At 71.9% G+C, this 57671-nt stretch carries 47 protein-coding genes (1 of these 47 running past the window's edge); 16 read left to right on the forward strand and 31 right to left on the reverse strand.

Annotation, left to right across the window (positions count from 1 at the left end; all coding sequences use genetic code 11):
- Positions 1-251: 251 nt before the first annotated feature.
- Positions 252-1478, reverse strand: coding sequence for an NYN domain-containing protein (locus tag WN71_RS05890; RefSeq protein ID WP_046592115.1), 1227 nt, complete (start codon positions 1476-1478; stop codon positions 252-254).
- A gap of 223 nt (positions 1479-1701) precedes the next feature.
- Here WN71_RS05890 and WN71_RS05895 point away from each other — a divergent pair, with 223 nt between their 5' ends.
- The gene (locus tag WN71_RS05895; RefSeq protein ID WP_046592111.1) at positions 1702-1881 is read left to right on the forward strand and encodes a hypothetical protein; all 180 of its coding nucleotides are present in this window, start codon (positions 1702-1704) and stop codon (positions 1879-1881) included.
- Positions 1882-1964: 83 nt separating this feature from the next.
- Here WN71_RS05895 and dnaE read toward each other — a convergent pair whose 3' ends face one another.
- Positions 1965-5504: a DNA polymerase III subunit alpha gene (gene dnaE / locus WN71_RS05900; RefSeq protein WP_046592112.1), complete on the reverse strand. Its 3540-nt coding sequence runs from the start codon at positions 5502-5504 to the stop codon at positions 1965-1967.
- Positions 5505-5759: 255 nt separating this feature from the next.
- Here dnaE and WN71_RS05905 point away from each other — a divergent pair, with 255 nt between their 5' ends.
- From WN71_RS05905 to WN71_RS05920, 4 genes are all read left to right on the forward strand, one after another.
- Positions 5760-7085, forward strand: coding sequence for a DUF2252 domain-containing protein (locus tag WN71_RS05905; RefSeq protein ID WP_046592113.1), 1326 nt, complete (start codon positions 5760-5762; stop codon positions 7083-7085).
- 67 nt (positions 7086-7152) lie between these two features.
- Positions 7153-7842, forward strand: coding sequence for a hypothetical protein (locus tag WN71_RS05910; RefSeq protein WP_046592114.1), 690 nt, complete (start codon positions 7153-7155; stop codon positions 7840-7842).
- Between the two features lie 77 nt (positions 7843-7919).
- Positions 7920-8759, forward strand: coding sequence for a thioredoxin domain-containing protein (locus WN71_RS05915; RefSeq protein WP_046592116.1), 840 nt, complete (start codon positions 7920-7922; stop codon positions 8757-8759).
- 140 nt (positions 8760-8899) lie between these two features.
- Positions 8900-10561, forward strand: coding sequence for an alkaline phosphatase D family protein (locus tag WN71_RS05920; RefSeq protein ID WP_046590814.1), 1662 nt, complete (start codon positions 8900-8902; stop codon positions 10559-10561).
- Positions 10562-10573: 12 nt separating this feature from the next.
- Here WN71_RS05920 and WN71_RS05925 read toward each other — a convergent pair whose 3' ends face one another.
- Positions 10574-11143, reverse strand: a complete 570-nt coding sequence (locus WN71_RS05925; protein WP_046590816.1) for a dienelactone hydrolase family protein — start codon at positions 11141-11143, stop codon at positions 10574-10576.
- A 116-nt stretch (positions 11144-11259) separates the two neighbouring features.
- Here WN71_RS05925 and WN71_RS05930 point away from each other — a divergent pair, with 116 nt between their 5' ends.
- The gene (locus WN71_RS05930) at positions 11260-12369 is read left to right on the forward strand and encodes a mechanosensitive ion channel family protein (protein WP_046590818.1); all 1110 of its coding nucleotides are present in this window, start codon (positions 11260-11262) and stop codon (positions 12367-12369) included.
- Positions 12370-12401: 32 nt separating this feature from the next.
- Here WN71_RS05930 and WN71_RS05935 read toward each other — a convergent pair whose 3' ends face one another.
- The 6 genes from WN71_RS05935 to WN71_RS05960 all read right to left on the reverse strand — a co-directional run bounded on the left by WN71_RS05935 (position 12402) and on the right by WN71_RS05960 (position 17909).
- Positions 12402-13142, reverse strand: coding sequence for an SDR family NAD(P)-dependent oxidoreductase (locus WN71_RS05935; protein WP_046590821.1), 741 nt, complete (start codon positions 13140-13142; stop codon positions 12402-12404).
- A 129-nt stretch (positions 13143-13271) separates the two neighbouring features.
- The gene (locus tag WN71_RS05940) at positions 13272-14846 is read right to left on the reverse strand and encodes a Na+/H+ antiporter (protein WP_046590823.1); all 1575 of its coding nucleotides are present in this window, start codon (positions 14844-14846) and stop codon (positions 13272-13274) included.
- 87 nt (positions 14847-14933) lie between these two features.
- A complete protein-coding gene (locus WN71_RS05945) occupies positions 14934-15401 on the reverse strand; it encodes a GNAT family N-acetyltransferase (protein ID WP_046590825.1) in 468 nt (155 codons plus the stop codon).
- On the reverse strand, positions 15398-16342 hold the full coding sequence (locus WN71_RS05950) for an RluA family pseudouridine synthase (RefSeq protein ID WP_046590827.1): 945 nt from the start codon (positions 16340-16342) through the stop codon (positions 15398-15400). Before WN71_RS05950 ends, WN71_RS05945 begins: the two co-directional genes overlap by 4 nt.
- Before the next feature lie 70 nt (positions 16343-16412).
- Entirely contained in the window at positions 16413-17051 is a 639-nt protein-coding gene (gene lspA, locus WN71_RS05955) for a signal peptidase II (RefSeq protein WP_046590829.1), read from the reverse strand.
- A gap of 111 nt (positions 17052-17162) precedes the next feature.
- On the reverse strand, positions 17163-17909 hold the full coding sequence (locus tag WN71_RS05960) for a TraR/DksA family transcriptional regulator (protein WP_046590832.1): 747 nt from the start codon (positions 17907-17909) through the stop codon (positions 17163-17165).
- A 610-nt stretch (positions 17910-18519) separates the two neighbouring features.
- On the opposite strand from WN71_RS05960, the gene ileS reads away from it, so the two are divergent.
- Positions 18520-21657, forward strand: a complete 3138-nt coding sequence (gene ileS / locus WN71_RS05965; RefSeq protein WP_046590834.1) for an isoleucine--tRNA ligase — start codon at positions 18520-18522, stop codon at positions 21655-21657.
- Positions 21658-22213: 556 nt separating this feature from the next.
- On the opposite strand, the gene WN71_RS05970 is transcribed toward ileS, so the two are convergent.
- From WN71_RS05970 to rsmH, 16 genes are all read right to left on the reverse strand, one after another.
- Positions 22214-23431: a DivIVA domain-containing protein gene (locus WN71_RS05970; protein ID WP_046590836.1), complete on the reverse strand. Its 1218-nt coding sequence runs from the start codon at positions 23429-23431 to the stop codon at positions 22214-22216.
- Positions 23432-23484: 53 nt separating this feature from the next.
- The gene (locus WN71_RS05975) at positions 23485-23769 is read right to left on the reverse strand and encodes a YggT family protein (protein ID WP_046590837.1); all 285 of its coding nucleotides are present in this window, start codon (positions 23767-23769) and stop codon (positions 23485-23487) included.
- A 50-nt stretch (positions 23770-23819) separates the two neighbouring features.
- Positions 23820-24461 carry a cell division protein SepF gene (locus WN71_RS05980; protein WP_046590840.1) on the reverse strand — a complete coding sequence of 214 codons (642 nt, stop codon included), beginning with the start codon at positions 24459-24461 and terminating at the stop codon, positions 23820-23822.
- Between the two features lie 129 nt (positions 24462-24590).
- On the reverse strand, positions 24591-25310 hold the full coding sequence (locus WN71_RS05985; protein WP_046590843.1) for a YggS family pyridoxal phosphate-dependent enzyme: 720 nt from the start codon (positions 25308-25310) through the stop codon (positions 24591-24593).
- A gap of 6 nt (positions 25311-25316) precedes the next feature.
- A complete protein-coding gene (gene pgeF, locus WN71_RS05990; protein WP_046590844.1) occupies positions 25317-26045 on the reverse strand; it encodes a peptidoglycan editing factor PgeF in 729 nt (242 codons plus the stop codon).
- Positions 26042-27238, reverse strand: coding sequence for a cell division protein FtsZ (ftsZ, locus tag WN71_RS05995; protein ID WP_046590846.1), 1197 nt, complete (start codon positions 27236-27238; stop codon positions 26042-26044). Before ftsZ ends, pgeF begins: the two co-directional genes overlap by 4 nt.
- A 278-nt stretch (positions 27239-27516) precedes the next feature.
- Positions 27517-28311: a cell division protein FtsQ/DivIB gene (locus tag WN71_RS06000; RefSeq protein WP_046590848.1), complete on the reverse strand. Its 795-nt coding sequence runs from the start codon at positions 28309-28311 to the stop codon at positions 27517-27519.
- A 25-nt stretch (positions 28312-28336) separates the two neighbouring features.
- Positions 28337-29428 carry an undecaprenyldiphospho-muramoylpentapeptide beta-N-acetylglucosaminyltransferase gene (gene murG / locus WN71_RS06005; protein ID WP_046590850.1) on the reverse strand — a complete coding sequence of 364 codons (1092 nt, stop codon included), beginning with the start codon at positions 29426-29428 and terminating at the stop codon, positions 28337-28339.
- 6 nt (positions 29429-29434) lie between these two features.
- A complete protein-coding gene (ftsW, locus tag WN71_RS06010; protein WP_046590853.1) occupies positions 29435-30796 on the reverse strand; it encodes a putative lipid II flippase FtsW in 1362 nt (453 codons plus the stop codon).
- Between the two features lie 98 nt (positions 30797-30894).
- On the reverse strand, positions 30895-32319 hold the full coding sequence (gene murD / locus WN71_RS06015) for a UDP-N-acetylmuramoyl-L-alanine--D-glutamate ligase (RefSeq protein WP_046590856.1): 1425 nt from the start codon (positions 32317-32319) through the stop codon (positions 30895-30897).
- Positions 32301-33374, reverse strand: coding sequence for a phospho-N-acetylmuramoyl-pentapeptide-transferase (gene mraY / locus WN71_RS06020; RefSeq protein WP_206300023.1), 1074 nt, complete (start codon positions 33372-33374; stop codon positions 32301-32303). Before mraY ends, murD begins: the two co-directional genes overlap by 19 nt.
- Positions 33371-34777, reverse strand: coding sequence for a UDP-N-acetylmuramoyl-tripeptide--D-alanyl-D-alanine ligase (locus WN71_RS06025; protein WP_046590858.1), 1407 nt, complete (start codon positions 34775-34777; stop codon positions 33371-33373). Before WN71_RS06025 ends, mraY begins: the two co-directional genes overlap by 4 nt.
- Before the next feature lie 4 nt (positions 34778-34781).
- The gene (locus WN71_RS06030) at positions 34782-36437 is read right to left on the reverse strand and encodes a UDP-N-acetylmuramoyl-L-alanyl-D-glutamate--2,6-diaminopimelate ligase (RefSeq protein WP_420856459.1); all 1656 of its coding nucleotides are present in this window, start codon (positions 36435-36437) and stop codon (positions 34782-34784) included.
- Between the two features lie 170 nt (positions 36438-36607).
- Positions 36608-38563 carry a peptidoglycan D,D-transpeptidase FtsI family protein gene (locus tag WN71_RS06035; protein WP_276208088.1) on the reverse strand — a complete coding sequence of 652 codons (1956 nt, stop codon included), beginning with the start codon at positions 38561-38563 and terminating at the stop codon, positions 36608-36610.
- A 5-nt stretch (positions 38564-38568) separates the two neighbouring features.
- Entirely contained in the window at positions 38569-39126 is a 558-nt protein-coding gene (ftsL, locus tag WN71_RS06040; protein WP_046590864.1) for a cell division protein FtsL, read from the reverse strand.
- A 103-nt stretch (positions 39127-39229) separates the two neighbouring features.
- Positions 39230-40186 carry a 16S rRNA (cytosine(1402)-N(4))-methyltransferase RsmH gene (rsmH, locus tag WN71_RS06045; RefSeq protein ID WP_079177681.1) on the reverse strand — a complete coding sequence of 319 codons (957 nt, stop codon included), beginning with the start codon at positions 40184-40186 and terminating at the stop codon, positions 39230-39232.
- Between the two features lie 431 nt (positions 40187-40617).
- Between rsmH and WN71_RS06050 the strand changes: the two genes are divergently transcribed.
- The 4 genes from WN71_RS06050 (at position 40618) to WN71_RS06065 (ending at position 46291) form a co-directional block, all read left to right on the forward strand.
- Complete coding sequence (locus WN71_RS06050) at positions 40618-41166, forward strand: beta-class carbonic anhydrase (protein ID WP_046590869.1); 549 nt, start codon at positions 40618-40620, stop codon at positions 41164-41166.
- A 283-nt stretch (positions 41167-41449) separates the two neighbouring features.
- Positions 41450-42517 (forward strand): AAA family ATPase, encoded by a 1068-nt coding sequence (locus WN71_RS06055; protein WP_420856460.1) that lies wholly within the window; start codon positions 41450-41452, stop codon positions 42515-42517.
- Complete coding sequence (locus tag WN71_RS06060; RefSeq protein ID WP_046590871.1) at positions 42517-43905, forward strand: DUF58 domain-containing protein; 1389 nt, start codon at positions 42517-42519, stop codon at positions 43903-43905. The genes WN71_RS06055 and WN71_RS06060 overlap by 1 nt, the downstream gene beginning before the upstream one ends.
- Before the next feature lie 16 nt (positions 43906-43921).
- Positions 43922-46291, forward strand: coding sequence for a transglutaminase TgpA family protein (locus WN71_RS06065; RefSeq protein ID WP_046590874.1), 2370 nt, complete (start codon positions 43922-43924; stop codon positions 46289-46291).
- A 231-nt stretch (positions 46292-46522) separates the two neighbouring features.
- Here the strand turns inward: WN71_RS06065 and WN71_RS06070 are convergent, their stop codons facing one another.
- The 3 genes from WN71_RS06070 to WN71_RS06080 form a co-directional block, all read right to left on the reverse strand.
- Positions 46523-46915 (reverse strand): DUF3040 domain-containing protein, encoded by a 393-nt coding sequence (locus WN71_RS06070; protein ID WP_046590877.1) that lies wholly within the window; start codon positions 46913-46915, stop codon positions 46523-46525.
- A 277-nt stretch (positions 46916-47192) separates the two neighbouring features.
- Positions 47193-47963 carry a methyltransferase gene (locus WN71_RS06075; RefSeq protein WP_046590879.1) on the reverse strand — a complete coding sequence of 257 codons (771 nt, stop codon included), beginning with the start codon at positions 47961-47963 and terminating at the stop codon, positions 47193-47195.
- Positions 47964-48151: 188 nt separating this feature from the next.
- Positions 48152-48727, reverse strand: a complete 576-nt coding sequence (locus WN71_RS06080) for an SAV_6107 family HEPN domain-containing protein (protein WP_046590881.1) — start codon at positions 48725-48727, stop codon at positions 48152-48154.
- A 193-nt stretch (positions 48728-48920) separates the two neighbouring features.
- Here WN71_RS06080 and WN71_RS06085 point away from each other — a divergent pair, with 193 nt between their 5' ends.
- From WN71_RS06085 to WN71_RS06105, 5 genes are all read left to right on the forward strand, one after another.
- Positions 48921-49895 carry an ATP-binding cassette domain-containing protein gene (locus WN71_RS06085; RefSeq protein WP_046590883.1) on the forward strand — a complete coding sequence of 325 codons (975 nt, stop codon included), beginning with the start codon at positions 48921-48923 and terminating at the stop codon, positions 49893-49895.
- Positions 49867-51951, forward strand: coding sequence for a YhgE/Pip domain-containing protein (locus tag WN71_RS06090; RefSeq protein WP_046590885.1), 2085 nt, complete (start codon positions 49867-49869; stop codon positions 51949-51951). The genes WN71_RS06085 and WN71_RS06090 overlap by 29 nt, the downstream gene beginning before the upstream one ends.
- Positions 51952-51998: 47 nt before the next feature.
- Entirely contained in the window at positions 51999-52634 is a 636-nt protein-coding gene (locus tag WN71_RS06095) for a TetR/AcrR family transcriptional regulator (protein ID WP_046590887.1), read from the forward strand.
- A 470-nt stretch (positions 52635-53104) separates the two neighbouring features.
- The gene (locus WN71_RS06100) at positions 53105-53716 is read left to right on the forward strand and encodes a DUF4126 domain-containing protein (protein ID WP_046590981.1); all 612 of its coding nucleotides are present in this window, start codon (positions 53105-53107) and stop codon (positions 53714-53716) included.
- A 23-nt stretch (positions 53717-53739) separates the two neighbouring features.
- Positions 53740-55251 carry a phytoene desaturase family protein gene (locus WN71_RS06105; RefSeq protein ID WP_046590889.1) on the forward strand — a complete coding sequence of 504 codons (1512 nt, stop codon included), beginning with the start codon at positions 53740-53742 and terminating at the stop codon, positions 55249-55251.
- A 76-nt stretch (positions 55252-55327) separates the two neighbouring features.
- On the opposite strand, the gene WN71_RS06110 is transcribed toward WN71_RS06105, so the two are convergent.
- From WN71_RS06110 to thiE, 3 genes are all read right to left on the reverse strand, one after another.
- Positions 55328-56383 carry an SCO2102 family sporulation regulator gene (locus tag WN71_RS06110; protein ID WP_046590891.1) on the reverse strand — a complete coding sequence of 352 codons (1056 nt, stop codon included), beginning with the start codon at positions 56381-56383 and terminating at the stop codon, positions 55328-55330.
- Positions 56384-56439: 56 nt separating this feature from the next.
- Positions 56440-57363 carry a methylenetetrahydrofolate reductase [NAD(P)H] gene (metF, locus tag WN71_RS06115; protein WP_046590893.1) on the reverse strand — a complete coding sequence of 308 codons (924 nt, stop codon included), beginning with the start codon at positions 57361-57363 and terminating at the stop codon, positions 56440-56442.
- Between the two features lie 116 nt (positions 57364-57479).
- On the reverse strand, positions 57480-57671 hold the 3' end of the coding sequence (gene thiE / locus WN71_RS06120; protein ID WP_046590982.1) for a thiamine phosphate synthase. The gene runs 477 nt beyond the window's last position; 192 of the gene's 669 nt are visible here — the last part of the coding sequence; its start codon lies beyond the right edge, outside the window — the gene reads right to left on this strand; its stop codon occupies positions 57480-57482.

Below are 57671 nucleotides of genomic sequence, written 5' to 3' on the forward strand. Positions count from 1 at the left end.
CGCGCAGTTCCCCGCGCCCCTGGGTGGGCGGGCGTGGTGGTCCACTGCGGCTCCGTCGTGCCCGTTCGCGCAGTTCCCCGCGCCCCTTTCGGGGCACGGATGCCGAGGCGCCCCTTCAGGGGCGCGGGGAACTGCGCGGCCGGCCCCCACGGACCCGCGGAGGAGCACGGACCGGAGAAAAGGGGCGCGGGGAACTGCGCGAAAGGCCCCCACCGGGCAGCGGGTGAGGGGAAGGGAGCCCCGAGCGGAGCTCAGGGGTGGTCGGCCGCCGGGGCGTGTTCCGTGGCCGTGCGCGCGTCGATCTCCCGCCAGAACCCCGCCCGAATCGCATAGCGGTCGTTCTCGTCGATCTGGTCGTCCTTGTGGGCCAGCAGACCGAACCGGGCCGCGTACCGCAACAGCTCGCCGTCCACGCGGTGCGGAACCCGCGGGTACATGCCGGACAGCCGCTGGAGATGGACCTGGTCGCCGAGGCGGGCCATCCAGCGCCGGGCGAAGACCTGCCCCACCTCGTAGGGGTCGCCGCCGACCGTGGTGATGTCCTCCTCCCGGTCGGCCCAGCGCTGCTCGGCCGTGGTCAGCTGGGCGAGGGTCGGCATGGAGGCCGCCTCCGGCGTCTCGGCGGCGGTGCCCGGCCGGTCCACCCACCCCTTGTCGGAGGACCAGCGCAGCGTGGCCGTGGTGGGGTGCGGGGCCTGCTGGGCGGCCCCGGGGGCGCGCAGCGCGGCGAGGTCCTTCGGCGTGGGCACGCCCTTGGCGGCGGACCCACGCTCCTGCCCGGCGTGCTCGGCGAGGGCCGCGGGGCGGTGCTCGGCGGGCTCGGCGGGCCGTTCGACGGCGGGCGGCAGCGCGGAGTCGGGCAGCGGCGCCGAGAGGATCGCGGCGATCTCCGGCCGGGGCGCGTGCGGCGGCGGGCAGATCCCGCCCTGTTCCTTGGCCCGGACCGCCTTGGTGATCCAGGTCCGGTCGAGGACGCGCCGCTCGTCGGCCTCGGCAACCAGGTCCTCGGACTGGTTGTAGTCGCCGTCGGCGGCCTGCACGGCCCACAGGTGGACGGCGACGCCGTGCTCCTTGGCGGCCATCATGCCGGGCAGCAGATCGCCGTCGCCGGTGACGAGCACGATGTCGGAGCAGGCGCGGTTGCGGGCCAGCTCGGTGAGCTCGGCGTGCATGGCGGCGTCCACGCCCTTCTGCGCCCAGCGCCCGTCGCTGCGGGTCAGCGCGCCGAGCCGGACGGTGACCCGGGGCATCACGCGCAGCCTGCGGTGCTCGGGCTGCGGGACGCGGTCGGGGGCGCCGTCGAACCAGTAGATGCGCAGCAGGGGCCGTTCCGTGTCGGACTCGGCCTGTTCGCGCAGGCCCTGGATCAGGGCGGTGTGGTCGACGGTGATGCGGGAGCGGGAGGGCTCCCCGGCGAGGAGACTGGCGGCGGCCCCCAGCAGATACCCGGCGTCCACCAGGACGATGCAGCGGTCCACGCGATCCACCCTCTTTCCGGGAGGTTTGCTTCAGGCTTCCTTCGAGTCTGCCCGACCACGCGGAGGTTAACGGCCCGAACTCGATCTTCGGCGTGGCGTTTGCCGGGCAGACTCTCCGACCAGCGTGTCACACACGGTAATTATCCGAAATGCGTTCTTTGTCGGCCTATGTGAATCTGAACGCGGCCCTGGCCCCTAGATCCCCCACAGGAGGCAGATCACCATGGCCAAGAACAAGAACCGCAAGCAGGCCGGCCCTCAGAACCGCGCTTCGCAGGCCGAGAAGTTCTCGGAGCAGGCGCAGCAGACCGCGATGGAGGCGCACAGCTCTCCCGACTCGCGGATCCAGGGCAGCCCGGCGGATGTTGCCCGTAAGCAGCAGAAGCGCTTCGGCCACAACTGATGACGGGGCGTTGAGCCCCACGCACGGCAACAGGGGTGCACCCCGCATCGGGTGCACCCCTTGTTCATGTCCCGCGTGGGCCGCTAACCCGCCAGGCAGGACGGGCCGAGCAGCACCTTCAGGTCGCCGAAGAGCGCCGGGTCCGGCTTCACCCGGTGCCGGTCCAGGCGCAGCACCGTGGTCTTCGTCGGGCCCTGGAGCCTGATGCGGACCTCGCTGTCGCCCTTGTGATGGGTGAGGATCTCGCCGAGGCGGCTGACCATGGGCGGGGTGACACGGGTGGCCGGGATGGTGAGCACCACGGGCGCGTTGGTGCCCGCGTTGGACAGGTCCGGAACCATCAGCTCCATCGCGACGAGCCGCGGCACGTCCTCCCGCTTGTCGAGCCGGCCCTTGACGAACACCACGGCGTCCTCGACGAGTTGGGTCGAGATGAGCTGGTACGTCGCCGGGAAGAACATGCACTCGATGGAGCCTGCGAGATCCTCGACGGTGGCGATCGCCCAGGCGTTGCCCTGCTTGGTCATCTTGCGCTGGAGGCCGGAGATGATGCCGCCGATGGTGACGATCGCGCCGTCCGCGTGCTCGCCGCCGGTGAGCTGGGCGATGCCCGCGTCCGCCTTGTCGGACAGCACGTGCTCCAGGCCGAACAGCGGGTGGTCGGAGACGTAGAGACCGAGCATCTCCCGCTCCTGGGCGAGCAGATACGTCTTGTCCCACTCGTCGTCGGTGAACTGCACGTCGAGTCCGAAGCCGGGCTCGCTGGTCTCCTCCTCGCCCATGCCGCCGAAGAGGTCGAACTGGCCCTCGGCCTCCTTGCGCTTGACCGCGACCACGTTGTCGATCATCGGCTCGAAGTGCGCGGTGAGGCCCTTGCGGGTGTGGCCCAGGGTGTCGAAGGCGCCGGCCTTGATCAGCGATTCGGTGGTGCGCTTGTTGCAGGCGATCGCCTCGACCTTGTCGAGGTAGTCGGGGAAGGAGCCGTACTTGCCCTTGGCCTTGCGGCTCCTGATGATCGACTCGACCACGTTCGTGCCGACGTTGCGCACGGCCTCCAGGCCGAAGAGGATCACGTCGTCGCCCTGTGCGGCGAAGTTGTGCACCGACTCGTTGACGTTCGGCGGGAGCACCTTGATGCCCATGCGGCGGCACTCGTTGAGGTAGACGGCCGACTTGTCCTTGTCGTCCTTGACGGAGGTCAGCAGACCGGCCATGTACTCGGCGGGGTGGTTCGCCTTCAGGTACGCGGTCCAGTACGACACCAGGCCGTACGCGGCCGAGTGCGCCTTGTTGAACGCGTAGCCGGCGAACGGGACCAGCACGTCCCACAGGGCCTGGATGGCCTCGTCGCTGTAGCCGTTCTTCTGGGCGCCGGCCTGGAAGATGGTGAAGTTCTTGGCCAGTTCGTCGGGCTTCTTCTTGCCCATGACGCGGCGCAGGATGTCGGCCTCGCCGAGCGAGTAGCCGGCGATGATCTGCGCGGCCTTCTGCACCTGCTCCTGGTAGACGATCAGGCCGTAGGTGACCGCGAGGACCTCTTCGAGCGGCGCCTCCAGCTCCTTGTGGATCGGGGTGATCTCCTGGAGCTTGTTCTTGCGCAGCGCGTAGTTGGTGTGCGAGTCCATGCCCATCGGGCCCGGACGGTAGAGCGCGGAGACGGCGGAGATGTCCTCGAAGTTGTCGGGCTTCATCAGACGCAGCAGCGAACGCATGGGGCCGCCGTCGAACTGGAAGACGCCGAGGGTGTCGCCGCGCTGGAGCAGTTCGAAGGTCTTCGGGTCGTCCAGCGGCAGCGCCAGCAGGTCGAGGTCGATGCCCTTGTTGGACTTCACCATCTTGACGGCGTCGTCCATGATCGTCAGGTTGCGCAGGCCGAGGAAGTCCATCTTCAGCAGGCCGAGCGACTCGCACTGCGGGTAGTCCCACTGCGTGATGGTCACGCCGTCGGTGTGCCGCACCCAGATCGGGGCGTGGTCGACGATCGGCTCGCTGGACATGATCACGCCGGCCGCGTGCACGCCCATCTGCCGGACCAGGCCCTCGACGCCCTTGGCGGTGTCGATGACCTTCTTCACGTCCGGCTCGTTCTCGTACATCCCCCGGATCTCGCCCGCCTCGCTGTAGCGCGGGTGGGTCGGGTCGGTGATGCCGTTGAGGTCGATGCCCTTGCCGAGGACGTCGGCGGGCATCGCCTTGGTGAGACGGTCGCCCATCGCGTACGGGTAGCCCAGCACGCGCGCGGAGTCCTTGATCGCGTTCTTGGCCTTGATCTTGCCGTAGGTGCCGATCATGGCGACCTTGTCGGAGCCGTACTTCTCCGTCACGTAGCGGATCACCTCGACGCGCCTGCGCTCGTCGAAGTCGATGTCGACGTCGGGCATCGAGATGCGCTCGGGGTTGAGGAACCGCTCGAAGATCAGGCCGTGCGGGATCGGGTCGAGGTCGGTGATGCCCATGGCGTAGGCGACGATCGAACCGGCCGCGGAACCACGGCCGGGGCCCACCGCGATGCCCTGGTTCTTGGCCCACATGATGAAGTCGGCGACGACGAGGAAGTACCCCGGGAACCCCATCTTGATGATGACGTCCATCTCGTACTCGACCTGCCGCTGGCGGTCGTCGGGGATGCCGCCGGGGAAGCGGCGCTCCATGCCGCGGCGGACCTCCTCCTTGAACCAGGTGATCTCCGTGTAGCCGTCGGGGATGTCGAACTTCGGCATGAGGTTCTTCTCGACGAACATGCCGGTGGTGTCGACCTGCTCGGCGACCAGGAGCGTGTTGCGGCAGCCCTCCTGCCAGGCGTCCGAGGAGTCGACGGCGTACATCTCGTCCGTGGACTTCAGGTAGTAGCCGGTGCCGTCGAACTTGAAGCGGTCGGGGTCGGAGAGGTTCTTGCCGGTCTGGATGCACAGCAGGGCGTCGTGGGCGGTCGCCTCGTGCGCGTACGTGTAGTGCGAGTCGTTGGTGACCAGCGGGGGGATGCCGAGCTTCTTGCCGATCTCCAGGAGGCCGTCGCGGACCCGGTGCTCGATCTCGATGCCGTGGTCCATCAGCTCCAGGAAGTAGCGGTCCCTGCCGAAGATGTCCTGGTAGTCGGCGGCGGCCTTCAGGGCCTCGTCGAACTGGCCGAGGCGCAGCCGGGTCTGGAGCTCGCCGGAGGGGCAGCCGGTGGAGGCGATCAGCCCCTCGGACCACTGGGAGATCGTCTCCTTGTCCATCCGGGGCCACTTCTGGAGCCAGCCCTCGGCGTACGCGTCCGAGGAGAGCTTGAAGAGGTTGTGCAGGCCCGTCGCGTTCGCCGCCCAGATCGTCTTGTGCGTGTAGCCGCCGGAGCCGGAGACGTCGTCGCGCTTCTGGTGCGGCTGGCCCCACTGGATCTTGCGCTTGTTGCGCCGCGACTCGGGGGCGACGTACGCCTCGATCCCGATGATCGGCGTGACCCCCGCCTTCTTGGCCGTGTGGAAGAAGTCGTACGCCCCGTGGAGGTTGCCGTGGTCGGACATCGCGATATGGGTCATGCCCATCTCGTTGCACGCGTTGAACATGTCCTTCAGCCGCGCGGCACCGTCCAGCAGCGAGTACTGGGTGTGGACGTGCAGGTGCGTGAAGGGCGTCTTCGACACGGTTTCTGCCTCCGGCGTCAGGTCTGGGGGACAGCGTCGAAGTCTATGCCCCGGCACTGACACTCGCCGGAGGACTGACACGCGACGGGCTCGCTTGCGTACCTTCGTCCAGGGGCCCGCGGGCGCTCCCGCGGGTTTTCCGCCCTCGGCGGCCGCGGGCACTCCGGCGGCCCCCCGCCCGTTGAGACGGCGAGGAAGCCGTCGCACAAGACCGTGCGGGCCCGTCCCGTTCCACGCACCAGGAGGCACCCAGCGATGTCGGCACCCCAGCTCAACGAAGAGCAGCGCGGCGAGGAGATCCTCGGCGTCTTCGACACCGCCTTCGGCGAGCTGCTCGCCGCCGACCCGGCCGCGTTCCGCGTGAAGTTCCGCAAGATGGCGGCCTCGGCCTTCGCCTTCTACCGGGGCACGGCCTGCCTCTTCTACCACGACCTGGACGCGGAGAAGCGGGGCGGCCCGTTCCTGGACGAGCGCACCTCGCGCGTGTGGATCCACGGCGACCTGCACGCCGAGAACTTCGGCACGTACATGGACTCCAACGGCCGCCTGGTGTTCAACGTGAACGACTTCGACGAGGCGTACGTCGGCCCCTTCACCTGGGACCTCAAGCGCTTCGCCGCCTCCATGGCCCTCGTGGGGTACGCCAAGGCGCTCAGCGACGCGCAGATCAGCGAGCTGGTCACGGTGTACGCGTCGGCGTACCGCGAGCGCATCCACGCGCTGGCCACGGGCGCCAAGAGCGACGAGGTGCCGCCCTTCACCCTGGACACCGCGGAGGGCCCGCTGCTGGGCGCGCTGCGCGCGGCCCGCTCGCTGACCCGCTTCGAGCTGCTCGACTCCATGACGGAGATCCGCGACTTCGAGCGCCGCTTCGCCTCCGGCGGCGGCGCGATCGAGCTGGACGCCGCCACCCGCTACAAGGTGCTCGCGGCCTTCGACGGCTACCTGGAGACGCTGCCCGAGACCTCGCTGACCCGCCCGGACTCCTACCGCGTGAAGGACGTCGTCGGCCGCCGCGGCATCGGCATCGGCTCGGCCGGCCTGCCGTCGTACAACATCCTCCTGGAGGGCTCCAGCGACGCCCTGGAGAACGACGTCGTGATCTACATCAAGCAGGCCCAGACCCCGGCCGTCTCGCGCCACATCACCGACCCGCAGATCCGGGGCTACTTCCTGCACGAGGGCCACCGCACGGTGATCTCCCAGCGCGCCCTCCAGGCGCACGCCGACCCGTGGCTCGGCTGGACCGAGCTGAGCGGCACCGGTCAGCTCGTCGCCGAGGTCTCGCCGTACGCCGTGGACCTGGACTGGGACGACATCGACGACCCGGAGGAGATCGCGGCGGTCGTCGCGGACCTGGGCCGCTCCACCGCGACCATGCACGCGGCGGCCGACGACCAGTCCGGCGAGTCGCTGGTGCCGTTCTCCACCGAGCGCGCCATCGACGCGGCGATCGCGGCCGACGAGGAGGGCTTCGCGCCCCTGCTGGTCGACTTCGCGCACGCCTACGGCGCCCGCGCGCGGGCCGACCACCAGACCTTCGTCGACCTGTTCCGCAACGGAAGGATTCCGGGTCTGTAACCACCCGGCCGCTCACAGGGACCCTTTAGGGATCCCCTACAGGAGCGCGTGACAGACTCTCCCCGCCATGGACATATCCGGGACCCCGATCAGAGCCGTACGCGCGGCGCTGTTCACGGCTGTGGTCGTGACGCTCAGCACCGCGTCGCACGTCCTGCTGTCACGGGTCCCGCTGCCGGTGAGCACGGTGGCCGCGGTCGCGGCCGCCGTGTTCCTGCCGGCCTACACGCTGGCCGGGCGCGAGCGCGGCTTCGGCCGGATCGCCGCGCTGCTGATCCCGCTCGAGCTCGCCGCCGACACCGTCTTCACCACCGGCCAGCAGGTCTGCTACGGCCGCGCGGGCGGCCCCGTCGCGGGCCCGCTGCGCTCCGTCGGCTTCGACGTGCTGTGCGCCCACGGCGCCCCCGTCGCCACCCCGCTGGCCCGGGTCGCGGGCACCGACCCCGACCGGCTCGCGACGCTGCTCGCGCACGCCGACCCGGCGACCGCCTGGCTGCTGCTCGGCGCGCACATCGGGGTCGGCCTGCTCGCCGCCGCCTGGCTGCACCGGGGCGAGCGGGCGCTGGACCAGCTGCTGCGCGCGGTGACCGCGACGACGTTCCGGCCGCTGCTGGTGGCCGTCGCCGCGGTCACGGTGCGGCCCGCCCCGGCCCTGCGCCGCCCGGCCCGCCCGGTCCGCCGTACCGCCACCGTCCGGGACCTGCTCCTCGCGCACTCCCTGGGACGGCGCGGACCGCCCTGCCCGGCCGCCGCCTGACGGCATCCCGAGCACCGGCAGTCCCCACCCCTTTTTCCGCGCACCACAGGTGCGCGTCCCCCTTGGAGAACACCACCATGAGCAAGCGGAACAGCCAGCAGGCCAAGAACGCGGCGCGCGAGCGGCTGCGCCTGGAGCGGGAGAAGCAGGCCAAGCGGGCCAAGGTCAAGCGGCAGGTCGTCGTGGCCGCCTCGGTCGTGGCCGTGCTGGCCGCCGCCGGCGGTATCGGCTACGCCGTCGTGCAGGCCAACAAGCCCAGCTACTGGGAGGGCCTGAAGGACGCGAAGGTCGTCGCGCCCGCCCACACCACCGGCACCAACGGCACCACGGTCGTCATCGGCAAGGACAGCGCCAAGAAGACCCTGAAGGTCTACGAGGACCCGCGCTGCCCGATCTGCGCCCAGTTCGAGGAGACCGTCGGCAAGACCGTCGAGAAGGACCTCTCCGACGGCAAGTACAAGATCCAGTACACCGGCGGCACGTTCATCGACGGTGACTCGCTCGGCAAGGGCAAGATCGGCTCCAACGGCGAGGGCTCGAAGAACGCGATGAGCGCCATGGGTGCCGCGCTCAACGTGAGCGACGACGCGTTCATCCAGTACAAGTACGCCCTCTACTCGAAGAAGTGGCACCCCGAGGAGACGGACGACAAGTTCAAGGACGACAACTACCTGATCAAGGTCGCGAACACCGTCCCCGCGCTGAAGAACAACACCGCGTTCCAGAACGCCGTGAAGAAGGGCACCTACGACGCCTGGGCGCTCGCCATGTCGAAGACCTTCGACACCAACAAGGACGGCGTGACGGGCACCCCGAGCTTCGTCATGAACGGCAAGATGCTCACCACCTCCGACGGCAACCCGCCGATGACGGTGGCGGACTTCAACTCCGTGGTGGGCGCGGCGCTCAAGGGCTGACCGCGGCCCTGCCCGAAGGCTGATCACCTTCGCGCTCAAGGGCTGAGACGGCCGGTTTCCACAGGGTGGACACGGAACGGCGGGCGGACTTTCACGAGTTCGCCCGCCGTTGTTCATACCGATCAGTAACCTGGTCGTTCGTGACCAGTCGACACAGACCCTCCGAGGTCGTCAACTCCCTTTCTCCTCGCCGCCGTACGGTCGTCAAGGCCGCGGCGGCGACCGCTGTCCTGGGCGTGCCGCTCGCCGCCGCCCTGCCGGCCCGCGCCGACGCGCAGGCCCCCGCCTTCCTGCACGGTGTCGCCTCCGGCGACCCGCTGCCCGACGGCATCCTGCTGTGGACCCGGGTGACCCCCACCGCCGAGGCCGCCCCGGGCTCGGGGCTCGGCCCCGACACCGAGGTGAGCTGGATCGTCGCGAAGGACAAGGCGCTGACGACCGTCGTCGCCAAGGGCTCCCTCACCGCCACGGCCGCCTCCGACCACACCGTCAAGGCCGACATACGCGGCCTGGAGCCGGCCACCGACTACTGGTTCCGCTTCTCCGCCGGCGGCACCGACTCCCCGGTGGCGCGCACCCGCACCGCGCCGGCGGCGGACGCGACCGTCACCGGCCTGCGCTTCGGCGTGGCCACCTGCGCCAACTGGGAGGCCGGCTACTTCGCCGCCTACCGCCATCTCGCGGCCCGCAGCGACCTGGACGCGTGGCTGCATCTCGGCGACTACATCTACGAGTACAAGTCCGGCGAGTACGCGGCCCGGGGCACCGTCGTACGCCCGCACGCGCCCGCCAACGAGATCATCACGCTCGCCGACTACCGCACCCGGCACGGCAAGTACAAGACCGACCCCGACCTCCAGGCCCTGCACCTGAAGGCCCCGGTCATCGCGATCTGGGACGACCACGAGTTCGCCGACAACGCCTGGTCGGGCGGCGCCGTCAACCACACCGAGGGCGCCGAGGGCGCCTGGACGGACCGTCAGGCCGCCGCCAAGCAGGCCTACTTCGAGTGGATGCCGGTCCGCCCCGCCCTCGCCGGCACCACCTACCGCCGCCTGCGCTTCGGCAAGCTCGCCGACCTGTCGCTGCTCGACCTGCGGTCCTTCCGCTCGCAGCAGGCCTCCTCCGCCAGCGGCTCGGTCGACGACCCGGACCGCACCATCACCGGTCGCGCCCAGCTCGACTGGCTGAAGGCCGGGCTGAAGGCGTCCGACACCACCTGGCGGCTGGTCGGCAACTCCGTGATGATCGCCCCGTTCGTCGTCGGCTCCCTCACCGCCGACCTGTTCAAGCCGCTCGCCAAACTGCTCGGGCTGCCCCAGGACGGCATCGGCGTCAACACCGACCAGTGGGACGGCTACACCGACGACCGCCGCGAACTCCTCGGCCATCTGCGGTCCAACGCCATCGGCAACACCGTCTTCCTGACCGGCGACATCCACATGTCGTGGGCCAACGACGTGCCGGTGGACGCGGGCACCTACCCGCTGTCGGCCTCCGCGGCGACCGAGTTCGTCATCACCTCGGTCACCTCCGACAACCTCGACGACATCGTCAAGGTCCCCGAGGGCACGGTCTCCGCGCTCGCCGCCCCGCTCATCGAGGCCGCCAACCGGCACGTCCACTGGGTCGACACCGACCGGCACGGCTACGGCGTGCTGGACATCACCGCCGACCGCGCGCAGATGGACTACTACGTCCTGTCCGACCGCACGTCCGCCACCGCGACCTCCGCCTGGGAGCGGTCGTACCGCACGCGCAGCGGCACGCAGAAGGTCGAGCGGACGTACGACCCGGTGTAGTGCCCTGACCGGCTAGAGCGTGTCGAGGAAGCCGAGCGCCACCCGCCAGGTGGCCTCGGCCGCCTCCGCGTCCCAGTCCGGGAGTTCGGGGTCGGTGTACACGTGACCCGCTCCCGCGTAGCGGTACACCTCCACGTCGGCGCCGGCGCGGCGCATCTGGAGATACCAGGCGCTCAGCCAGTCGTCCGTCTCGAACGGGTCGGGTTCGGCCACGTGCAGCTGGACCGGGAGCTCGTCCACCGTGACGTTCGGCGCGAGGTCCGAGGTGCCGTGCAGGAGCAGCAGCCCGCGCGCCCGCTCGTCGCCGAGGGCCAGCGTCTGCGCCAGCGAGGCGCCGAGCGAGAGGCCCGCGTACACCAGGCCGCGCTCCGAGTACGGCGCCGCGGCCAGCACGGCTCTCTTCAGCAGCTCGTCCTTGCCGATCTCCTCGCGGCAGGCCATGCCCTCCTCGACCGTCTCGAAGGTGCGCCCGTCGAACAGGTCCGGGGTCCACACCTCGTGACCCGCGGCGCGCAGCCGGTCCGCCGCGTCACGGACCGCGGGCCGCAGCCCGTACGCCGAGTGAAAGAGCATGATGTTCATGGGGCCATGGTGCCAGCCGGGTACGACAACGCCCGAACGGCGCTCGCGCGCGGCTACCCGGCGCGGCCTCGAACACACATGTTCAAGGCACCGGTGGGCCGGTTAGGTTCGAAGGCATGGAGAACGTGCTCCGCCCGCTGATCGTGGTCGGCGGCTCAGTCGTCCTCACTCTGGTGATCGGCTGGGCCACCGACTTTCTGTTGCGCAAGGCCGACGAACGCCGCAGCGACACCCCTCTGTGGGGGCTGCTGCGGCGCGGCCGCGTCCCCTACCAACTGGTCATCTGCGCCGCCCTGCTCAGAGGCTCCTACGACCAGGCCGAACTGCTGGAGGAACACCGGGTCGGCATCGGCCGCGCCCTGACGCTGGTGCTGATCGGCGCGGCGGCCTGGCTGGTGATCCGGATCACCGGCGCCGTCGTCGAGTCGTCGTACGCCCGCTACGCGCAGTCCCGCGCCCAGCGCGACCCCGCCAAGGTCCGCCGGGTACGCACCCAGGTGTCGCTGATCATGCGCGTGGTGTCGGCGATCGTCGGCGTCGTGGCCGTCGCCTCGATGCTGCTGACGTTCCCCGCGATGCGGGCCGCCGGTGCCTCGCTGCTGGCCTCGGCCGGCGTGCTCGGCATCGTCGCCGGTGTCGCCGCCCAGTCCACCCTCAGCAACCTGTTCGCAGGCCTCCAGATCGCCTTCGGCGACATGGTGCGGCTCGGCGACACGGTGGTGGTGGACGGCGAGTGGGGCACGGTCGACGAGATCACGCTGACCTTCCTCACCGTGCGGACCTGGGACGACCGCCGGATCACCATGCCGGTGTCGTACTTCACCTCGAAGCCGTTCGAGAACTGGTCGCGCGGCACCCCGCAGATGACCGGCATCGTCTACTGGCACCTCGACCACACCGCGCCCGTGGAAGCGATGCGGGACAAGCTCCGCGACATCCTGCGCCAGTGCCCGGCCTGGGACGGGCGCGACTACGGCATCGCGGTGACCGACACCACGCCCAACACCCTCCAGGTGCGCGCCCTGGTGACGGCCAAGGACGCCGACGACATCTGGACGGTCCGGGTCACGGTCCGCGAGCGGATGATCCGCTGGCTGGTCGAGGAGCACCCGTACGCGCTGCCGCGGGTCTCCACCTCCGCAGCGGTGCCGCCGCCGGCCACCCCGCAACTGGCCGCCGACCGACTGTCCCGCAACGGCCTGCCGCCCCGCACGGGCCGCGGCTGAGCCCGCGGTCCCGGGGCCTGTCGCAACACGCCCTAGTGGCCCCGCTCGGCGCCGCCGTTGACCTGGACGATCTGGGACGTGATGTGGGCGGCGCCGGGCGAGGCGAGCCAGTGCAGGGTGGCGGCGACGTCGCCGGGCTCGCCGGCCCGGCCGGTCGCGGTCTCGGCGACCAGCCTCGCCCGCCGCTCCTCGGCGACCGGGCCGCCGAAGAACTCGGTGTCCTGCACATAGCCGGGCGCGACCACGTTCACCGTGATCCCGCGCGGGCCGAGCCGGCGGGCCAGATCGTGGGCGTACGGGTGCAGGGCGGCCTTGGACGCTGCGTACGCCCCGGTGCCCGAGCCGCGGAACGCGGCGATGGAGCTGAGGAACAGCACCCGGCCGCCCGGCTCGGCGAGCCGGGCGGCCAGCGCCTCGGTGAGCAGCGCGGCGGTGAGCGTGTTGCCGCGGAAGTTCACGGTCCAGTCGTGCGCGACGGCGTCCAGCGGGTCGTCGCCCGCCGCGGCGGGCTCCAGCCCCCCGTTGCCGCCCGCGCAGTGCACCAGGACGTCCACGGTGCCGAGCTCGTCCTTCACGAACGCGGCGACGCCCCGTACGGCGGCCGGCTCGGCGAGGTCGGCGGCATACGTGAGCGCGTCCGGCACCCCGGCCTTCTCCAGCACCTGTGCCCGCCGCCCGAGCAGCAGCACACGGTCGCCGTCGGCAGCGAAGAGCCGCGCCGCGGCGAGCCCGATCCCCGTACCCCCACCACTGACCACCACGTTACGAGCCATGAACCGAGCGTACGCACCCACCGACCCCCCGCGGGCAGGCACGCCCCAAAGGGGCGCGGGGAACTGCGCGACAAGCCGCGACGCACCCGCACAGGCCCACAAGCTCCCGGCCGGGCCGGGCCCGGCACCTCACCGAAGGCTCCGCACGTCCAGATGCCGCAGCACCCGGTCCACGATCTCCGGATCGGCCCCCGGTTCGCTGCGCGCCGCGAGCACCTCGTGCCGCGCCGCGCTCAGCAGCTCCGCCTGGATCCGCCGCACCCGCTTCACCCGGCGCCGTACCTCCCGCCGTTCCTCGTCCCCCAGCTCGGGAGAGATCCGCACGCCGATGTCGAGCGCCTGCCGCAGCATCCGCTCGGACAGCTCGTCCGGCAGCTCCTCCACCGCCTCGATCTCCCGCAGCCGGCGCTTCGCGGCCTTCGCCGCCCGTACCGCGAGCTCCCGCTCGAACTCCTTCTCCCGGACGGTGTCCGCCTGCACCCCGAGCCGGCGCACCAGCCACGGCAGGGTCAGCCCCTGGAGCACCAGCGTGCCGAGGATCACGCCGAACGCGATGAAGACGATCTCGTCCCGGTCGGGGAAGGGCTTCCCGGCGTCCGTCGACAGCGGGATCGCGAGCGCCAGCGCCACCGACGCCACCCCGCGCATCCCCGACCACCACATGACGACGGTCTCCCGCCAGCTGGTCGGGATGTCCTCGTCGTAGTCGCGCTTGGCGTGCAGCCGCTTGGTCAGCCAGGTCGCGGGCAGCAGCCACAGCAGCCGTACGAGGACCACCACGCCGAGGATCGCGGCGGCCCAGCCGAGCAGCTCGCCCCAGCGGCCGGACGCCGTCCTGAGCGCGTTGTGCAGCTCCAGGCCGATCAGACCGAAAGCGACGCCGGTGACGAGCGTGTCGACGATGTCCCAGAAGGTGTGCCCGGCCAGCCGGGTCATGACGTCGTCGGCGTCGAGGGCGTACTCGGCGAGGAACAGCGCGGTGGTGAGCACGGCGAGCACCCCGGACCCGTGCAGCTCCTCCGCGATCACGTAGGAGACGTACGGCACCAGCAGGGTCAGCCCGATCTGGAGGGTGGCGTCCCCGAGCACGTCGAGCAGCTTGTTGGCGCCCCAGCCGAGCCCGAGCCCGACGGCGACCGCGACCACGGCGGACAGCACGAGGTCGAGGGCGGCCTGGCCCGTGTGGAACGTTCCGCTGACGACCGCGGCGATCGCCACGTGGTAGAGCACGATGGCCGTCACGTCGTTGAACAGGCCCTCGCCCTCCAGGATCGAGATCAGCCGGCGCGGCAGCCCCAGCTGCCCCGCGACGGCCGTCGCGGCGACCGGGTCGGGCGGGGCGACGAGCGCGCCCAGCGCCACGGCCGCGGCCACCGGCATCCCGGGCACGATCTTGTTGGCGACGAAGGCGACGCACACCGTGGTGACGAAGACCAGCGCCACGGCGAGCAGGAAGATCGGCCGCCGGTTGGCCGCGAACTGCCGCCAGGAGGTGCGCCGGACCGCCGCGTAGAGCAGCGGCGGCAGCAGGGCGGGCAGGATCAGCTCGGGCGGGATGTCCACGTTGGGGACGAAGTCCAGCACCGCGAGGACGATCCCGAACAGGGTCATCAGCACCGGTGAGGGCAGCCCGAACCGGTCCCCCACCGGAACGCTCACCAGGGCCCCGACGAGCAGCACGAACAGCAGGGCCAACTGATCCACGGTCAGCGCTCCGGGGAGTTCGACGGTCGCACGGCAGAGCCCAAGCCTGCCACGGCGGCCCTGCCCGCGGCCCGCTCCCGCGGTCGGCTACAGCGCGCGCCGCATCCCCTGGTGCGGGATGCCCGCCTCCTCGTACTCGGCGCCGTAGGGCTCGTACCCGAGGCGCTCGTAGAACCCCAGGGCGTGGGTCTGGGCGTGCAGGTCGACCGCGGCGAGACCGCGCGCGCGGGCCGCGTCCTCGATGGCGCGCACCAGGGCGACGCCGACGCCGAGCCCGCGGGAGCGCTGCGCCACGGCCAGCCGGCCGAGCGAGCCGAGGGTGAGGTCCCCGCCGGTCTTCTCCGCGGCCCGCTCGCCGTGCAGCAGGCGGCCCGTGCCCAGGGGCACGCCGTCGCCGGTGATCGCCAGCACGTGCACCGCCACGGCGTCGTAGGCGTCGTACTCGATGTCCTCGGGGACGCCCTGCTCGCCGACGAAGACCTCCTTGCGCAGCGCGAAGCACGCTTCGAGGTCGGCGGGGTCCTCGGCGACGCGGACCGTGTATGCGGCGCTCATGCCCACGTCTCCTCGCGGACCTGCTCAAGGGCCTGCTGAAGGTCCTCGGGGTAGTCGCTCTCGAACTCGGCCCAGGTGCCGTCGCCGGGGTGCTCGAAGCCGAGGCGGACCGCGTGCAGCCACTGGCGGGTCAGGCGCAGCCGCTTGGCGAGGGTCGGGTCGGCACCGTAGGTCAGGTCGCCGACGCAGGGGTGGCGGTGGGCGGCCATGTGCACGCGGATCTGGTGGGTGCGGCCGGTCTCCAGCTTCACGTCGAGCAGCGAGGCCGCGCGGAACGCCTCGATGAGGTCGTAGTGCGTGACGCTGGGTTTGCCCTCGGCGGTGACCGCCCACTTGTAGTCGTGCTGCGGGTGGCGGCCGATGGGGGCGTCGATGGTGCCGCTGGTCGGGTCGGGGTGGCCCTGGACGAGCGTGTGGTAGCGCTTGTCGACCGTGCGCTCCTTGAACTGGCGCTTGAGCGAGGTGTACGCGCGCTCCGACTTGGCGACCACCATGAGGCCGGAGGTGCCCACGTCGAGGCGGTGCACGATGCCCTGGCGCTCGGCGGCGCCGGAGGTGGAGATGCGGTACCCGGCGGCGGCCAGGCCGCCGATCACGGTGGGGCCGGTCCAGCCGGGGCTCGGGTGCGCGGCGACGCCGACCGGCTTGACGATCACGACCACGTCGTCGTCGTCGTGCACGATCTCCATGCCCTCGACGGGCTCGGCGACGATCTGCACCGGGGCGGGCGCCTGCGGCATCTCGACCTCGAGCCAGGCGCCGCCGCTCACCCGCTCGGACTTGCCGACCACCGCGCCGTCGACCTGGACCTTGCCGGCCGCGGCCAGCTCGGCCGCCTTCGTGCGGGAGAAGCCGAACATCCGGGAGATGGCGGCGTCGACGCGCTCGCCCTCCAGGCCGTCGGGCACGGGCAGGGTGCGGATCTCGGGAAGCGTGCTCACCCGTCGAGTATGCCGGACCCCACCGACAGCCCGGTCCACGGTCCCCGCGGACCGGGCTGTCGGGAGGGCGTCAGTCCTTGTGGACGGTCCCGTCCGGGTCCAGCCCGCGGAAGGAGAGCAGCACGATCAGGATGCCGCCGCAGACGATCGCCGAGTCGGCCAGGTTGAACACCGCGAAGCCCTTGGGCGCGATGAAGTCGACGACCTGGCCCTCCAGGATGCCCGGCGAGCGGAAGATCCGGTCGGTGAGGTTGCCGATCGCGCCGCCGAGCAGCAGACCGAGGGCGATCGCCCAGGGCAGGCTGTAGAGCTTGCGGGCGAGGCGGATGATGACCACGATCACCGCCGCGGCGATCACCGTGAAGATCACCGTGAACGCGGCGCCGAAGCCGAAGGCGGCGCCGGGGTTGCGGATGGCGTTGAGCTCCAGCCAGTCGCCGGCCAGCTTGATCGGCGCGTGGTGCTCCAGCTTCGCGACCACCAGCAGCTTGCTGATCAGGTCGAGGGCGTACGCGAACGCGGCGACCGCGAACAGCACGGCGATCCGCCGCCCGCCCCGGGGCCGCTCGGCGGCCTGGTCGGCGGCCCGCTCGTCCGCCCCGGGGGCGCCGGACAGGCCGGACACACCGGGCGTCCCGGGCGTGGCCGCCTGCTCGCCGCTGTCGTCCGGGATGTCCGGCGTACCGATGATGCGCTCCGCCTCTGCCACGTGAGTCCCTCAACCTAGGTGCCTGACTGAGGACGAGGGTACGGCACGCCCTCGCGGGCCCACCTCCTCAGTGGCCCGGCTCCCGTTCCCCGGTGGCGCCGCTCCCGCCGCTCAGTAGCGCCGCTCCTGCTTCTGCTTGCACTCCACGCAGAGTGTCGCCCTGGGGAAGGCCTGCATCCGGGCCTTGCCGATGGGGTTCCCGCAGTTCTCGCAGAGGCCGTAGGTGCCCGCGTCCAGCCGCTCCAGGGCGCGCTCGGTCTGGAGCAGCATCTCGCGCGCGTTGGCGGCGAGCGCCAGCTCGTGCTCGCGGGTGATGTTCTTGGTCCCGGTGTCGGCCTCGTCGTCGCCGGCGCCGTCGCCCGAGTCCCGCATCAGGCCCGCCACGGACGCCTCCGAGGCCGCGATCTCGGCGCGCAGCCGCTCGCCCTCGGAGAGCAGCTCCGTGCGCGCCTCCTCGACCTCCTCGGGGCTCCAGGGCTCCTCCCCCGGGCGGACCGCGAGGTCGCCGGGCTCGACCGCCGCGGAGATCCGTGCCTTGGGGACGCCGCTCTTGGCCGCCGTGGCCGTGCCAGGGATCTTCTTCGCAACCACTGTCGTGGCTCCCGTCTGCTCCGCGGCCCGCGCCGCGCCCGCTTTCCTGGACGTGCTGGTCTTGGCCGTGGCGGCCTTTCCCGAGGCAGCCTTCCCCGAGGCGGCCTTCCTGGTCGTCTTCTTCGCGGCCGGCTCCGTGTCCGCCGGGGCGGCCGGGTCCGCCGCGGCGGCCTCCTTCGCCGCGGCGCTCCTGCGTGCCGCGGTGGCCTTCTTCGCCGCGGTGGTCTTCTTCGCCGACTGCTGTGCGGCGGTCTTCTTCGCCACCATGGCCGCGGCCCCTTCACATATTGTGATCTTGCTCGCGAATCGTGCTGGGACGATAAATCGACTTGAGTCCCGCGGCAACGGGGCACGCCGCCCCGACCGTCCGCCTCGCGCGTGCGGCGCGGCCGATCTCAAGGCGTTGTGCCCAGCAGGCCGCGGGGTAATCCGCGAAGCCGGGCGTCCCGGGATCCGAACACCCGTACCCGCCCAATAGGGTCATCACACCCCCCTCGCGGACCCGCTTCCCGGGGACCCGAAAACCGGTCGGCCGCCGTCGGCACCGCGCCGTACACTGGGCGGAGCGAAAAGCGTGGATGGGGACGAGTAGCGGCGTACGCAGCCCAGAGCGATCCGGGGACGGTGGGAGCCCGGAGGCGAGCGCGACGCGAAGATCACCCCGGAGCCGCCGGAGGAAAGCCCCGCCACGAGCCGGGGCCGTAGAACCGGCATCGCGACCCCAATGAGGGGGCCCACCGGCGCGCACGGGCGCATCGGGGGGCCAAGGAGGGTGGTACCGCGGGAGCGCGCCCAAAGCGGCGCGGAGGCAGGCAACAGGCCGGCCCTCTCGTCCCTCCGGACGGAAGGCAGCAAGTCCGCCGGAGGAAGCTCGCTGATGACAACGCCGACGTACCGCCAGGTGCCCGCCCAGGTCGACCTGCCCGCGCTCGAGCACGCGGTGCTCGACTTCTGGCGCGAGCAGAAGATCTTCGCCAAGAGCCTGGAGCAGTCCGAGGGACGCCCCGAGTGGGTCTTCTACGAGGGCCCGCCCACCGCGAACGGCATGCCCGGCGCCCACCACATCGAGGCCCGCGTCTTCAAGGACGTCTTCCCCCGCTTCCGCACCATGCGCGGCTACCACGTGGGCCGCAAGGCCGGCTGGGACTGCCACGGCCTCCCGGTCGAGCTCGCGGTCGAGAAGGAGCTCGGCTTCAGCGGCAAGCAGGACATCGAGGCGTACGGCATCGCCGAGTTCAACGAGCGCTGCCGCGCGTCCGTGCTGCGCCACACCGACGCCTTCTCCGAGCTGACGACCCGCATGGGCTACTGGGTCGACCTCGACGACGCCTACGTGACCATGGACCCCGAGTACATCGAGTCCGTGTGGTGGTCGCTGAAGGAGATCTTCAACAAGGGGCTGCTGGTCCAGGACCACCGCGTCGCGCCCTGGTGCCCGCGCTGCGGCACCGGACTGTCGGACCACGAGCTCGCGCAGGGCTACGAGACGGTCGTCGACCCGTCCGTCTACGTCCGCTTCCCGCTCACCTCCGGCCCGCTGGCGGGCCAGGCCTCGCTCGTGGTGTGGACGACGACCCCGTGGACCCTGGTGTCCAACACGGCGGTCGCCGCGCACCCCGAGGTGACCTACGTCGTCGCCACGAACGGCGAGGAGAAGCTCGTCGTCGCCGAGCCGCTGGTCGAAAAGGCGCTCGGCGAGGGCTGGGAGACCACCGGGGAGTCCTTCACCGGCGCCGAGATGGAACGCTGGACGTACCAGCGCCCCTTCGAGCTGGTCGAGTTCCCCGAGCCCGCGCACTACGTCGTCAACGCCGAGTACGTCACCACCGAGGACGGCACCGGTCTCGTCCACCAGTCCCCCGCCTTCGGCGAGGACGACCTCAAGGTCTGCCGCGCCTACGGCCTGCCGGTGGTCAACCCGGTGCGTCCCGACGGCACGTTCGAGGAGGACGTCCCGCTGGTAGGCGGCGTCTTCTTCAAGAAGGCGGACGAACGCCTCACCGAGGACCTCGCCGAGCGCGGCCTGCTCTTCAAGCACCTGCCGTACGAGCACAGTTACCCGCACTGCTGGCGCTGCCACACCGCGCTGCTCTACTACGCGCAGCCGTCCTGGTACATCCGCACCACGGCCGTCAAGGACCGTCTCCTCGAGGAGAACGAGAAGACCAACTGGTTCCCGGACACGGTCAAGCACGGCCGGTACGGCGACTGGCTCAACAACAACATCGACTGGGCGCTGTCCCGCAACCGCTACTGGGGCACCCCGCTGCCCATCTGGCGCTGCGAGGAGGGCCACCTCACCTGCGTCGGCTCCCGCGCCGAACTCACCGAGCTGACCGGCACGGACCAGTCCGCGCTCGACCCGCACCGGCCGTTCATCGACGACGTCACCTTCGCCTGCCCCGACTGCTCGGCCACCGCCACGCGCGTGCCCGAGGTCATCGACGCCTGGTACGACTCGGGTTCGATGCCGTTCGCGCAGTGGGGCTACCCGTACAAGAACAAGGAGCTGTTCGAGAGCCGTTACCCGGCGCAGTTCATCTCCGAGGCGATCGACCAGACCCGCGGCTGGTTCTACACGCTGATGGCCGTCGGCACGCTGGTCTTCGACAAGTCCTCGTACGAGAACGTCGTGTGCCTCGGCCACATCCTGGCCGAGGACGGCCGCAAGATGTCCAAGCACCTGGGCAACATCCTCCAGCCGATCCCGCTGATGGACCAGCACGGGGCGGACGCGGTGCGGTGGTTCATGGCGGCGGGCGGCTCGCCCTGGGCGGCGCGGCGCGTCGGCCACGGCACCATCCAGGAGGTCGTGCGCAAGACGCTGCTGACGTACTGGAACACGGTCGCCTTCCAGGCGCTGTACGCCCGCACGTCGAACTGGGCGCCCAGTGCGGCGGACCCGGCCCCGGCCGACCGGCCGCTGATCGACCGCTGGCTGCTGTCCGAACTCCACGCGCTCACCGACCAGGTGACGCAGTCTCTGGAGGCGTACGACACCCAGCGCGCCGGCAAGCTGCTCTCGGCGTTCGTCGACGACCTGTCCAACTGGTACGTGCGCCGCTCGCGGCGCCGGTTCTGGCAGGGCGACAAGGCCGCGCTGCGCACCCTGCACGAGGTCGTGGAGACCGTCACCAAGCTGATGGCGCCGCTGACCCCGTTCATCACCGAGCGGGTCTGGCAGGACCTGATCGTGCCGGTCTCCCCGCACGCCCCGGAGTCCGTGCACCTGGCGTCCTGGCCGGAGGCGGACCTGTCCGCGATCGACCCGGAGCTGTCGCGCCAGATGGTGCTCGTACGGCGCCTGGTGGAGCTGGGCCGCGCCACGCGCGCGGAGTCGGGCGTCAAGACCCGCCAGCCGCTGTCGCGCGCGCTGGTGGCCGCGGCGGGCTTCGACGGCCTCGACCGCGAGCTGCACGCGCAGATCACGGAGGAGCTGAACGTCAGCTCCCTCGCCTCGCTCTCCGAGGTCGGCGGCTCGCTGGTGGACACCACGGCCAAGGCCAACTTCCGCGCGCTGGGCAAGCGGTTCGGCAAGCGGGTGCAGGACGTGGCCAAGGCCGTCGCCGCCGCCGACGCGGCCGCGCTCTCCCTCGCCCTGCGCGAGGGCACGGCGTCGGTCGAGGTCGACGGGGAGACGGTGACCCTGGCCCCGGACGAGGTGATCATCACGGAGACGCCGCGCGAGGGCTGGTCGGTGGCGTCCGACGCGGGCGCGACGGTCGCGCTGGACCTGGAGATCACCGAGGAGCTGCGGCAGGCCGGTCTGGCCCGTGACGCGATCCGGCTGATCCAGGAGGCCCGCAAGAACAGCGGCCTCGACGTGGCGGACCGGATCGCGCTGCGCTGGACCTCGACGGACGTGGCGGTCGTCGCGGCGCTCACCGAGCACGCGGGGCTGATCGCGGACGAGGTCCTCGCGACGGACTTCGCGCAGGGGGAGGCGGACGGGTCGTACGGCGCCGCGTTCACGGACGAGGGGTTGTCGCTGGTGTTCCGCCTGCGCAAGGCGTAGCGCGTAGTGCCTCTGGCAGTTCGCAGCAAGGGCCGGGCTCGCTCCCTCCGGGGGGCGGGCCCGGCCCTTCGCTTGCCACGGGCGGTCGACCTGTGCGGGTCCGTCGTGGCTCGTCGCGCAGTTCCCCGCGCCCCTGAGGGGACCGCCCGCACCGACGCTGCGCACGCCTCGGACAGGGCCGGGCACACTGCCCCAGCGCGGGCACATCGTGGCCGATCGCGCAGTTCCCCGCGCCCCTGAGGGGGTGACGCTGAGGCCACAGAGCCGCACCTGCCGACCCCGCCGGCCGCGCTCCCCCAGGGGCGCGGGGAACTGCGCGACAAGCCACCACGCACCCGCACCCACACGAGCAGTCCAGCCCACCCTTCGAGGGGCGCGGGGAACTGCGCAAAAGTCGCCACGCTCCCGCACACCCCGTCGGCCGGGGCCGAGCCTCGCGCAGCAACCCCGTCGAGCCCGCCGCACGGCGAACGGGCGGGGCCCCGGACCGAAGTCCGGGGCCCCGCCCGTGGTGCAGGCTGCCGACGCCTACGCAGTGTTACCGGGCCGGCGGCCCTTAGTTGTCGTCCTCGTCGATCAGGAACCCACGCATCGGCGAGGGGGCCTGACCCATCGGGCCGGGGCCCTGCGGGCGGACCGGCGCCATCGGCTGGGTCATCGCCGGGGACATCTGCTGCTGGCCGCCGAAGGACGGGCCGACTGGGCCGGGGCCACCACCCATCGCCGGGTTGCCGCCGTAGGACGGGGCGGTCGCGCCGGCCGGGGCCATCGAAGGCGCCGGGGACGGCGGCAGCGAGGGCGCCGCGGGGCTGCGCGGCGGGGCCAGCGAGTCGTCGGCCTGGGTCTCCAGCTGACGCAGCTGGGACTCGAGGTACGACTTCAGGCGCGTGCGGTACTCGCGCTCGAAGCCGCGCAGGTCCTCGACCTTGCGCTCCAGCGTGGCGCGGGCGGACTCCAGGGAGCCCATCGCGACGCGGTGCTTCTCCTGCGCGTCCCGCTCCAGGGCGTCGGCCTTGGCACGGGCGTCACGCTCGAGACCCTCGGCGCGGCTGCGGGCCTCGCCGACGATCTTGTTGGCCTCGGAGCGGGCCTCGGCGATCGCCTGGTCGGCGGTCTGCTGGGCCAGCGAGAGCACACGAGCGGCGCTGTCGCCACCGGGACCCTGGCCCATCGGACCGGGGCCACCCATGGGACCGCCCATGGGGCCACCCATCGGACCGCCCATGGGACCACCCATGGGGCCGCCCATCTGCTGCTGCATCGGGGGCTGGCCGCCCATGGGGCCCTGACCCATCGGGCCCTGGCCCATCGGACCCTGACCCATGGGGCCCTGGCCCATCGGACCCTGACCCATGGGGCCCTGGCCCTGACCCATCGGACCCTGACCCATCGGACCGGGACCCTGCGGGCCCTGGCCGCCGGGACCGGCGGGAAGCTGCGGGGCACCGCTCGGCAGCTGCGGCGGGCCGCCCATGGGCCCACCCATCTGCTGCGGCGGGCCAGATATGCCGGCGGGCACGGGGCCGCCGGGTCCACGCATGCCGCCCTGAGGCTGGTCCTGCTCCGGAGGCTTGCGCATGTTCTGCTGGTTCTGGGCAGCAGCACGCGTCGCGGCGGCCAGCTTGGCGCGAAGGTCCTCGTTCTCGCGCAGCAAGCGGGTCAGCTCGGCTTCGACCTCGTCGAGGAAGGCATCGACCTCGTCCTCGTCATAGCCTTCTCGGAGGCGGACGGTCGTGAACTGCTTGTTCCGCACGTCCTCGGGGGTCAACGGCATCTCTTCACCTCAACGTAGTCGTCGGCATTCGGCAAGACGGTAGGTCACATCGCTCACAGCCGGCTCACGACCGAGATCAGGATGTAGACGATGATCATCAGTACGAAGAAGGACAGGTCGAGCGCCACGCCCCCGAGACGCAACGGCGGGATGAACCGCCGCAGAAGCTTGAGCGGTGGATCAGTGACAGTGTAAGTGGCCTCCAGAACCACCACCATCGCCTTGCCGGGTTGCCACGAGCGGGCGAACTGGAAGACATAGTCCATGACCAACCGGAAGATGAGCACGATGAGGAAGCACATCAGCGCGATGTAGATCACATCCAGGAACACGCTCATGCCTGTGCTTCCCTCTCCCCAGCCCTCGTCCGTTTCCGGTTCCTACGTCTTCAGCTCTGGTTGAAGAACCCGCCCTCTGCGATGCGGGCCTTGTCCTCCGCCGTGACATCGACGTTAGCAGGCGACAACAGGAACACCTTCTGCGTCACCCGCTCGATGCTGCCGTGCAGACCGAACACCAGACCAGCCGCAAAGTCGACAAGTCGCTTCGCGTCCGTGTCGTCCATCTCCGTGAGATTCATGATCACCGGAGTGCCCTCACGGAAGTGTTCCCCGATGGTACGGGCCTCGTTGTAGGTCCGGGGGTGGAGTGTGGTGATCCGGTACGGCTCTCGTTCCGACACGACCTTGGGCATGATCACCGGTGCGTTCTTCTCCAGGGACTGACGTTCTTGTGTGATGGACGCCACGGGCGCGATGCGCGCGGGACGACTCGATTCCGCGACGAGCGAAGCAGAGCGGGCGACCGGCTCGCGCTGGGCGGGCGGCTGCACGATTCGTACCTCTTCGTCCCTTTGCGACTGGTGTGCTCCGTGGGACTGGTGGGGCGGCTCGTGCCGCCGATGGTCCCGCTCGGGCTCCGGGTCCAGTTCGGGCTCGAAGTCGTCATCGGGGTCGAACCCCCGGCCGTCGTACCCATCGTCCTCCACGAGGCCGAGGTAGACCGCCATCTTGCGCATCGCGCCGGCCATGCTCTGAGTCCTCCGCTCTGTGGTGGATCGGCTGACGACCGTCAAGTGCCCGCGATCCACGTGGTCGTTAGCCCCGCCTTTCGGCGGAATTGACCATATTTTCTGCTGTGGTCCGACTTCTTGGCGACGTTACCCGAGCCTGGGGCGGACTCCGAGTACCGCGGTGCCGACGCGTACATGTGTCGCTCCGGCGGCCACGGCCTCTTCGAGATCCGCACTCATCCCTGCCGACACCATGTTCGCAGCCGGATGACTCCTGCGCAGGTAGGTCGACAAATCCATCAGCCGCTCGAAGGCCGCCCGTTGACGCCCGGCGTACTCCCCCGCCAGCGGCGCGACGGTCATCAGCCCGGCGAGTCGCAGTCCCGCCGATCCGGCGACGAGGTCGGCCAACTCTTCGATTCCGTCGGGGGCGACGCCGCCCCGCTCGCCCCGGTCGCCGGAGGCCGCGTCCAGCGCGACCTGGATCAGGCACCCCACCTCGCGGCCGGCCCGCTCCGCCTCCCGGGACAAGGCGGTCACCAGCCGGGCACGGTCCACGGACTGCACCACATCGGCATAACCGACCACGGAACGGACCTTGTTGGTCTGCAACTGCCCGACGAAGTGCCAGGAAAGCGGCAGATCCGCGCATTCGGCCGCTTTGGGCGCCGCGTCCTGGTCCCGGTTCTCCGCGACATGGCGGACGCCGAGCCCCGACAGGATCCGCACATCGCTCGCCGGATAGGTCTTGGTGACCACGATCAGGGTCACTTCCTCCCGCTTGCGCCCTGCGGCGACACAGGCGGCGGTGATGCGCTCCTCCACCTTCGCCAGATTTGCGGCGAGTTCGTCCCTACGGTCCGTCATGTCCCATCAGTCCAGCCAGACATAGCTCGCGAGCCGCCCCGTGGTGCGGTCGCGGCGGTACGAGAAGTGATCAGCCGACTCCCGAGTGCACACCGGCGACTGCTCCCGGTCGCACACCCCGAGCGCGGCGAGCTGCGCGTGCACTCCGGCGCTCACGTCGACCGCCGGGGTGCCCCAGCTGGTCTCGGCGTGCGCCGCCGGCTCCACGGCGGAGACCTCCGCGCGCATCGCCTCCGGCACCTCGTAGCACCGGCCGCACACGGCGGGCCCGGTGCGGGCGACGATCCGGGACGGCTCGGCGCCCAGTTCCATCATCGCGCGTACGGCGGCGGGGACCACTCCGGCGACCATGCCCGGCCGCCCCGCGTGGGCCGCCGCCGCGATCCCGGCGACCGGGTCGGCCAGCAGGACCGGCGTGCAGTCGGCGGTGAGCACGGCGAGCGCGAGTCCGCGCCGGGCGGTGACGATCGCGTCGACCTCCGGCACCGGCCGCCCGCCCCAGGGGGCGTCGACCACGGCGACGTCCGCGCCGTGCACCTGGTTCATCCAGACCACCTGCGCCGGGTCGAGCCCGAGGGCCTTCGCGGCCAGCTCGCGGTTGGTCACCACGGCCGCCGGGTCGTCGCCGACGGCCCCGCCGAGGTTGAGCTCCTCGTACGGAACGGCGCTCACCCCGCCCCACCTGTCGGTGAAGGCGAAGTGCGCGCCGTCCGCGGTGTCGCGCCGTCCTATCACTTCAGGAAGTCCGGTACGTCCAGTTCCTCGGCCGCGCTGTCGGTGTAGGCGCGCGACGGCGGGACCGGCGGCGCGACCGGCAGGTCGGCGACCGGCTCGGGAGCGGGCTGCGGGTCCTCCTTGGGCGTCACGCTGCCCAGCGAGCCGAAGGAGGGGCGGCTCTCCGGCTGGCGGGCCGGAGCGGGCTCCTCGCGGCGCGTGGGGGCCGAGGAGGAGCCGAGGACGGTGTCCCGGCGGGCGGGCGGCTGGCCGCCGTCGAAGCCGGCCGCGATGACGGTCACGCGGACCTCGTCGCCGAGGGCGTCGTCGATCACCGCGCCGAAGATGATGTTGGCCTCGGGGTGGGCGGCCTCGCTCACCAGCTGGGCGGCCTCGTTGATCTCGAACAGGCCGAGGTCGGAGCCGCCGGAGATGGACAGCAGGACGCCGCGGGCGCCGTCGATGGACGCCTCGAGCAGCGGCGAGGAGATCGCCATCTCGGCCGCGGCCACCGCGCGGTCGTCGCCGCGGGCCGAGCCGATGCCCATGAGCGCCGAACCGGCCTCGGACATCACCGACTTCACATCGGCGAAGTCGAGGTTGATCAGACCGGGCGTGGTGATGAGGTCGGTGATGCCCTGGACACCGGAGAGCAGCACCTGGTCGGCCGACTTGAAGGCGTCGAGCACCGAGACCTGGCGGTCCGAGATGGACAGCAGGCGGTCGTTGGGGATGACGATGAGGGTGTCGACCTCTTCGCGGAGCTCGGCGATGCCGTCCTCCGCCTGGTTGGCCCGGCGCCGCCCCTCGAAGGTGAACGGGCGCGTCACCACGCCGATGGTCAGGGCGCCCAGGGAGCGGGCGATGTTGGCCACGACGGGCGCGCCGCCGGTGCCGGTGCCGCCGCCTTCGCCGGCCGTCACGAAGACCATGTCGGCCCCCTTGAGGACCTCCTCGATCTCCTCGCGGTGGTCCTCGGCCGCCTTGCGGCCGACGGCCGGGTTGGCGCCGGCGCCGAGTCCGCGGGTCAGTTCACGGCCGACGTCGAGCTTGACGTCCGCGTCGCTCATCAACAGCGCCTGCGCGTCGGTGTTGATGGCGATGAACTCGACGCCCTTGAGACCGACCTCGATCATCCGGTTGATGGCATTGACACCACCGCCGCCGACACCGATGACTTTGATGACTGCGAGGTAGTTCTGCGGTGCTGCCACGTCGAAGGCCTCTCGCCTCGAGTTACGTGTCGCCGTCCCGCGGTGGTCTCCGCGTTCCGACGACTGATGCCGAATGGGACGGTCCGAGTGCCGACCCGAACCCTAAAGTTGAAGTTTAGGGTTACCAGTGTGTCCGTTCCTTGAAGTCTCTGAACAGGACACTAAGTCGACAAGTGGCGCGCGTTCAACGAACACGCCGAACCTCCCGTTTTTCTTTTCACCCTATGTGATCAGGCATGTCGCTGCCCAGCCAGGGTGCTGACCTGCGCTGACGTGCGTCAACTCCCCGATGACGCGGGCGCGGTGGGGACGCTGACGTCGAAGTGCCGCGCGTCCGGCGCCGCTTTCATCAGGGCGGTGAGGGTGCGGGCCTTCGCGCGGCCCTTCTCGCCGCTGCCCCAGGAGACCGTGCGGCCGCCGGTCAGCGCGAGCGAGATGTCGTCGTAGGAACGGACCTTGACGGTTCTGGTGACGCGCGCGACGGCGGGCGGCAGGCGTCGTGCGACCGCGACCGCCTCGCGCACCAGCCGGTCCTCGCCGAAGCGCCGCAGGCTCGCGGCCGACGAACCCGGCTTGGAAAGCGACAATTGCAGCATCGCGACAGCCTTCGGACGCTGCGAAACCGTCGCGAACCGGACGCCCTGGCGGTCGACTTCGACAAATGCGCCATTCTTCGCGATGAGCAGCACCGGGGTGCGCTCGGTGACTTTCAGGGCGATCCCGTGCGGCCAGGAGCGCTCCACCTCGACGGTGTCAATTCGGGGCAATTTCTGGCGAAGTCGGGCCGCGATCGCCTCCGTGTCGACGGAGACCAACGGTTTCCCGACCGGAACGGCGGCGGCCGCCCGCACCTCGGCCGGGGTCAGCACCCGGGTGCCGGAGACGGACACCCGGTCCACCCGCAGCCACGGAGAGCCGTACAACAGCCAGGCGGTGCCCGCGCCGAGGAGGACGAGTGCGATCGCGAAGATGATGATCACACGAAGCCGCAGCCGCCTCAGCCGCCGGACGAGGGGCGGGCCGGACGACTCCTGCTGGCGGTCACCGCGCTCGGCGGTGGTCGGTCCGGCCACGCTCCCCTGCCTCTCTCACCTGTGCCTAGTGGCGCCGGGCGGCGATCGCCTCGTACACCATGCCGACGAGCAGCTCGTCGGCGTCCCGGCGGCCGAACTCGGCGGCGGCGCGGGACATCTCGTACAGCCGGTGCGGGTCGGCGAGCACGGGCAGCACGTTCTGCTGCACCCACTCCGGGGTGAGTTCCGCGTCGTCGACCAGCAGCCCGCCGCCGGCCTTGACCACCGGCTGGGCGTTCAGCCGCTGTTCGCCGTTGCCGATGGGCAGCGGGACATAGGCGGCCGGCAGCCCGACGGCGGAGAGTTCGGCGACGGTCATGGCGCCCGCGCGGCAGAGCATCATGTCGGCCGCGGCGTACGCAAGATCCATCCGGTCCACGTAACTTACCGGGATATAGGGGGGCATTCCCGGCATCTGCTGCACATGCGGCAATTCGTTCTTGGGGCCGACCGCGTGCAGGATCTGGATTCCGGCCTGCTGGAGGTAGGGCGCGACCTGCTGGACGACCTCGTTGAGGCGGCGGGCGCCCTGCGAGCCGCCCGAGACGAGCAGCGTGGGCAGGTTGGGGTCCAGGCCGAACATCGCGCGGGCCTCGGGGCGCACCGCGGCGCGGTCCAGGGTGGCGATGGTGCGGCGCAGCGGGATGCCGATGTAGCGGGCGTCGCGCAGCTTGCTGTCGGGCGTGGAGACGGCGACCTGGGCGGCGTACCGCGAGCCGATCTTGTTGGCGAGGCCGGGCCGGGCGTTGGCCTCGTGGATGACGATCGGCACGCCCAGGCGCTTGGCGGCGAGGTAGGCGGGCAGCGCCACATAGCCGCCGAAGCCGACGACGGCGTCGGCCTTGGTGCGCTCCAGGATCTGCTCCGTCGCCTTGATCGTGCCGCGCAGCCGGCCCGGGACCGTGATCAGTTCGGGGGTGGGCTTGCGCGGCAGCGGCACGGCGGGGATCAGCGCGAGCTCGTACCCGCGCTGCGGGACGAGCTTGGTCTCCAGGCCGCGTTCCGTGCCCAGAGCCGTGATACCGACGGTCGGGTCCTGCCTGCGCAGGGCGTCCGCGAGGGCGAGCGCGGGCTCGATGTGGCCGGCGGTCCCCCCACCAGCGAGTACGACATGCACCGAAATTCACCGCTCTCCGGACGGGCGTGCCGCGGGGGCGCGCCGTCGCATCGTGTTCCATCTCCGGGGGCTCCGAGGGGAAACGGAACCACCGGCCCCCCGCTTTCTACCAAAGCGAGGTTGCCGCATCGCAAGCGCCGCCCGCGCAGCGGGCTCGTCGCGCGCGAAGGCGATCAGCAACCCGATGGCGAACATGGTCGGCAGCAGGGCGGACCCCCCGTAGGAGAACAGCGGGAGGGGGACGCCGGCGATCGGCAGCAGCCCGAGCACCGCACCGATGTTGATCACCGCCTGCGTGGTGATCCAGGTGGTCACACCTCCCGCGGCATACCTGACGAAGGGGTCCTCCGTACGTCCGGCCACGCGGATACCCGCATAGCCTAGAGCCGCGAACAGGGCGAGCACCGACAGTGTGCCCGCGAGACCCAGTTCCTCACCGGTGACGGCGAAGATGAAGTCGGTGTGGGCTTCGGGCAGTTGGCCCCATTTCTCCACACTCGCCCCGAGTCCGGAGCCGAACAGGCCGCCCGAGGCGAGGGCGTAAATGCCGTGCACGGCCTGCCAGCAGTCGCCGTTCGGCTTCATCTCGGTGGCGCCGATGCAGGCGAGCCGGCCCATCCGGTTGGGGCTGGTCTTGATGAGGATCGCGCCGATGGCGGCCGCGATCGCCAGCACGCCGACGAACAGCCGGGTCGGCGCGCCCGCCAGCCACAGCAGGCCGAACAGGATCGCCGTGAGGATGATCGCGGTGCCCATGTCGCCGCCCAGCATGATCAGCCCGAGCAGCAGGAAGGCGACCGGCACCAGCGGCACCAGCATGTGCTTCCACTGGCTCAGCAGCTTCTTGTCCTGCTTGCGGGCGAGCAGGTCGGCGGCCCACAGCACGAGCGCCAGCTTGCCGAACTCGCTGGGCTGGATCTGGAACGAGCCGCCGAGCGAGATCCAGTTCTGGTTGCCGTTGACCGCCATGCCGATCCCGGGCACCTGCACCAGGGCCATCATGAAGACGGCGCCCGCGAGGATCGGGTAGGCCAGCGCCCGGTGCAGCTTGACCGGCATCCGGGAGGCGGCGAGCAGCAGCACGCCGCCGATCGCCGCGGCCGTGAACTGCTTGCGGAAGAAGAACGATCCGGGCAGCGACATCTGGAGAGCGGTGATCTGCGAGGCCGAGTAGACCATCACCAGGCCGAGCACGGTGATGAGCAGACTGCCGCCCAGGATCAGGTAGTACGCCGTCAGCGGCCGGTCCCACGCCCGGTGCGCCCGCGTGTAGAGCCGGGCCACCGGGTTGTCGCGCACGGTGCGGGCGGCGGCGGGCCGCCCGGCGCTCCGCTGCGCGGGAGGTCGGCCGGTACGGCTACTGGACATCACCGGCTCCTCGCGCCGGCCGACCGAACCCGAGCCACTCAGGAGTCACGCGTCCCTCCAAGGGGTCCCGCGGCACCCGAAGTGGCCGGGACCAGCCGTCAGGCGCCCGCGCCGAGTTCGCGGACCGCCTCCGCGAACGCGTCACCGCGCTTGTTGTAGTTGGTGAACATGTCCATCGAGGCGCAGGCCGGGGCGAGCAGTACCGTGTCGCCCGGCCGAGCGAGCCGCCGCGCCTCCTGGACAGCCTGGAGCATCGCCCCAGTGTCGGTCCGCTCGAGGTCGACCACGGGTACTTCCGGCGCGTGTCGCGCCAGGGCCTCGCGGATCAGCGCGCGGTCGGCGCCGATCAGGACGGCACCCCGCAGCCGCGGCGCGGACTTGGCGACGATTTCGTCGAAGGTGGCGCCCTTCGCCAGGCCGCCCGCAATCCATACGATCGACTCATATGCCGCCAACGAGGCTTCCGCGGCATGGGTGTTGGTGGCCTTGGAGTCGTCGACGTACGACACGCCGTCCACGTCGGCGACGTGCGCGATGCGGTGCGCGTCCGGCGTGAAGGCCCGCAGACCGTCGCGTACGGCCGCGGCGGGCACCCCGTAGGCGCGCGCGAGGGCCGCCGCCGCAAGGGCGTTGGCGATGTTGTGCGGGGCGGCCGGGACGACGTCGGAGACCTCGGCGAGTTCCTGCGCGTTGCGCTGCCGGTTCTCGACGAACGCCCGGTCGACCAGGATGCCTTCCACGACGCCGAGTTGGGAGGGGCCGGGGGCGCCGAGGGTGAAGCCGACGGCGCGGCAGCCCTCCTCGACGTCGGCCTCGCGCACCAGGTCCTCGGTGAGCTTGTCGGCCACGTTGTAGACGCAGGCGACCCGGTTGCCCTCGTAGATCCGGCCCTTGTCGGCGGCGTACGCCTCCATCGAGCCGTGCCAGTCGAGATGGTCGGGCGCCAGGTTGAGCACGGCACCGGAGTGGGCGCGCACGGAGGGCGCCCAGTGCAGCTGGTAGCTCGACAGCTCCACGGCGAGCACGTCGTACGTCTCCTCGCCGAGCACGGCGTCGAGGACGGAGACGCCGATGTTGCCGACGGCGGCGGTGCGCAGGCCCGCGGCCTTCAGGATCGAGGCGAGCATCTGGACCGTGGTGGTCTTGCCGTTGGTGCCGGTGACGGCGAGCCAGGGCGCGGCGTCCGGGCCGCGCAGCCGCCAGGCCAGCTCCACGTCGCCCCAGACCGGCACGCCGGCCTCGGCGGCCGCGGCGAACAGCGGCTTGTCCGGCTTCCAGCCGGGCGCGGTGACGATCAGTTCGGTGCCGGCGGGCAGGGTCGCCCCGTCGCCGAGGCGCACGGTGACGCCCAGCGCCTCCAGTTCGGCGGCCTGCGCGCGGGAGCGCTCGTCGTCGCCGTCGTTGACGACCGTGACGACCGCGCCGAGTCCGCGCAGCACCTTGGCCGCCGGGATGCCGGAGACGCCGAGCCCGGCGACGGTGACGTTCTTGCCCTGCCAGTCGGTCACTTCTCGGCTGCCCATCCCGCGTAGAAGAGGCCCAGTCCGACAATCACGCAGATGCCCTGGATGATCCAGAAGCGGACCACCACAAGTACCTCGGACCAGCCCTTGAGTTCGAAGTGGTGCTGGAGCGGGGCCATCCGGAAGACGCGCTTCCCGGTGAGCCGGAAGGAGCCGACCTGGATGACCACCGACATGGTGATGAGGACGAACAGACCGCCGAGGAGCGCTATCAGCAGCTCCGTCCGGGAGCAGATCGCGAGGCCGGCGAGGACACCGCCGAGCGCCAGCGAACCGGTGTCGCCCATGAAGATCTTGGCGGGCGAGGTGTTCCACCACAGGAAGCCGAGACAGGCGCCCATCAGCGCCGAGGCGATGACCGCGAGGTCCAGCGGATCGCGCACCTCGTAGCAGGCGTTGGGGTTGGTCAGGGTCGTCGCGTTGGCGCAGGACTCCTGGAACTGCCAGACACCGATGAACGTGTAGGCGCCGAAGACCAGCACGGAGGCGCCGGTGGCGAGACCGTCCAGGCCGTCGGTGAGGTTCACGCCGTTCGACATCGCGAGAATCATGAACAGCGCCCAGACCACGAACAGCACCGGACCGATGGTCCAGCCGAAGTCCGTGATGAACGACAGCTTCGTGGACGCCGGTGTGTTGCCGCGGGAGTCCTGGAACTGGAGCGCGAGCACCGCGAAGCCGATGCCGACGATCAGCTGGCCGGCCATCTTCGCCTTGGCCCGCAGACCGAGCGAGCGCCGCTTGACGATCTTGATGTAGTCGTCGAGGAAGCCGACCATGCCCATGCCCACCATGAGGCCGAGCACCAGCAGGCCCGAGTAGGTCGGGGCGTAACCGGTGATCACCTTCGACAGGAAGTAGGCCGCGACGGTCGCCAGGATGAAGGCGATGCCGCCCATGGTCGGCGTACCGCGCTTGCTGGCGTGCTCGCGCGGGCCGTCGTCCCGGATGTACTGGCCGTAACCCTTGCGGGCCAGCAGCTTGATCAGCAGCGGGGTGCCGATCAGGGTCAGGAACAGACCAATGACTCCTGCGAACAGGATCTGCTTCATCATCGGGCAGCGACCTCACCCTCGGCACCGGTCTCGAGCAGCGCCTGGGCAACGCTCTCCAGACCGACCGAACGGGACGCCTTCACGAGCACGACGTCCCCTGGGCGCAATTCGCTGCGCAACAGGTCGACCGCCGCCTGTGCGTCGGACACGTGCACCGACTCCTCACCCCACGAACCCTCGTTATATGCGCCCAGTTGCAGCCAGGACGCTTCCCTGCCCCCGACCGCGACGAGCTTGCCGACATTGAGCCGGACGGCGAGCCGTCCGACCGCGTCGTGCTCGGCGAGCGCCTCGTCCCCGAGCTCGGCCATCTTGCCGAGCACCGCCCAGGTCCGCCGCCCCTTGCCCATGGCCGCGAGCGCGCGCAGGGCGGCTCGCATGGACTCGGGATTGGCGTTGTAGGCGTCGTTGACGATGGTCACGCCGTCCGGGCGCTCGGTGACCTCCATACGCCAGCGGGAGAGGGAGCCCGCCTCGGAGAGCGCGGTGGCGATCTCTTCCGCGGACATGCCCAGCTCATGAGCGACGGCGGCCGCGGCGAGCGCGTTCGACACGTGGTGCTCACCGTACAGGCGCATGGTCACATCGCTTGCACCGGAGGGTGTGTGAAGCCTGAAGGAGGGCTGTCCGCTGTCCGTGAGTCGCACGTTCTCGGCGCGAACGTCCGCTTCGTCGCTCTCTCCGAAAAGGAGCACCTTCGCCTTCGTGCGGGAGGCCATGGCCCGGACGAGCGGGTCGTCGGCGTTGAGGATCGCGGCGCCGTCCTCGGGCAGCGCCTCGACGAGTTCGCCCTTCGCCTGCGCGATCTGCTCGCGGCCGCCGAACTCGCCGATGTGGGCGGTGCCGACGTTCAGCACCAGGCCGACCTTCGGCGGCGTCAGACCGGTGAGGTAGCGGATGTGGCCGATGCCGCGGGCGCCCATCTCCAGCACGAGGAACTGCGTCTCCTCGGTGGCGCTGAGCGCGGTCAGCGGCAGCCCGATCTCGTTGTTGAGCGAGCCCGGCGTGAACACCGTCGGCGCCTTGGACCGCAGGACCTGCGCGATGAGGTCCTTGGTGCTGGTCTTGCCCGCGGAGCCGGTGAGGGCCACGAGGGTCGCGCCGAGCCGTCGTACGACATGGCGGGCGAGGGCGCCGAGGGCGCTCTGCACGTCGTCGACGACGATCGACGGCACGCCGGTCGGCCGGGACCCGAGGACGGCCACGGCGCCGGCCTCGACCACGGCCGCGGCGAAGTCGTGTCCGTCGACGCGTTCACCCGCGAACGCGACGAAGAGGCTGCCGGGCACCGCCTCACGGGAGTCCCGGACGACGGGTCCGGTCACCTCGACGGACGGATCCGGTATGTCGTACGTCTGCCCGCCGACGACTGCTGCGATCTCGGCGAGAGAAAGGGCGATCACAAGTTCATCCCTGGGTCTGCTGGATAGCTTCGCGAAGCACCAGGCGGTCGTCGAAGGGACGGACCACCCCGGCGATGTCCTGGCCCTGCTCGTGGCCCTTGCCCGCGACCAGCACGGTGTCCCCGGGCCGCGCGCGGCCGACCGCGGCGGCGACGGCCGCGGCCCGGTCCTCGAACAGGAGGACCTCGCCGCGCTCGTGCACCGGTACGGACGCCGCGCCCTCGAGCATGGTGGCGAGGATCGCGAGGGGGTCCTCGGAGCGGGGGTTGTCGGAGGTCAGTACGGCGGTGTCGGCGAGCCGGGCGACGGCGGCGCCCATCGGCGCGCGCTTGGTCCGGTCGCGGTCGCCGCCGCAGCCGAGCACGACGTGCAGCCGCCCCTCGGTGACCTTGCGCAGCGCGCGCAGCACCGATTCGACGGCGTCGGTCTTGTGGGCGTAGTCAACGACGGCGAGATACGGCTGCCCGGCGTCGACCCGCTCGAGGCGGCCCGGCACGCCCGGCACCGCGGCGACCCCGTCGGCCGCGGCCTGCGGGTCGAGTCCGGCGGCGGCCAGCGCGACGATCGCGGCGAGGGTGTTCGCCACGTTGAACGGGCCGGGCAGCGGCGACCTGGCCCGCACCCGCACGGCGTCCGGGCCCACGACGGTGAACTCCGAGTCCATGGGCCCGATCCGGACGTCCTCGGCGCGCCAGTCGGCGTCCGGGTCGCCCTCGGCGGAGAAGGTCACCACCGGGACCTCCGACTCCTTGGTGAGCCGGCGGCCGTACTCGTCGTCGTAGTTGACCACGCCGAGTCTGCTGCGTCTGGCGGTGAACAGCTGCGCCTTGGCCCGGAAGTAGTCCTCCATGTCGGAGTGGAACTCCATGTGCTCCGGGCTCAGGTTGTTGAAGACCGCGACGTCGAAGACGCAGCCGTCGACCCGGCCGAGCACGAGGGCGTGGCTGGACACCTCCATGGCGACCGCCTCGACGCCGCGTTCGCGCATGACGGCGAACAGGGCCTGGAGGTCGGTGGCCTCGGGAGTGGTGCGCTCGGACTTGATGCGCTCGTCGCCGATCCGCGTCTCCACCGTGCCGATGAGCCCGGTGGAGCGGGCCGTGCGCAGGCCGCCCTCGACCAGGTAGGCCGTGGTGGTCTTGCCGGAGGTGCCGGTGATGCCGATCTGGAGCAGGCCGTGGCCGGGGTGGCCGTAGACCGTGGCCGCCAGTTCTCCCATCCGCGCCCGCGGATCGTCCACGACCAGTGCCGGCAGGCCCGCGGCGGCGGCGCGCCGGGCGCCGGCCGGGTCCGTCAGCACGGCGACCGCGCCCAGGCTCGCGGCCTGGGTGACGAAGTCGGCGCCGTGGGCGCGGGCGCCGGGCAGGGCGGCGTACAGGTCGCCTGGGCGCACGGCCCGCGAGTCATGGGTGATGCCCGTGACCTCGGCGGCGCTCTCCGGCGTGGCGGCACCCAGCTGATCGGCGAGCTCCGCGAGGGGTGTGGCGGAGACCTGAACCGGTCGTGGCGGCCCCGGATATGTCACGGAAGCGCCCTTCTGGGTGGTTTGGGACTGATCAGCGTGTGGCACGGCGGTGAGCGTACCGGGCGCACCCGCTTCGGGGCGAAGCGAGGGCGCGGGTGGGGTGTGGTTCCCGGGATCGGGCGGTGGCATCGTCACGGAGCGTTCCTGGCTGGTCGCGCTGATCAGGGACGGGGTGGGGTCGTGGTGGGCGGGTCGGGTTCCGGCCGGGGGCCGAGAGCGGGAGCGGTCGGTACGGGAGGTGAGTACGGGCGGTGGGTCCAGGGCTTGTGGCCGCGGTGGGTCCGAGGCTCGTGGCCGCGGCGGGTCTAGGGCTTGTAGCTGACGGGGAGGTTCGCGGCCTTGGCGCCCGTCGGCGCGATCTGGAGCGTCTTCAGCGCGAACTCCATGACCTGCTTGTAGACGGGTCCGCAGATCTGGCCGCCGAAGTAGCTGCCCTTGGTGGCGTTCTGGATCGCGCAGTAGACGGTGATCCGGGGCTTGTCCGCGGGGGCGAACCCGGCGAACGACGAGGTGTAGCCGTGGTACTTGCCGGTGGCCGGATCCACTCGGTTGGCGGTGCCGGTCTTCCCCGCCACCCGGTACCCCGGGATGCGCGCCTTGATGCCGGTGCCCTGCTCGTCGTCCACCACCGACTCCAGCATCTGGGCGAGTTCCTTCGCCGTCTTCGTGCTGACCACCCTGGTCTTCTTGGGGGTCGCCGCCTCGGTGTAGCGCCCGTCCGCGTCCTTGGTGCCGCGCACCAGGGTGGGCTCGACGCGCACGCCGCCGTTGGCGATGGTCGAGTACACGGACGCCGCCTGCACGGCGTTGAGCGACATGCCCTGGCCGAAGGGGATCGTGTACTGCTGCGAGGTGGACCACTTGTCCGCCGGGGCGAGGATGCCCTTGGTCTCGCCGGGGAAGCCGAGCCCGGTGTAGCTGCCGATGCCGAACTTGCGCAGGTAGGAGTAGAGCACCTTGTCCGCCTGGGCCTGCGTCTTGCCGAGCTGCCCGGTGGCCAGGATGGTGCCGATGTTGCTGGACTTCGCGAGCACCCCGTTGAGGGTCAGGTACCAGGTGCCGTGGTCCACGTCGTCCTGGAAGAGGCGGTCCCCGCGGTGCAGCCGGTTGGGCACCACGACGTGCGTGAGCGGGGTGGCGGCGTTCTCCTCCAGTACGGCGGCCATGGACATCACCTTGGCCGTGGAGCCGGGTTCGTAGGCGTCCTGGAGGGCCGCGTTGCCCATGGCGGTGGCGTCCGCCTGGGAGAGGTCGTTGGGGTCGAAGCCCGGCGAGTTGGCCATGGCGAGGATCTGCCCGGTCTGCGTGTCCTGCACGACGACGTAGCCGCGGTCCGCGCCGGACTTCTTCACCTGCTCGGAGATGGCGTTCTGCGCGGCCCACTGGATGTCGCGGTCGATGGTCAGCTCGATGTCCGAGCCGGCCACGGCCGGGGTCTCGGTGGAGCCCGCCGTCGGCACCTCCCGGCCGCCGGACTGGGCGTAGCGGATCTTGCCGTCCTTGCCGGACAGCTCCGAGTTCAGCTGCTGCTCGATGCCGCCGCCGCCCTTGCCCTCGGCGTTGACCCAGCCCAGTATCCCGGCGGCGAGGTCGCCGTTGGGGTACACGCGCTTGCTGCTGGGGTCGGAGAAGACGCCGGCGAGGACGTTGGCGGTGCCCTTGTCGGTGGCGGCCTTGTCCGCGAGGGCGGACTTCAGGTCCTTGATCTGCTTCCAGGTCTGCGGGGTCTGCCGGCGGGCCAGCAGCACATACCGGGTGTTCTTGGTGCGGAGCTTCTTGACCAGCGCCGACTGCTCCTGGCCGAGGATCGGCGCGAGCAGCGCGGCGGCCTGCTCGGGCCCGTCGTCCACGCCGAGCTGTTTACGCGTGAACATCGTGGGGTCGGCGGTGATGTCGTCGGCGTCCACGCTGATGGCGAGCGCGACGCCGTTGCGGTCGGTGATCCCGCCGCGCTCGGCGGCCAGGGTGTGCACGACGTAGCGGTTCTGGTCGGCCCGCGCCGCGTACGCGCTCGCGTCGACCGCCTGCACCTGGAGCAGCCGTACGACGAAGACGGACAGCACGAGGGTGAGCGCGAGGCCGACCATCCTCAGGCGGGGGCGGGGGCTGCCGAGCCGGATGATCTTCGGCGCCGGGGGCCGGGGCCCGCCGGGGCGGCGCACGGGCCGCGCTCCCGGCCCGGCCTGCCGACGCGCCTGCGCGGCCCGGGAAGGCTTCGCCGGGCCGGGCACACGGCGACGCGGTGCTTGCCTGTCGGACACTTCCGTCACCTGCCGGGGGTCGAGGGCGTGGCGGGCACGGCCGTGGCCGTGCCCGCGGACGGCGAGGCCACCGGGCTCGCGGGGACGGACGCGGGGCCCGTGGGGAGGGACGCCCGGTTCGCCGGTGCGGCGGACGGCGCGCCGGTGGGCAGCGCCTCGGGGGCCAGGACCAGGGGGCCGCGGGCCGCGCTCTGGTCGGCGGAGGCGGGGCTGGGGACGCCCTTCACGGTGCCGTCGGGGTCGAGGAAGGCGGGGTCGCCGCCGGGCACCATGCCGAGTTCACGGGCGCGGCGCTGGAGGGCGTCGGGCGCGGAGTAGGAGTCGATGTCCCGCTGGAGCGCCTGCTCCTCGTCGGTGAGGCTCTTGGTGTCCTTCTGGAGGTCGTCGAGCTTGAACGAGCCCTCACTGAGCGCGGAGTTCAGCACCAGCAGGCCGATGAGCCCGCCGCCGAGGAGCAGGACGACGAGAAGCACGAACGGGGTGCGGGCGGCGCCGCCGGAACCGGCCGGCAGGAGCCGCGCGAGGCGGGCGGCCCGCCCCCTCAGCTCGGGTTTCCTGTTCACGCACCCTCCCCTGGAGCAGCGTCGCCGGTCCGGCCGGGGCACCTCGCCCGTCCCGGACCCGGTGGATCGGGCCGGCCCGTACGCCCGGGACCCCGTGCGCCCCTCACTCCACGTCCTCCCTGATGCGCTCGGCGCCGCGCAGCCGCGCCGGTGCGGCGCGCCGGTTCTCGGCGACCTCTTCCTCGGTGGGAAGTTCGGCACCGCGCGTGAGCAGCTTGAGCCGGGGCTGGTAGCGCTCCGGCACGACGGGCAGTCCGGGCGGCGCGGTGGTGGCGGCCCCGGCCGCGAACACCTGCTTGACCAGCCGGTCCTCCAGCGAGTGGTACGACAGCACGGCGATCCGGCCGCCCACGGCGAGCGCCTTCACCGCGGCCGGGATCGCCCGCTCCAGGACCGAGAGTTCGCCGTTGACCTCGATGCGCAGGGCCTGGAAGGTGCGCTTCGCGGGGTTGCCGCCGGTGCGCTTGGCCGCCTGCGGCAGCGCGTCCCGGATCAGCTCGACGAGCCGCGCGCTGTTGCTGAACGGCTCCTTCTCGCGCTCGCGCACGACGGCCGCCACGATCCGCTTGGCCTGCTTCTCCTCGCCGTACGCCCGCAGGATGCGGACGAGTTCGCCGGGCGGGTAGGTGTTGAGCACCTCGGCGGCGCTGATGCCGGTCGTCTGGTCCATGCGCATGTCGAGGGGGGCGTCCTGCGCGTAGGCGAACCCGCGGTCGGCCTCGTCGAGCTGCATGGAGGAGACGCCGAGGTCGAACAGGACGCCCTGGACCTTCGGGATGCCCAGCCGCTCCAGCACGTCGGGGAGTTCGTCGTAGACGGCGTGCACGAGGGCGGCCCGCTCGCCGAACGGCGCGAGCCGCTCGCCGGACAGTCTGAGCGCCTCCTTGTCCCGGTCGAGGGCGACGAGCCGCGCCTCGGGGAACTGCGTCAGCAGGGCCTCGCTGTGTCCGCCGAGCCCGAGGGTGCAGTCGACGACCACCGCTCCCGGCTCGCGCAGGGCGGGCGCCAGCATGTCCAGGCATCGCTGGAGCATCACCGGGACATGTCGACTCTCGCTCAAGAGGCCCTCTCAGGTCCGGCGGGGCGCACACGCACCGCCGGGTCCCCGCCCTCTCCCGGTGAAGGGGATGTCGGCCGGCGCCCGAGGCGTCGGCCGGCCGGGAGCGGGAGGAGGCCGAGCCGTACGTACGCGCCGCGCACGTGGGGAGACCCGCGAAAACGCGGAGGGCGGCCGGGGCCTCCGGGGAAATCAGTCCAGTGGGGAGGCCCTCGCCTCCCGCTTCGCGTCACTTTAGTCCACGGTGACGCACGGTCAATCAACCGGCCTGCGCGTCGCGTGGACCGTCTCCGGGGACCTCTCGATCCGCCGCGATTCACCCGTTCGGATGCACCTGGCCCTCCGTGTGGGGTAACTCACAACAAGTGACAATGGCGTTCTTTGTCCCGACCCACAGCAGGACCGGATCACATGCGACCAGTACCGTCTTGGCTATGACGACTTCCGCAGCAGTTCCCCTCGGACCCGAAGGCGCCATAACCGAAGGCGGCACGGTGACGGACCGCCTCGTGGAGGCCAACCGGGCGTACGCCGCCAGCTTCACCGACCCCGGCATGGACGCCCGGCCCGTCCAGCGCGTCGCCGTCGTGGCGTGCATGGACGCCCGGCTCGACCTGCACGCCGCGCTCGGCCTGCGGCTGGGCGACTGCCACACGATCCGCAACGCGGGCGGCGTGGTCACCGACGACGTCATCCGCTCCCTGACCATCAGCCAGCGCGCGCTCGGCACCCGCAGCGTGGTCCTCATCCACCACACCGGCTGCGGCATGCAGGCCATCACCGAGGACTTCCGGCACGACCTGGAGATGGAGGTCGGGCAGCGTCCGTCGTGGGCGGTGGAGTCCTTCAAGGACGTCGACCAGGACGTGCGGCAGTCGATGCAGCGCGTCCGCACCTCGCCCTTCCTGCTGCACACCGACGACGTCCGCGGCTTCGTCTTCGACGTGAAGACCGGCCTGATCACCGAGGTCGACCCCGCCTGATCCGGCGGCGCGCCCGCGCGAAAGCCCCGGGGAACGCTCACACGAACCCCGGGGCGCGCGCATACAACCCGCGCATCGCACGCCGTTCACATGCACAAAAGGCCGTAAGACCCGACATACCGCAGCCACTTGTCCACAGGCGGATGACACGAACCGGTAACGGCCACAAGAATGCTGGGGTGGGGCCACGCGGGAACTCTTCTCGCGTGGTGTCCGTGTTTCGGGGTGGGCCGGTCCGCATCGCAGAGCGTCGGCCCGGATTGAGCGGGCCGAGGAGGGCCGGGTGTCGACCTATGACGATCCAGCGAGCCGGGGTGGCGCCACCGCCCGGGAGTACGGCCGGGTGGGGGAAGACCTGACCGCGACCGTCGAGCGGGTCCGCGGTTCGGTGGAGGGGGTGATCGAGGGGAAACCCGAGGTCGTACAGCTCGCCCTGACCGTGCTGCTCGCCGAGGGGCACCTGCTCATCGAGGACGTGCCCGGCGTCGGCAAGACGATGCTCGCCAAGGCGCTCGCGCGCTCCATCGACTGCTCGGTGCGGCGCATCCAGTTCACCCCGGACCTGCTCCCCTCGGACATCACCGGCGTGTCCATCTGGGACCAGCAGCGCCGTGACTTCGAGTTCAAGCCGGGCGCGATCTTCGCCCAGATCGTGATCGGCGACGAGATCAACCGCGCCTCGCCCAAGACCCAGTCCGCGCTGCTGGAGTCGATGGAGGAGCGCCAGGTCACCATCGACGGGCAGACCTACGAACTGCCCAGCCCCTTCATGGTCGTGGCCACGCAGAACCCGGTCGAGATGGAGGGCACCTACCCGCTGCCCGAGGCCCAGCGCGACCGCTTCATGGCCCGCGTCTCGGTCGGCTACCCGAGCGTCGAGGCCGAGCTGCAGATGCTCGACGTGCACGGCGGCGTCTCCCCCCTGGAGGACCTCCAGCCGGTGGCGCACGCGCACGAGATCATGAAGCTGATCGAGGCGGTCCGCGGCGTCCACGTCGCCGAACCGGTCCGGCGGTACGCGGTCGACCTGGTCGCCGCCACCCGCACCCATCCGGACCTGAGACTCGGGGCCTCGCCGCGCGCCACGCTGCATCTGCTGCGCGCCTCGAAGGCGGCCGCCGCGCTCGCCGGCCGGGACTACGCACTGCCGGACGACGTCCAGGCCCTCGCCGTGATGGTGCTGGCGCACCGGCTGCTGCCGACCGCGCAGGCCCAGCTCAACCGGCGGACGGCCGAACAGGTCGTCCAGGAGATCCTCCAGCGCACCCCGGTGCCCACCGCGCCCCAGCAGGGCGGCCTCGGCGGGCTCGGCCGGGGCGCGTACGGCCAGCAGCCGCCGCGGAGTCGGTGATGACCACCCCGGGGCCGGGCCAGGCCGACACCGGCCGCGGGGAGAAGGGCGGCTTCCAGACCGCCCTGGCCGGACTGACCACCCGGGGCCGCTCCTTCCTCGCCGCGGGCGGCGCCGCCGTGATCTGCTCGTACGTCATCCCCCAGCCCGACCTCCTGCGGGTCGGACTGCTGCTCGCCGCGCTGCCGCTGCTGTGCGCGACGGTCCTCTACCGCACCCGCTACCGGGTCGCGGGCAGCCGCCGGCTGTCCCCCTCGCGGGTGCCGGCCGGCAGCGAGGCCCGGGTGCACCTGCGGATGGACAACGTCTCCCGGCTCGCGACCGGCCTGCTGATGCTCCAGGACCGGGTGCCCTACGTCCTCGGGCCGCGCCCCCGCTTCGTGCTGGACCGGGTGGAGCCGGGCGGCCGCCGCGAGGTCTCCTACCGGGTCCGCTCCGATCTGCGCGGCCGCTATCCGCTGGGCCCGCTGCAGCTGCGCCTGACCGACCCGTTCGGGATGTGCGAGCTGACCCGCTCCTTCTCCACCTTCGACACCCTCACCGTGATCCCGCGCGTGGAGCCGCTCTCCCCGGTCCGGTTCGGCGGCGAGGCGAAGGGCTACGGCGACGGGCGGCAGCGCTCGCTGGCCCTGGCCGGCGAGGACGACGTGATCCCGCGCGGCTACCGCCACGGCGACGATCTGCGCCGCGTCCACTGGCGCTCCACCGCGCGCTACGGCGAGCTGATGGTGCGCCGGGAGGAGCAGCCGCAGCGCGCCCGCTGCACGGTCCTGCTGGACACCCGGCGCCCGGCCTACCAGGGCGCGGGCCCCGACTCCGCCTTCGAGTGGGCGGTCTCGGGCACCGCGTCGGTGCTGGTGCACATGCTGGAGCGGGGCTTCTCGGTGCGGCTGCTGACGGACACCGGCAGCGCGGTGCCGGGCGAGGGCGCCGACGGCTTCGCGGCCGCGAGCCAGGGCTCCGCGGACGCGGCCGGGCTGATGCTGGACACCCTCGCCGTGATCGACCACTCCGACGGGACCGGCCTGTCCCGGGCGTACGACGTGCTGCGCGGCGGGAACGAGGGGCTGCTGGTGGCCTTCTTCGGCGACCTCGACGAGGAGCAGGCGGCTGTGGCGGCGAAGATGCGGCAGCGCAGCGGGGGCGCGGTCGCCTTCCTGCTGGACGGCGACGCCTGGACGCGTGAACCGAACGAGGTGCCCGAAACGATGAACGGGTACGAGGAACGGCTGCGGATGCTGCACGAGGCCGGCTGGACCGTGCTGAGCGTGGGGCGCGGCGCCTCGCTGGAGGACCTGTGGCGCCAGGCCGACCACGAGCGCGCGGGCCTGGCCACGGCGGGCGGACCAGGCGGCGCGAGCGGCACGGGCGGGGAGGACGGGGCATGAACGGGGAGGGCGGGTCATGAGCGGACGGGCACGGCTCACGCTGTGCGCGGCGGCGGCCACACTGATGGTGGCCTGCGCGCTGCTGCCGCTGGTCTCCCCGGCGACCTGGCTGATCCAGGCCGCGTTCCTGGTGGCGATCCAGTCGGGCACCGGGGCGGCGGCCCGGCGGGTGCCGCTGGGGCGGGCGCTGACCGTGGGCGTCCAGATCCTCGTCACGCTGGTCCTGCTGACCCTGGTCTTCGCCCGGGAGTACGCGGTGGTGGGGCTGGTGCCCGGCCCCGACGCCTTCCGGCACTTCGGCGACCTGCTCCAGCAGGGCTCGACCGACGTCGGCAGGTACGCCATCCCCGCGCCGCTGTCCGACGGCATCCGGCTGATGCTGGTCGGCGGGGTGCTGGTGATCGGCCTCGCCGTGGACACCCTCGCGGTGACGTTCCGCAGCGCGGCCCCCGCGGGCCTGCCGCTGCTCGCGCTCTACGCGGTCGGCGCGGCGCTGTCGCACGGGCACGCGGACTGGCTGTGGTTCGTCGTCGCGGCGTCGGGCTATCTGATGCTGCTGCTGGCCGAGGGCAGGGACCGGCTCGCGCAGTGGGGCCGGGTCTTCGGCGGTGCGCCGCGGGCGCCGGGCGACCTGGCGCCCGGTGTGGTCGCCCCGGTGCGCACCGGGCGGCGGATCGGCATGGCCGCCCTGGGCATGGCCCTGATCGTGCCGCTGGCCCTGCCGACCATGGGCGGCGGTCTGCTGGGCACCGCCGGCAACGGCGTGGGCTCGGGCACCGGCATCGGCGGCGGGGCCTCCTCGGTCGACCTGCTGGTGTCGCTCCAGAACAGCCTGAACGTGGACGAGGACCGCACGGTCCTGACCCTCGCCACCAACAGCAGCGACCTGTCCGACATGTATCTGCGGATCGTCTCGCTGGACGAGTTCGACGGCGCCACCTGGAAGCCGGCCCAGCGCCACGTCACCTCGGTGCCGGACACCTTCCCCACCCCCGCCGGGCTGGGCGCCGACGTCAAGCGCGCGCAGATCACCACCCGGATCGCGGCGGCGGACTCGTACGCGCAGGACTGGCTGCCGATGCCCTATCCGCCCAGCGGCGTGAAGATCAACGGCAGCTGGCGGTACGAGCCGGTGGGGATGACCCTGTCCGGTGACCACGGCCAGACCACGCGGGGCATGACGTACACGGTCGACAGCCTGGACGTGCAGCCGACGGCGGAGCAGCTGGCCGCGTCGCCGGACCCGTCGCAGGCCATGCTGCACGAGTACACCGACGTGCCGAAGTCGGTGCCGTCGGTGGTCGCGAAGACCGCCAGGACGGTCACCAAGGGGGCCCGCAACCACTACGAGGAAGCGGTCAAGCTCCAGGACTACTTCGCGGTCAACGGCGGCTTCCAGTACGACACCGACGTCAAGGTCGGCCAGGGCCCGGACGCGATCGCCAAGTTCCTCAAGGACAAGCGGGGCTTCTGCGAGCACTTCTCCTTCGCGATGGCCGCCATGGCCCGCACCCTCGGCATACCGGCCCGGGTGGCGGTGGGCTTCGCCCCGGGCACGGTCCAGGCGGACGGGACGGTGACGGAGGGCCTGAAGGACGCGCACGCCTGGCCCGAGCTGTACTTCGAGGGCGTGGGCTGGGTCCGCTTCGAGCCGACGCCGAACCGCGGCACGGTGCCGAGCTACACGCAGTCGACGGTGCCCGGCAGCACCCTGCCGGACCAGGCGCGGCCCTCGCAGTCGGCGAGCGCTGCGGCCTCCCCGGCGCCCTCGGACAGCCAGAGCTGCACGCCCTCGCTGCGCAAGCTGGACGCCTGCCCGAGCGCGTCGGAGCAGGCCACGGCGGTGCGCAACGGAGACGGTCCGGGCTGGTGGGCGCAGGTGCTGGTGGCCCTCGCCATCCTGGCCGGGCTGGCGATCCCGTTGTCTCCGATGCTGGTGCGGCTACGGATGCGGGCGGTCCGGCTCGGCGGCCACGGCCGCTCGGAGAAGGACGCGGCGCTCGCGACCCTGGCGGTCTGGCAGGAGCTGAGCGACACGGCGTGGGACTTCGGCATCCTGCCGGTGGAGTCCCAGACCCCGCGCACGGCGGCCGCGAGAATCGTCCGGCTCGGGCATCTCGACGCGGCGGCCGCGGCCTCGGTCCACCGGGTGGCGGAAGCGGTGGAACAGGTGCTGTACGCGCCCCGGCCCCGGCCGGTGGCGGGCCTCGCGGGCGAGACACGGCAGGTCGTCACCGCCCTGCGGACCACCGCGAACGCGACGACCCGCCTGCGTGCACTGCTCGCGCCCCGTTCGACCGTTCGGGTGTTCTGGGCCGTCGGGGCCTGGTGGAGCACCATGCGTCCGCTGCGGGTGCGCCCTGCGGGCGGCTCGTCGGAGAGCTGAGCGGCTGCCACACCTGCGGGCCGGTGGGGCTTGTTCGCGCAGTTCCCCGCGCCTCTGTCGGGGCACCGCTGCCCGAGCGTCCCTGAAAGGGGCGCGGGGAACTGCGCGACAAGCCCCCACCGGCCCGCAGGTGTCCAACTTCCCGGGGCCGGGACACGGCTGAGGGGCGGCCCCCCACCCTGGTGGGAGGCCGCCCCTCAGTGGGGTCGACCGGGCCGGAGGCCGGACGCGCTACTGCCCGCCCTGCTCGTCGCGACGCCGCTGCCAGCGTTGTTCGATACGGTCCATCATCGAGCGCTTCGGCCGGACCTGACGGCGGCCGTGCGGCGCTCCGGCGGGCTGCTCACCCGGCTTCGGGGCCTTGCGCCAGCCGGTGACCGCGAGCACCGCGCACCCCAGCATGACGAGGAAGCCCACCACGCTGATCCAGATCTGCTGCGCGACCATTCCGGCCATGAGGAGCGCGATACCCACGAGGAAGCCCGCGACCGCCTGGTAGACCCGACGTCGGGTGTACGTACGCAGCCCGCTTCCCTCGAGCGCCGACGCGAACTTGGGATCTTCGGCGTACAGCGCTCGCTCCATCTGCTCGAGCATGCGCTGCTCGTGCTCCGAGAGCGGCACGGAGTCCTCCTCATCGTGCAGTCGCCGGGGCGACCCGGGGGGTCCCTTCAGGATAGGCAGGGAATCGCCCCCGTGAAACCCGCCCCTCTACGCCAGTTGGCCAACCAGAACCCGCCATGGGCGTCCCGGCTCGCTGAGGCTTCCATTCCCCAGCGGCCGATCCGTCATGCCGGGCGGTCTCCCTCGATCATACGGCGCGCTTCGTCCGATCGGGTGGCCTGTGGCCTACTCCATCCGCCGCCAAGCCGCTGATCAGGCCGGTGCCCCGGGAGTCGGCTCAGGCCGCGCCGGCCCCGCGCGTCTCCCCGAGCACATGCAGCTGGGTGGCGACCGCGTGGAAGGCCGGCAGCGCGGCCGCCGCCTCCTCCAGCCGCAGCAGCGCCTCCAGCGCGCCCGGCTCGGTGTCCACGAGCACGCCGGGGACGAGGTCGGCGAAGACACGGACACCGTGCACGGCACCGACGTCGAGGCCGGCCCCGGCCACCAGCTCCGTGAGCTGCTCGGCGGTGAAGCGGCGCGGCACCGGGTCGCCGGCGCCCCAGCGGCCGTTCGGGTCGTCGAGGGCCTGGCGGGCCTCCTTGAAGTGCCCGGCGAGGGCGCGCGCGAGCACGGCACCGCCGAGCCCGGCCGCGAGCAGGCTGAGCACGCCCTCGGAGCGCAGCGCGGCGACCGCGTTGCGGATGCCCTCGGCGGGGTCGTCGACGTACTCCAGTACGCCGTGGCACAGCACGACGTCGTAGCCGCCGCGCTCGACCACGTCGAACAGGCCGTGGGCGTCGCCCTGGACGCCCCGGACCCGGTCGGCGACGCCGGCCTCGGCGGCCCGGCGCTCCAGCGCGAACAGGGCGTTCGGGCTGGGGTCGACGACGGTGACGCGGTGGCCGAGGCGGGCCAGCGGCACCGCGAAGTTGCCGCTGCCGCCGCCGGTGTCGAGGACGTCCAGCGCGTCCCGGCCCGTGGCCTTGACCCGGCGTTCGAGAGCGTCCTGGAGGACCTCCCAGACCACGGCGGTACGGAGAGAGGCGCGGGGGCGCATCGGGTCCGACACGGCTTTGACTCCTCGGCGCGGCACCGCCGGTGACACGGCGGCGGGATCGGGGCGCCTCCCCCGCCCGCGGCGCGAGGGAGGGAAGGCTTCAGGCGCCCTCCACCCTATTGCCTCCGCCGCCTCGCCCGGTCGGGCGGCACGGCCCGTCTCGCACGGCGGACGGCCCCGCCTCCTCGGTCCCCGCCGGCTCAGCCCGCGTCCGGGTAGTTCCGGTCCGCCGTGTCGGCCGGGCCCTGGGGGCCGGTGGGCTCGGTGTCCTGGCGGGGCTGCGGGAGGACCGGCTGGAGGACCAGCATCCGCTCGACGAGGCGGACGAACATCGCCACGTCGCGTATCAGGTCGTCGGCGTCCCGGCGGCCGGCCGCGCCCTGGATCCCGGCCTCGGCCCGGGCACGGCGCCGGGCCCCGGACGCGAACAGCGCGCTCCACTCGGTGAGCTCGGGCGCGATCTCGGGGAGCACTTCCCACGCGCTGCGGATGCGGGCGCGCTTGCGCGGCGTGAGTTCGGGCCGGCCCCGCGCGGCGAGCACGGCCGCGGCGGTGCGCAGGGCGGCCAGATGGGCCGTCGCGTAGCGCTCGTTGGGGGTCTCCAGTGCGGTCGCCTCGTCGAGTCCGGCGCGGGCCTGGGCGAGCAGGTCGAGGGCGGCGGGCGGGGCCGTGGTCCGGCGCAGCACGGGGTGCACGTCGCTCGCCGGGCCGGTCAGTGAGGGGGCAGGGCCGGTGGCGCGGCGCCGACGGGCGGCTGCTGCGTTGTGGTGGGCCATGACGAACCTCCTGTCGTCTGGGTGACGGCACTCCCGTTACGAGGTGCCGTATGTGCCCATCGTGCGGTATGGCACTGACAATCCGTTCCGACCAGGGGTTTTGCTTCGAGTGGCCGTTCGAGTTAAGTTTTGCACTGACCAGTCAGTTCAAAAAAGAGTGACACCGCGACAGGTGCCACCGAAACAAGGGGGAATGGTGGGGGAACCGGTGGACGCGGCCCGCGTGGCCGCCGACGGGCTCGGCCTCAAGGGGCCGCGCGGATGGGTGTTCCGCGAGGTGGGCGTCGAGGCCGAGCCCGGCGCGCTGATCACGATCGAGGGGGCGTCGGGCTCGGGGCGCACCTGTCTGCTGCTCGCCCTGACCGGGCGGATGCGGGCTACGGAGGGCACCGCGTCGGTGGGCGGGGCGCGGCTGCCCCGCAAGGCGGCGGCGGTGCGCCGGGTCAGCGCCCTGGCGAACGTAGCCGGGGTCACGGACCTCGATCCGGCGCTGACCGTCGGCGAACACCTGCGGGAGCGGGCGCTGCTCCAGCAGCGGTTCGGGGACTCGCTGCGGGCGCTGCTGCGGCCGGGCCGGGAACGGACGCTGGAGGCACGGCTGCGGATCGACGCGGCGCTGGCGGCCGCCGGGCTCGACCGGGAGGCGCTGCCCAAGGGGTCCCGGACCGCCGTACGGGACCTGGAGCGGCTGGAGGCGCTGCGGCTGTCGATCGCGCTGGCCCTCGTCGGCCGGCCGGGCCTGCTCGGCGTGGACGACGCCGACCTCAAGCTCTCCGCCGCGGAGCGCGCCGAGGTGTGGGCGCTGCTGCGGTCGATCGCCGACGCGGGCACGACGGTGGTGGCCGTGTGCAGCGAGGCCCCCGGCGGCACCGTCGAGATCACCACCCGCGCCACGGAGGAGACCACGGCGGCGGCCACCGGGGAGCGGACCTCCGCCGAGGAGACCTCGGCCGAGAAGCCCACCGACGGGCCGCCCTCGGCCGCGGAGACCTCCGGCGAGAAGCCCACCGAAGAGGAGAACCCGGCCTCGGGCGAGCCGACCGAGCAGCCCGGCGCCAACGAGAACAAGCCCGCGGACGACCCCGCGGACAACCCCGAAGACAACCCCGCGGACAGCCCCGCAGAGAAGGGACCGGCCGATGCGTTCGCCGCGACTGGCCGCGCTTGAGCTGCGGCGCTTCGGCCGGGGGCGGCTGCCGCGAGCCGCCCTGGTCGCGCTGCTGTTGCTGCCCCTGCTCTACGGCGCCCTCTACCTCTGGTCCTTCTGGGACCCGTACGGCCGCCTGGACCGCGTCCCCGTCGCCCTGGTGAACGAGGACCGGGGCGCCACCGCCGCGGGCAAGAGGATCGACGCCGGGCACGACATCACCGAAGGGCTGCGGGAGAGCCGTACCTTCGCGTGGCACGAGGTGAGCGCGGCCGAGGCGCGCAAGGGCGTCGAGGACGGCACCTACTACCTCTCGCTGACCATGCCGGCCGACTTCAGCGCCCGCGTCGCCTCCGGCTCCGGGGACGACCCCGAGACCGGCGCGCTCCAGGTGCGCACCAACGACGCCAACAACTACATCGTCGGCCAGATCTCGAAGACCGTCTTCAACGAGGTGCGCTCGGCGGCGTCGGCGAAGACGTCACGGACGTACCTGGACCGGATCTTCGTGTCGTTCTCCGACATCCACGACCGCACGGTGCGGGCGGCCGGCGGCGCGGACAAGATCGAGAGCGGCGCGGGCAAGGCCGAGAAGGGGTCCAAGCAGCTGGCCGACGGCCTGAGCACCGCCAAGACGGGCAGCGCGGAGCTCTCCAAGGGCCTCAAGAAGCTCACGTCCGGCGCCGGCACCCTGGAGGACGGCTCCGCGCAGGTCGCGGCGGGCACGCAGACGCTCGCCGACAAGGCCGACGCCGTGGACGAAAAGCTCGGGCCGTTCCTGAAGGACAACCAGCAGGCCATCGCGGACACCGCCCGGCTGGTCGCCGACTCCGCCAAGGCCGTGCGCCACAACCTCACCACCCTGGTGAAGGCGGCCCCGGTCGCCGACCAGGGCGCCCACGCGGCCTCGGACACCCTGGACGAGGTCTACCGGACCCGCTGCCAGGACGCGGCGCTGCCCGACCTGTCCTGCGCCGACCTCAAGAAGGCGAAGCAGGCGGCGGACGACGTGACCTCGGTCGCCGACGACCTGGACACGCTGATCGCCGACCAGGACGGGGACCTGGGGAAGCTCGACACCGACCTCGCCGCGCTCCAGAAGCAGGCGCAGGCCCTCGCCGACCGCGCCCCGCACCTCTCCGAGGACCTGCACGACGCCGTCACCAGGATCGACAAGCTGAACGACGGGGCCGCGAAGGTCGCCGCGGGCGCGAAGAAGCTGCACACCGGGCTGGGCACGGCCCATACGGGCGCCGACGACCTGGACAAGGGCGTCGGCAGGCTGCGGACGGGCGCCGACGACCTCTCCGGCGGCCTGTACAAGCTCGCCGACGGCTCCGCCGAGCTGGCCGGCGGGCTGCACGACGGCGCCTCGCAGATCCCCGACTACGACAAGAAGGACCGCGACCGCCGTACCGAGGTGATGGCCGACCCGGTCCAGCTCGCCTCCGAGGACCTGCACAAGGCGCCCAACTACGGCACCGGCTTCGCCCCGTACTTCATCCCGCTCTCCCTGTGGGTGGGCGCGATGGTGGCGTACATGCTGATCCCGCCGATGAACCGGCGCGCACTGGCCGCGGGCGGCTCGGCGCTGCGCATCGCGCTGGCGGGCTGGCTGCCGGTGGCGGTCGTGGGCGTGCTCCAGACCCTCGCGTTGATGTCGGTGCTGCACTGGGCGATCGGCCTGCAGATGGCGCGGGCGGCCGGGACGATCGGCTTCCTGTTCCTCGTGGCGGCGTGCTTCGCGGCGCTCGTGCAGTGGTTCAACGCCCGGTTCGGGGCCGCGGGCCGCATCCTCGTCCTCGCGCTGCTGATGCTCCAGCTGACGTCGGCGGGCGGCACGTACCCGGTCGAGACCAGTCCGCGCTTCTTCGCCGCGCTCCATCCCTTCCTGCCGATGAGCTACGTCGTGGCGGCGCTCAGGCGGCTGATCACGGGCGGTGGCCTGGGCCCGGTGTGGCAGGCCACCGCCGTGCTGGCGGCCTTCACCGCGGGCGCGCTCGCGCTGACCGCCGTCTCGGCCCGCCGCCGCCAGGTGTGGACCCTGGACCGGCTGCACCCGGAGCTGACCCTGTGATCCACGACCGGATCGCGGGCGGCCCCGTTCCTGTGACAATCAGGGCCATGGAAAGCACCAGCGTCCCCTCCGGCGGCAGCTCGCGCCGCGAGGCCACCCGGCAGAAGCTCTACGAGGCGGCCGTCACCCTCATCGCCGAACAGGGCTTCTCCGCCACGACCGTGGACGAGATCGCCGAGCGGGCCGGAGTCGCGAAGGGCACGGTCTACTACAACTTCGCGAGCAAGTCGGTCCTGTTCGAGGAGCTGCTGCGGCACGGCGTGGGACTGCTCACCGCCTCCCTGCGGGAAGCGGCCGAGCAGTCGGACCGCGACGGCGGCAGCAAGGTGGACGCCCTGGACGCGATGATCCGCGCGGGTCTCGGCTTCATCGCCCGCTATCCGTCCTTCACCCAGCTGTACGTTGCCGAGCTGTGGCGCACCAACCGGGCCTGGCAGTCCACCCTCATGGTGGTGCGCCGGGAGGTGGTGGCGGCCATCGAGGACGTGCTGCGCGAGGGGGTCGCGGCGGGCGAGTTCAGCGACGAGATCGATGTCCCGCTGACCGCGGCGGCGCTGGTGGGCATGGTGCTGGTGGCGGCCCTCGACTGGCAGGCCTTCCAGCCGGAGCGCTCCCTCGACGACGTGCACGCCTCGCTGTCCCGGCTGCTCCAGGGCCGGGTCAGCGGCAGCCGTACGGCCTGAGGAGGCGCGCCACGGGTCGCGCCGGGCCCGGCGTGCGGAACACCGCCCCGGCAAGGCCCGGACGCACGGAACACCGGTCCGACAGGGTCCGGACGCACGGAGCGCCGGTCCGGTGCGGCCGCGTTCCCCGCGTGCCGCACCGGGCCGGCGCCCGGTCGTGCATCCCCTGCGTTCCCCCGTGTTCCCCGTGCTCCCCCGTAGGAGACCCCCGTTTTCGGTCTTCTCCCGGGACTCCCCCGTCTCTCGCTTCCGCCGACGGATCGGCGGAAGGAGCGGTCAAGGGCGCCTGCCGTTCCGCCGCCCCGTGTCGGCGGTGCCGGGCCCGCGCCCCCTTCCGTGCCTCCACTCTCTCGTCCCCGCAGGTCGGGGCCCATCCGCGCGGATACTCATCTCCACCCCTGGGTACGGGTACTCAAGCCTGCGCGCTCAGCCCCACGACGAGCCGCCCCCGCATGGCTACGATCGCGTCCGTGTCGATACTCCCTCTCGTCTTCACGAGCGGCTGGGCCAGCGGCATCAACGCCTACGCGGTGATGCTGCTGCTCGGCGTCCTCGGCGCGACCGGGCTGAGCGACGAGGTCCCCGAGACCCTCCAGCGCCCCGAGGTGCTGCTCGTCGCCGGCGTGCTGTTCCTCTGCGAGGCCGTCGCCGACAAGATCCCGTACGTCGACTCCGTCTGGGACACGGTGCACACCGTGATCCGGCCCGCGGCGGGCGCCTGGGTGGGCGCGATGCTCGCCGGGCAGAGCGGCGGCTCGCTCTCCGACCTGGCGGCGGGTCTGGTCGGCGGCGGCACGGCGCTGGCCAGTCACTCGGTGAAGGCCGGGGCGCGGATGGCGATCAACACCTCGCCGGAGCCGTTCAGCAACATCGTCGTGAGCCTCGCCGAGGATCTCTCGGTGGCCGGGCTCGTGACGTTCGCGCTGTTCCATCCCTGGGCGGCGGCGAGCATCGCGGCCGTGCTGCTGGCGAGTGGCCTGGTGGTGCTGGTCTTCCTGGTCTCGCGCATCCGCCGCTTCCTGCGGCGCCGCGCCGAACGCCGGGCGCGGCGCCGTATGACCACCGAGCCGCAGGCCCCCTGAGCCGCGGCGATAGAGTCGCGGGCATGGCACGGATTGCGGTGATCGGCGCCGGGATGGGCGCGATGGCGGCGGCCGCCCGGCTGGCCGTCGCGGGCCACCGGGTGGTGGTGTACGAGCGTACGGAGACGTACGGCGGTGCGCTGCGCCGTCTCGAGCGGGACGGGTTCGCCTTCGACACCGGGCCGGGCCTGCTGACGCTTCCCGCGGTCTACCGCGATCTGTTCGTCAAGACCGGCAAGGAGGCGCTGGAGGACCGCGTCGAGCTGGTCCAGGTCGACCCGGCCGCGCGGCACGTCTTCGCGGACGGCACCGAGGTCTCCCTGCCGAACGCGTCCCGCGCGGGGGTCGTCGCGGCGCTCGACGAGGCCCTGGGCCGGGGCGCGGGCGCGCGCTGGAGCGATTTCCTGGTGCGGGCCCGCGAGGCCTGGGACCGCACGCGGCGACCGCTGCTGGAGGAACCGCTGTGGTCGAACTGGCGGGTGCTGGACGAGAAGGAGCCGTATCCGGGCGTGCCGCACAAGCGGTTCCTGCGCACCCGCCGCGCGGTGAAGCTGCACGAGATCGGCGCCTGGGAGCTGCGCGACCCGCGCCTCGCGGCATTGCTCGCCGACTCCGCGCTCGCGTACGGCGTCGATCCCGGGACCGCTCCGGCGAGCGCGGCCGTGCTGCCCTACATGGAGCACGCCTTCGGCACCTGGTACGTGCGCGGCGGCATCCGGGAGCTGGCCCGTGCGGTGTACGAGCGCTGTCTGGCCCGGCGGGTCGAGTTCGTGTTCGGCGCCGAGGTGACCGCGATCGTGGAGAAGGACGGCCGCGCGGCCGGCGTGGAGTTCGCCGACGGCACCTCGGCGGAGGCGGACACGGTCGTCGGCCCCGGCCCCTGGCGGCTGCGCGGCCTGCTGCCCGGCGCGGAGCTCTACGGCGCCGGGGCGGTGCCGCCGGAGCCCGAGGACCGCTTCCCCGGCCGTGTGGTGGTCTGTCTGGCGCTGCGCGGCGCGCGCGAGCCCGGCGCCGTGCACCGCACGGTGGTGCACGCGGCGGACGCCGACGGCGATCTGGAGAAGTTCCGGCGCGGCGGAGTCGTCCCCGAGCTGCCGACCGTCCTCGTGGACCGGCCGGACGACCCGGCGCTGCGTCCGGACGCGGACCACGAGTCTGTGGTGCTGACGGCGACGGTCCCGGCCGCGACGGAGTACGACTGGGCCGCGCCGGGCGCCGCCGACGCCTTCGCGGACCGGATGGTCGCCGCCGCCGGGCGCGCGGTGCCGGGGCTGGGCGAGCGGGTGCTGTGGCGCGAGGTGCGCACTCCGCTGGACACCGAGCGGGAGACGGGCGCGACGGGCGGGGCGGTCCCGCCGCCCGCCCTGGCCGCGCCGGAGGGTGTGCTGCACCCGGCCAACGCGACCGCCGTGCCGGGGCTGTTCGCGGTCGGCGGCTGGTCCCATCCGGGCGGCGGGCTGCCGCACGCGGGCATGTCGGGCGCGCTGGTGGCCGGACTGGTGGTGGAGGGGCCGGAGTTCCGCGGCTCTCAGTGACGGGGCGACACCGGAGGCGCGGAAGCGGTCCTGCGGGTCGAGAAACGGTCCTGCGGTTCAGAGACGGTTCCGCGGTTCAGAAACGGTACTGCTCGTCGTACCCGTTGCCCTGCTGGCCGTTGTTCTGCTGGCCGTTGGCCTGCTGACCGTTGTTCTGCTGGTACCCGTACTGCTGCTGCTCCGGCGGGACTTCGCCGTAGTTCTCGTCGGTGCGCTGCTGCGGCACCCAGACGCCGTCCGCCGGGGTCTCGCCGTAGCCGCCGGTGTACTGGCCCTGGCCGTAGCCCTGTTGGGTGTACTGCTGCTGGTTGCCGTAGGCGTCGTAGGAGGCACCGTAGTTCTGGGCGTTGCCGTACTGGTCGGTGTAGCCGGCGTACTGCTGCTGGCCCGAGGCGTCGTAGCCGTACTGCTGCTGGCCGTAGCCGGAGTAGTCGTAGGCGTAGTTCTGGTCGGTGCCCTGGGCGGCGGTCGCGTAGGCCTGGTCCTGGCCCGCGGTCGCGTAGGCCGCCTCGCCGTTCGCGGCGGCGTAGTCGGCGGTCGCGGCCGCGTAGTCGGTGCCCTGGCCGTTGGTGCCGTCGGCGCCGTACACGCCGTACGAACCGGTGTCCTCGGGGATGGGCTGCGGCTCGTAGACGTTGGTGGTCTCGGCGGCCGTCGGGTCGGCGGAGCGGGTCGGGGTGAAGACGTCGTCGCGGTCCTGGTAGTCGTCCTGCCCGTAGGCCGGGGCGTTGTCGCGGCCGTAGGCCGGGCCCTCGTCGTACTCCTGCTCCTGCGGGTCGTAGCCGGCGGCGTCGAGCACCGGGTCGTTCAGCCGGCTGCCGCGGCCGCCGCGGCGGCGCTTGCTGCCGCCCATGGCCTCGGGCTCGGGCTCGTCGTCGGGGCGCTTGACCGCCCAGCCGGCGACGAAGCCGCGGCGGAAGGAGAGGGTGACGAAGGTCTGCCCGAGGGTGAACGCGGCCGCGCCCAGTCCGATGATGACGACGGACCGGGTGAGCACGCCGAGCACGACACCGAGGAACCCGGCGAAGGCCACCAGTCGCCAGCGCAGCCGCGCCTTGTACTGGAGCAGCACCTCACCGAGCAGCCACAGTGCGACGACGCCGAACGCGATGTAGAGGACCGTCCAGCCCATGTACGCCCCTCTCCCAATGGCCGTTACGCAGTGTGTCGCACACCGGCGCGGCCGGTCTAGGCCCGCGGTGGGTGGTGCAGGCCCAGGTTCTCGTAGATTTCCAGGGTCGCCGTGGAGTTGTTGAGCGTGATGAAGTGCAGTCCTGGCACTCCCTCGGACAGCAGTCGTGCGCAGAACTCCGTGGCGAACTCGATCCCGATTGAGCGTACAGCGGTCGCGTCGTCTTTCGCTGTGAGGATCCGCTCTTTCAGGACGGCCGGAATCGCCGCGTTGCTGAGCTGGGGCAATCGTTCCAGCATCCGGACACTGGTGACCGGCATCACCTCGGGGATGACCGGTGTCGCGCAGCCGGCGGCGGCGACCTTGTCGCGCAGCCGCAGGTACGACTCGGGCTGGAAGAACATCTGCGTGATCGCGTAGTCGGCGCCGGCCCGGCACTTGTCGACGAAGTGGCGCACGTCGGCGTCCCAGTCGGCGGAGCGCGGATGCATCTCCGGGAAGGCCGCGACGCCCACGCAGAAGTCGCCCGACTCCTTGATGAGACGGACGAGTTCGGCCGCGTAGGTCAGCCCTTCGGGATGCGGGACCCAGTCGGCCATCGGGTCGCCGGGCGGGTCGCCGCGGACCGCGAGCATGTTGCGGATGCCCGCGTCGGCGTACTGCCCGATGATGTTGCGCAGCTCGGCGACGGAGTGGTTGACGGCGGTGAGGTGCGCGACCGGGGTCAGGGTGGTGTCGGCGACGATCTGTTCGGTCTCCTTGACCGTGCCCGCGCGGGTCGAGCCGCCCGCGCCGTAGGTCACGGAGACGAAGTCGGGGGCGACCGCCTCGACCCTGCGCAGCGCGCTCCACAGGTTCCGCTCGCCCTTGGGGGTCTTGGGCGCCGAGAATTCGAACGAATACGTCGTCTTGCCGGCGGCGAGCATGTCACGCACGGTGCGCGCGCGATCAGTCCTGGTGGACGCTGTTCCGAGGGCCATACCCGCAGGTTAGTCAGGGGCGGCCGGTCCCCCAACCGCACAAGTGCGATTTGACCGAATTGCCAGGCTGTTGTCCACGCCTTGGACAACCGTGAGACACGGCGACGGCGAAACGGTCAGTGCGCCGAAGCCTGGCGCAGGCGCTTGGCGAACTCCGCCGCCGCGGCTCCGGGGTCGTCCGCCTCGGTGAGCGCGCGCACGACCACCACCCGGCGGGCGCCCGCGTCGAGCACCTCGTCGAGCCGGTCCAGGTCGATGCCGCCGATGGCGAACCACGGGCGGTCGGTGCCGAGCGCGGCGGTGCGGCG

Source organism: Streptomyces mangrovisoli, from assembly GCF_000974985.2.
GTDB classification, from domain to species: domain Bacteria; phylum Actinomycetota; class Actinomycetes; order Streptomycetales; family Streptomycetaceae; genus Streptomyces; species Streptomyces mangrovisoli.

Excerpts from the sequence above, each read along its gene's own strand:
- WN71_RS05895 (WP_046592111.1), top strand. The coding sequence starts at position 1,702 with ATGGCCAAGAACAAGAACCGCAAGCAGGCCGGCCCTCAGAACCGCGCT.
- WN71_RS05905 (WP_046592113.1), top strand. The coding sequence starts at position 5,760 with ATGTCGGCACCCCAGCTCAACGAAGAGCAGCGCGGCGAGGAGATCCTC.
- WN71_RS05910 (WP_046592114.1), top strand. The coding sequence starts at position 7,153 with ATGGACATATCCGGGACCCCGATCAGAGCCGTACGCGCGGCGCTGTTC.
- WN71_RS05915 (WP_046592116.1), top strand. The coding sequence starts at position 7,920 with ATGAGCAAGCGGAACAGCCAGCAGGCCAAGAACGCGGCGCGCGAGCGG.
- WN71_RS05925 (WP_046590816.1), bottom strand. The coding sequence starts at position 11,143 with ATGAACATCATGCTCTTTCACTCGGCGTACGGGCTGCGGCCCGCGGTC.
- WN71_RS05930 (WP_046590818.1), top strand. The coding sequence starts at position 11,260 with ATGGAGAACGTGCTCCGCCCGCTGATCGTGGTCGGCGGCTCAGTCGTC.
- WN71_RS05935 (WP_046590821.1), bottom strand. The coding sequence starts at position 13,142 with ATGGCTCGTAACGTGGTGGTCAGTGGTGGGGGTACGGGGATCGGGCTC.
- WN71_RS05945 (WP_046590825.1), bottom strand. The coding sequence starts at position 15,401 with ATGAGCGCCGCATACACGGTCCGCGTCGCCGAGGACCCCGCCGACCTC.
- WN71_RS05960 (WP_046590832.1), bottom strand. The coding sequence starts at position 17,909 with ATGGTGGCGAAGAAGACCGCCGCACAGCAGTCGGCGAAGAAGACCACC.
- ileS (WP_046590834.1), top strand. The coding sequence starts at position 18,520 with ATGACAACGCCGACGTACCGCCAGGTGCCCGCCCAGGTCGACCTGCCC.
- WN71_RS05970 (WP_046590836.1), bottom strand. The coding sequence starts at position 23,431 with ATGCCGTTGACCCCCGAGGACGTGCGGAACAAGCAGTTCACGACCGTC.
- WN71_RS05975 (WP_046590837.1), bottom strand. The coding sequence starts at position 23,769 with ATGAGCGTGTTCCTGGATGTGATCTACATCGCGCTGATGTGCTTCCTC.
- WN71_RS05980 (WP_046590840.1), bottom strand. The coding sequence starts at position 24,461 with ATGGCCGGCGCGATGCGCAAGATGGCGGTCTACCTCGGCCTCGTGGAG.
- WN71_RS05985 (WP_046590843.1), bottom strand. The coding sequence starts at position 25,310 with ATGACGGACCGTAGGGACGAACTCGCCGCAAATCTGGCGAAGGTGGAG.
- ftsW (WP_046590853.1), bottom strand. The coding sequence starts at position 30,796 with ATGTCCAGTAGCCGTACCGGCCGACCTCCCGCGCAGCGGAGCGCCGGG.
- murD (WP_046590856.1), bottom strand. The coding sequence starts at position 32,319 with ATGGGCAGCCGAGAAGTGACCGACTGGCAGGGCAAGAACGTCACCGTC.
- mraY (WP_206300023.1), bottom strand. The coding sequence starts at position 33,374 with ATGATGAAGCAGATCCTGTTCGCAGGAGTCATTGGTCTGTTCCTGACC.
- WN71_RS06050 (WP_046590869.1), top strand. The coding sequence starts at position 40,618 with ATGACGACTTCCGCAGCAGTTCCCCTCGGACCCGAAGGCGCCATAACC.
- WN71_RS06060 (WP_046590871.1), top strand. The coding sequence starts at position 42,517 with ATGACCACCCCGGGGCCGGGCCAGGCCGACACCGGCCGCGGGGAGAAG.
- WN71_RS06065 (WP_046590874.1), top strand. The coding sequence starts at position 43,922 with ATGAGCGGACGGGCACGGCTCACGCTGTGCGCGGCGGCGGCCACACTG.
- WN71_RS06080 (WP_046590881.1), bottom strand. The coding sequence starts at position 48,727 with ATGGCCCACCACAACGCAGCAGCCGCCCGTCGGCGCCGCGCCACCGGC.
- WN71_RS06085 (WP_046590883.1), top strand. The coding sequence starts at position 48,921 with ATGGTGGGGGAACCGGTGGACGCGGCCCGCGTGGCCGCCGACGGGCTC.
- WN71_RS06090 (WP_046590885.1), top strand. The coding sequence starts at position 49,867 with ATGCGTTCGCCGCGACTGGCCGCGCTTGAGCTGCGGCGCTTCGGCCGG.
- WN71_RS06095 (WP_046590887.1), top strand. The coding sequence starts at position 51,999 with ATGGAAAGCACCAGCGTCCCCTCCGGCGGCAGCTCGCGCCGCGAGGCC.
- WN71_RS06105 (WP_046590889.1), top strand. The coding sequence starts at position 53,740 with ATGGCACGGATTGCGGTGATCGGCGCCGGGATGGGCGCGATGGCGGCG.
- WN71_RS06110 (WP_046590891.1), bottom strand. The coding sequence starts at position 56,383 with ATGGGCTGGACGGTCCTCTACATCGCGTTCGGCGTCGTCGCACTGTGG.
- metF (WP_046590893.1), bottom strand. The coding sequence starts at position 57,363 with ATGGCCCTCGGAACAGCGTCCACCAGGACTGATCGCGCGCGCACCGTG.